Annotated in this window: 38 protein-coding genes and 3 pseudogenes; 26 read left to right on the forward strand and 15 right to left on the reverse strand. The window is 67.9% G+C overall.

Features of this window, described 5'->3' with window-relative positions; translation table 11 throughout:
• Positions 1 to 101 precede the first annotated feature (101 nt).
• The 3 genes from ACODRX_RS21780 to ACODRX_RS21790 all read right to left on the reverse strand — a co-directional run bounded on the left by ACODRX_RS21780 (position 102) and on the right by ACODRX_RS21790 (position 2,540).
• Positions 102 to 464 carry a thioredoxin family protein gene (locus ACODRX_RS21780; RefSeq protein WP_488873635.1) on the reverse strand — a complete coding sequence of 121 codons (363 nt, stop codon included), beginning with the start codon at positions 462 to 464 and terminating at the stop codon, positions 102 to 104.
• Positions 465 to 525: 61 nt separating this feature from the next.
• A complete protein-coding gene (locus ACODRX_RS21785) occupies positions 526 to 1,842 on the reverse strand; it encodes a c-type cytochrome (protein ID WP_488873636.1) in 1,317 nt (438 codons plus the stop codon).
• The gene (locus ACODRX_RS21790; RefSeq protein WP_488873637.1) at positions 1,839 to 2,540 is read right to left on the reverse strand and encodes a c-type cytochrome; all 702 of its coding nucleotides are present in this window, start codon (positions 2,538 to 2,540) and stop codon (positions 1,839 to 1,841) included. The genes ACODRX_RS21785 and ACODRX_RS21790 overlap by 4 nt, the downstream gene beginning before the upstream one ends.
• Positions 2,541 to 2,813: 273 nt before the next feature.
• On the opposite strand from ACODRX_RS21790, the gene ACODRX_RS21795 reads away from it, so the two are divergent.
• The 10 genes from ACODRX_RS21795 to tolA all read left to right on the forward strand — a co-directional run bounded on the left by ACODRX_RS21795 (position 2,814) and on the right by tolA (position 10,325).
• Positions 2,814 to 3,800: a DnaJ C-terminal domain-containing protein gene (locus tag ACODRX_RS21795; RefSeq protein WP_488873638.1), complete on the forward strand. Its 987-nt coding sequence runs from the start codon at positions 2,814 to 2,816 to the stop codon at positions 3,798 to 3,800.
• Positions 3,801 to 3,802: 2 nt separating this feature from the next.
• Positions 3,803 to 4,120: a chaperone modulator CbpM gene (locus ACODRX_RS21800; protein WP_488873639.1), complete on the forward strand. Its 318-nt coding sequence runs from the start codon at positions 3,803 to 3,805 to the stop codon at positions 4,118 to 4,120.
• A 93-nt stretch (positions 4,121 to 4,213) separates the two neighbouring features.
• Positions 4,214 to 5,335, forward strand: coding sequence for a bifunctional 3,4-dihydroxy-2-butanone-4-phosphate synthase/GTP cyclohydrolase II (gene ribBA, locus ACODRX_RS21805; RefSeq protein WP_488873640.1), 1,122 nt, complete (start codon positions 4,214 to 4,216; stop codon positions 5,333 to 5,335).
• 4 nt (positions 5,336 to 5,339) lie between these two features.
• Positions 5,340 to 5,801 carry a 6,7-dimethyl-8-ribityllumazine synthase gene (ribH, locus tag ACODRX_RS21810; protein ID WP_488873641.1) on the forward strand — a complete coding sequence of 154 codons (462 nt, stop codon included), beginning with the start codon at positions 5,340 to 5,342 and terminating at the stop codon, positions 5,799 to 5,801.
• A 22-nt stretch (positions 5,802 to 5,823) separates the two neighbouring features.
• Positions 5,824 to 6,375 (forward strand): transcription antitermination factor NusB, encoded by a 552-nt coding sequence (gene nusB / locus ACODRX_RS21815; RefSeq protein ID WP_488873642.1) that lies wholly within the window; start codon positions 5,824 to 5,826, stop codon positions 6,373 to 6,375.
• 56 nt (positions 6,376 to 6,431) lie between these two features.
• Complete coding sequence (locus tag ACODRX_RS21820; protein ID WP_488873643.1) at positions 6,432 to 7,616, forward strand: pyridoxal phosphate-dependent aminotransferase; 1,185 nt, start codon at positions 6,432 to 6,434, stop codon at positions 7,614 to 7,616.
• Between the two features lie 2 nt (positions 7,617 to 7,618).
• The gene (gene ybgC, locus ACODRX_RS21825; RefSeq protein WP_488873644.1) at positions 7,619 to 8,041 is read left to right on the forward strand and encodes a tol-pal system-associated acyl-CoA thioesterase; all 423 of its coding nucleotides are present in this window, start codon (positions 7,619 to 7,621) and stop codon (positions 8,039 to 8,041) included.
• On the forward strand, positions 8,038 to 8,727 hold the full coding sequence (gene tolQ / locus ACODRX_RS21830; protein ID WP_488873645.1) for a protein TolQ: 690 nt from the start codon (positions 8,038 to 8,040) through the stop codon (positions 8,725 to 8,727). Before ybgC ends, tolQ begins: the two co-directional genes overlap by 4 nt.
• An 11-nt stretch (positions 8,728 to 8,738) precedes the next feature.
• Positions 8,739 to 9,179 carry a biopolymer transporter ExbD gene (locus ACODRX_RS21835; protein ID WP_488873646.1) on the forward strand — a complete coding sequence of 147 codons (441 nt, stop codon included), beginning with the start codon at positions 8,739 to 8,741 and terminating at the stop codon, positions 9,177 to 9,179.
• Positions 9,180 to 9,194: 15 nt separating this feature from the next.
• Positions 9,195 to 10,325, forward strand: a complete 1,131-nt coding sequence (tolA, locus tag ACODRX_RS21840) for a cell envelope integrity protein TolA (RefSeq protein ID WP_488873647.1) — start codon at positions 9,195 to 9,197, stop codon at positions 10,323 to 10,325.
• Positions 10,326 to 10,421: 96 nt separating this feature from the next.
• On the opposite strand, the gene egtB is transcribed toward tolA, so the two are convergent.
• The 4 genes and pseudogenes from egtB to ACODRX_RS21860 all read right to left on the reverse strand — a co-directional run.
• A complete protein-coding gene (gene egtB / locus ACODRX_RS21845; RefSeq protein ID WP_488873648.1) occupies positions 10,422 to 11,642 on the reverse strand; it encodes an ergothioneine biosynthesis protein EgtB in 1,221 nt (406 codons plus the stop codon).
• A complete protein-coding gene (egtD, locus tag ACODRX_RS21850) occupies positions 11,629 to 12,615 on the reverse strand; it encodes an L-histidine N(alpha)-methyltransferase (protein WP_488873649.1) in 987 nt (328 codons plus the stop codon). The genes egtB and egtD overlap by 14 nt, the downstream gene beginning before the upstream one ends.
• 88 nt (positions 12,616 to 12,703) lie before the next feature.
• Positions 12,704 to 13,297: an OmpW/AlkL family protein gene (locus tag ACODRX_RS21855; protein ID WP_488873650.1), complete on the reverse strand. Its 594-nt coding sequence runs from the start codon at positions 13,295 to 13,297 to the stop codon at positions 12,704 to 12,706.
• 306 nt (positions 13,298 to 13,603) lie between these two features.
• Positions 13,604 to 13,750: pseudogene (locus tag ACODRX_RS21860) on the reverse strand (IclR family transcriptional regulator domain-containing protein); the annotation flags it as partial.
• A 47-nt stretch (positions 13,751 to 13,797) separates the two neighbouring features.
• Here ACODRX_RS21860 and ACODRX_RS21865 point away from each other — a divergent pair.
• From ACODRX_RS21865 to ACODRX_RS21875, 3 genes are all read left to right on the forward strand, one after another.
• A complete protein-coding gene (locus ACODRX_RS21865) occupies positions 13,798 to 14,319 on the forward strand; it encodes a sigma-70 family RNA polymerase sigma factor (protein ID WP_488873651.1) in 522 nt (173 codons plus the stop codon).
• Positions 14,316 to 15,347 carry a FecR family protein gene (locus ACODRX_RS21870; protein WP_488873652.1) on the forward strand — a complete coding sequence of 344 codons (1,032 nt, stop codon included), beginning with the start codon at positions 14,316 to 14,318 and terminating at the stop codon, positions 15,345 to 15,347. Before ACODRX_RS21865 ends, ACODRX_RS21870 begins: the two co-directional genes overlap by 4 nt.
• 116 nt (positions 15,348 to 15,463) lie before the next feature.
• The gene (locus ACODRX_RS21875; protein ID WP_488873653.1) at positions 15,464 to 17,935 is read left to right on the forward strand and encodes a TonB-dependent siderophore receptor; all 2,472 of its coding nucleotides are present in this window, start codon (positions 15,464 to 15,466) and stop codon (positions 17,933 to 17,935) included.
• On the opposite strand, the gene ACODRX_RS21880 is transcribed toward ACODRX_RS21875, so the two are convergent.
• On the reverse strand, positions 17,923 to 18,942 hold the full coding sequence (locus ACODRX_RS21880) for a DUF808 domain-containing protein (protein ID WP_488873654.1): 1,020 nt from the start codon (positions 18,940 to 18,942) through the stop codon (positions 17,923 to 17,925). The genes ACODRX_RS21875 and ACODRX_RS21880 overlap by 13 nt on opposite strands.
• Positions 18,943 to 19,025: 83 nt before the next feature.
• Positions 19,026 to 19,928, reverse strand: a complete 903-nt coding sequence (locus ACODRX_RS21885) for a LysR family transcriptional regulator (RefSeq protein WP_488873655.1) — start codon at positions 19,926 to 19,928, stop codon at positions 19,026 to 19,028.
• 68 nt (positions 19,929 to 19,996) lie between these two features.
• Between ACODRX_RS21885 and ACODRX_RS21890 the strand changes: the two genes are divergently transcribed.
• The 5 genes from ACODRX_RS21890 to ACODRX_RS21910 are packed head-to-tail and all read left to right on the forward strand — an operon-like array spanning position 19,997 to position 24,897.
• Positions 19,997 to 20,878, forward strand: a complete 882-nt coding sequence (locus ACODRX_RS21890; protein ID WP_488873656.1) for an HpcH/HpaI aldolase/citrate lyase family protein — start codon at positions 19,997 to 19,999, stop codon at positions 20,876 to 20,878.
• 33 nt (positions 20,879 to 20,911) lie between these two features.
• Complete coding sequence (locus ACODRX_RS21895) at positions 20,912 to 21,895, forward strand: tripartite tricarboxylate transporter substrate binding protein (protein ID WP_488873657.1); 984 nt, start codon at positions 20,912 to 20,914, stop codon at positions 21,893 to 21,895.
• Between the two features lie 20 nt (positions 21,896 to 21,915).
• Positions 21,916 to 23,070: a CoA transferase gene (locus tag ACODRX_RS21900; protein WP_488873672.1), complete on the forward strand. Its 1,155-nt coding sequence runs from the start codon at positions 21,916 to 21,918 to the stop codon at positions 23,068 to 23,070.
• Complete coding sequence (locus ACODRX_RS21905; RefSeq protein ID WP_488873658.1) at positions 23,067 to 23,903, forward strand: amidohydrolase family protein; 837 nt, start codon at positions 23,067 to 23,069, stop codon at positions 23,901 to 23,903. Before ACODRX_RS21900 ends, ACODRX_RS21905 begins: the two co-directional genes overlap by 4 nt.
• A gap of 31 nt (positions 23,904 to 23,934) precedes the next feature.
• Entirely contained in the window at positions 23,935 to 24,897 is a 963-nt protein-coding gene (locus tag ACODRX_RS21910; protein ID WP_488873659.1) for a tripartite tricarboxylate transporter substrate binding protein, read from the forward strand.
• Between the two features lie 59 nt (positions 24,898 to 24,956).
• Here the strand turns inward: ACODRX_RS21910 and ACODRX_RS21915 are convergent.
• From ACODRX_RS21915 to ACODRX_RS21925, 3 genes and pseudogenes are all read right to left on the reverse strand, one after another.
• A pseudogene (locus ACODRX_RS21915) lies at positions 24,957 to 25,234 on the reverse strand (IS3 family transposase); the annotation flags it as partial.
• A gap of 1,414 nt (positions 25,235 to 26,648) precedes the next feature.
• Positions 26,649 to 29,720: an efflux RND transporter permease subunit gene (locus ACODRX_RS21920; protein ID WP_488873660.1), complete on the reverse strand. Its 3,072-nt coding sequence runs from the start codon at positions 29,718 to 29,720 to the stop codon at positions 26,649 to 26,651.
• 61 nt (positions 29,721 to 29,781) lie between these two features.
• Positions 29,782 to 30,765: an efflux RND transporter periplasmic adaptor subunit gene (locus ACODRX_RS21925; RefSeq protein ID WP_488873661.1), complete on the reverse strand. Its 984-nt coding sequence runs from the start codon at positions 30,763 to 30,765 to the stop codon at positions 29,782 to 29,784.
• Positions 30,766 to 30,971: 206 nt separating this feature from the next.
• On the opposite strand from ACODRX_RS21925, the gene ACODRX_RS21930 reads away from it, so the two are divergent.
• The 5 genes and pseudogenes from ACODRX_RS21930 to ACODRX_RS21950 form a co-directional block, all read left to right on the forward strand.
• A complete protein-coding gene (locus tag ACODRX_RS21930) occupies positions 30,972 to 31,607 on the forward strand; it encodes a TetR/AcrR family transcriptional regulator (RefSeq protein ID WP_488873662.1) in 636 nt (211 codons plus the stop codon).
• 36 nt (positions 31,608 to 31,643) lie between these two features.
• The gene (locus ACODRX_RS21935; RefSeq protein WP_488873663.1) at positions 31,644 to 32,171 is read left to right on the forward strand and encodes an Ivy family c-type lysozyme inhibitor; all 528 of its coding nucleotides are present in this window, start codon (positions 31,644 to 31,646) and stop codon (positions 32,169 to 32,171) included.
• Between the two features lie 190 nt (positions 32,172 to 32,361).
• The gene (locus tag ACODRX_RS21940) at positions 32,362 to 32,679 is read left to right on the forward strand and encodes a transcriptional regulator (protein WP_488873664.1); all 318 of its coding nucleotides are present in this window, start codon (positions 32,362 to 32,364) and stop codon (positions 32,677 to 32,679) included.
• Complete coding sequence (locus tag ACODRX_RS21945) at positions 32,666 to 32,953, forward strand: BrnA antitoxin family protein (protein ID WP_488873665.1); 288 nt, start codon at positions 32,666 to 32,668, stop codon at positions 32,951 to 32,953. Before ACODRX_RS21940 ends, ACODRX_RS21945 begins: the two co-directional genes overlap by 14 nt.
• Positions 32,954 to 33,141: 188 nt before the next feature.
• Positions 33,142 to 33,357 (forward strand): annotated as a pseudogene (locus tag ACODRX_RS21950) (DUF4130 domain-containing protein); the annotation flags it as partial.
• Positions 33,358 to 33,437: 80 nt separating this feature from the next.
• On the opposite strand, the gene purL reads toward ACODRX_RS21950, so the two are convergent.
• A complete protein-coding gene (gene purL / locus ACODRX_RS21955; RefSeq protein ID WP_488873666.1) occupies positions 33,438 to 37,448 on the reverse strand; it encodes a phosphoribosylformylglycinamidine synthase in 4,011 nt (1,336 codons plus the stop codon).
• A gap of 158 nt (positions 37,449 to 37,606) precedes the next feature.
• On the opposite strand from purL, the gene map reads away from it, so the two are divergent.
• A complete protein-coding gene (map, locus tag ACODRX_RS21960) occupies positions 37,607 to 38,422 on the forward strand; it encodes a type I methionyl aminopeptidase (RefSeq protein ID WP_488873667.1) in 816 nt (271 codons plus the stop codon).
• A 61-nt stretch (positions 38,423 to 38,483) separates the two neighbouring features.
• Positions 38,484 to 41,111, forward strand: a complete 2,628-nt coding sequence (locus ACODRX_RS21965; protein ID WP_488873668.1) for a [protein-PII] uridylyltransferase — start codon at positions 38,484 to 38,486, stop codon at positions 41,109 to 41,111.
• 7 nt (positions 41,112 to 41,118) lie between these two features.
• Here the strand turns inward: ACODRX_RS21965 and ACODRX_RS21970 are convergent, their stop codons facing one another.
• Entirely contained in the window at positions 41,119 to 42,609 is a 1,491-nt protein-coding gene (locus ACODRX_RS21970; protein ID WP_488873669.1) for a nucleobase:cation symporter-2 family protein, read from the reverse strand.
• A 231-nt stretch (positions 42,610 to 42,840) separates the two neighbouring features.
• Positions 42,841 to 43,386 (reverse strand): peptide deformylase, encoded by a 546-nt coding sequence (gene def / locus ACODRX_RS21975; protein ID WP_488873670.1) that lies wholly within the window; start codon positions 43,384 to 43,386, stop codon positions 42,841 to 42,843.
• 98 nt (positions 43,387 to 43,484) lie between these two features.
• Between def and ACODRX_RS21980 the strand changes: the two genes are divergently transcribed.
• Positions 43,485 to 43,904: a YbaN family protein gene (locus ACODRX_RS21980; RefSeq protein ID WP_488873671.1), complete on the forward strand. Its 420-nt coding sequence runs from the start codon at positions 43,485 to 43,487 to the stop codon at positions 43,902 to 43,904.
• Positions 43,905 to 44,014: the final 110 nt, after the last annotated feature.

Consider the following 44,014-nt stretch of genomic DNA (forward strand, 5'->3'; position numbering starts at 1 on the left):
TCGTTGCGCTCCTTGTGCGGGTGAGCACACGCACGGCGTCGCGTGCCTAGCATTGGCAGCCCTGTCGGGCTTGCGCGACCCCGTATTTGTGTGAACAGGCCCTAGCGTTGCGCCAACACGGCACGCACCCGCGCCAGCAAGGGGTGCGCCTCGTGCCCCGCGGGCAAGGGGGCGGCGGCCTGCGCGGTGAAGCTCTCCACCATGCGCTGCAGCACCCCGATCTGCGGCAGCAGCGGCCCCAGGAAGACGGCGCCATCGCCCCGGCCGATCAGCAGCGTGGGAAAGGTCTCGATATCCAGCTCGCCCAGCGCCTCTTCGTCGTCCTCGATGTCGACCCAAGCAAAGCGCACCCCAGGCAGCTGCGCCGCCAGCGCCTCAAAGGCCGGCTGGTACAGCTTGCAGACATCGCACCACTGCGCGCACAGGCAGACCACCAGCCATGAAGGCGCCACATTCCCCGACATAAGAATCACTTTTCCCCGTGCAAAGCCGTCAAAGCCGTGTTTGTACCACCAACCCGAAGGGTCAGCGGTTCTCGCGTATTTGGTCAACCAGCACGAGATCCACCGGCGCCGCCCGATTGCCCCAGCTGTTGCGGATGAAGGTCGCCACCGCCGCCACCTCCTCCAGGCTCAGGCTCTGCTGGAAGGGCGGCATGCCCAGCGGCCGCGGATTGCCCAGGGTGGCCGGCAGGTAGCCGCCGCGCAGCACCATCTGCACCACATTGCCGGCGTGCGGCAGCAGCACCGCCCGGTTGCCGGCCAGCGGCGCAAAGCCCGGCGCCCGGCCCTCGCCCGCCTCGCCGTGGCAGCTGGCGCAATGCTCGGCATAGACCGAGCGCCCCAGCTCCATGACCTGCTTTCTCGGCTCCGGCGCCGACGGGCGCGGCGCCTCGGCCACAGGCAAAGCCTGCAGGTAGGCGGCCGCGGCCTTCAGGTCGGTGGCGCTCCAGTACTGCAGGCTGCCGAACACCACCTCGGCCATCGGGCCGGAAACGCCCGCATGCTGGTTGGCGCCCGCATGCAGCAGCGTGGCGATGTCCTCGATCTTCCAGTGCTGCATGCCGGCCTCGCTGGGGTCGCCCAGCGCCGGCGCATACCAGGCCTGGCCGCCGATGATGCCGCCGGCCAGCGCCTGCCCGCTGCGGCTGCCGCCCAGCGCGTTGCGCGGCGTATGGCAGGCCGCGCAATGCCCCAGGCCGCGCACCAGGTAGGCGCCGCGCTCGCGCAGCTGCTCGGCGGCAGCCGGGCCATCATCACCCTCGTCCAGCACCTCGGGCGCGGCGGCCACTACGTCGCCAGCGCGGAAGTACAGCGCGCGCCAGACCGCCAGCGCGGCCTGGGTGCCGTAGGGAAAGCGCAGCCGGTGCGGCCGGTTGGCCTGTGCCACCGCCGGCAGGCTCTGCAGGTAGGCATACAGCGCGTCGGCATCCGCGCGCGCCACATGGGTGTAGTCGGGGTACGGAAACGCCGGGTACAGCAGGCGCCCGTCGCGCGAGCGCCCGTGGTGCAGCGCCCGCCAGAACTCGGACGCGCTCCAGGCGCCGATGCCATGCCGCGCATCGGGCGTGATGTTGGGCGCGAACACCGTGCCAAAAGGCGTTTCCACGCCGCGCCCGCCCGCGTAGGCCTGCCCGCCCTGCGCCGTGTGGCAGCCCATGCAGTTGCCCAGCCGGGCGATGTAGGCACCGCGGGCGAGCTGCCCGGCCGAGGGCGCCGCGCCAGCAGCCGGCCGGGGGGATATATCCGCCTCGCCGCGCACATTGAGCCAATACACGCCCGCCGCCAGCAACGCCAGCACCGCGAGCGTGCCCGCAAGCAGCCTCACCAGCCAGGCTTTCATGGCCGCTCCCTGGCCGCATCGGCCCAGCCGGCGCAGGCGATGGTGCCGCGCGGCGCCTCGGCGGCCGGCCGGGCGCCGGCCGGCATGGGCTGCGACGCGAGCCAGGCCGTCACCGCGACGATGTCGCTGGCCGCCATGCGCTCGACAATCCGCGCCATGCAGTCAGGCGCCTGCGCATGGCGCTGGCCGCTTTGCCAGGCGCCGAGCTGGCTGTTGAGGTAGTCGCGCGGCAGCCCCACCAGGCCGGCGACGCCGAAGAGGTTGCCGCTCAGCTGCTCGCCATGGCATTGCACGCAGGCGGGTATGCGCCGGGTGCTGTCGCCATGCAGCGCCAGCTCGCGTCCCCGGGCGATCACCTGCGCCGTGGCAGCGACCTGCGGCGGCGGGGGATAGGGCAGCTCCAGCGCCGAGAAATACTGCGCGATCTCGCGCAGGTAGTCGTCGCTCATCCACTGCAGCAGGTGGCTCATCGCCGGATAGTGGCGCCGGCCGTCGCGAAAGTTCAGCAGCTGGTTGTACAGGTACAGCGCCGGCTTGCCGGCGATGCGCGGGAAGTAGCCGTCGGGCGTTGAGCGCCCCTGCTTGCCGTGGCAGGCGGTGCAGGCTTGCACGCGGGCCGCCATGTCCAGCGCAGCCGGTGCCGGCTGCGCCAGCGCCGGCCAGGCCGCCAGCAGCGCCGTGCCGAGCAGGGCCTTCATCCTGGGTATCCCGAATCGAAAAACTTTCATTTTTATAGCTGCAGCCGTAGCACCCTCATGGCCTGGCGCCCATCTATATTATTTTCGTGCGCCAGTATCGTGTGGCACGAGCGTAGCAGGCCGGCCCCGGCAGCGCCATGCGGTGAAACCCACTGACAAATTGTCCATGACATGGATGTCAGGCCAGGGTGCGCCGTCAAATGCGCGCTATGCTGACTTGAAGTTGCCGCCGCAGGCATCAAGTTCGATGGATTCCCAATCAGGAGCTCTTACATGGACAGCAAGAACTACTACGACATACTGGGGGTGGAGAAAAACGCGTCGGCGGACGACATCAAGAAGGCCTACCGCAAGCTGGCGCGCAAATACCATCCAGACATCAGCAAGGAAAAGGATGCCTCGGCCCGCATGGCCGAGATCAACGAGGCCAACAATGTCCTGTCCGATCCGCAAAAGCGCAGCGAATACGATGCCGAGCTGAGCGCGCCGCGTGGCTTTCGCACCGGCACCCAGGGCTTTCGCCAGCACGAGGGCTTCGGCGCGGACGCCGCGGGCTTCAGCCGCCACGGCATGGACTCGGACGCAGACTACAGCGAGTTCTTCTCGCAGATGTTCAGCCAGGCCGCGCGCTCGCGCCAGGCCCAGGGAGGCCAGCGCGGCGAAGGCACCGGCCGCATGCCGCCGATGCGCGGCGACGACCAGCATGCCTCGATCGAGCTGGACCTGCACGACAGCTACCAGGGCGCACAGCGCGTGCTCACCCTGCATGTGCAGGGCCTCAACGCCCAGGGCGAGCTGCAGGTGCAGGAGCGCCACCTGCAGGTCAAGATCCCCAAGGGCGTGCGCGCCGGGCAGATGATCCGCCTGGCCGGCCAGGGCGGGCCGGGCTTTGCCGGCGGCGAGGCCGGCGACCTGCTGCTGGAGGTGCAGTTCCGCAGTGACCCGCGCTGGCGCGCCGAGGGCAAGGACGTGTACCAGCCGCTGCCGGTTGCGCCCTGGGAGGCCGCGCTCGGCGGCGCGCTGGAGGTTGCCACGCTGGCAGGCACGTTCGAGGTCAACATCCCCGCCGGCTGGGCGCCCGGGCGCAAGGTGCGCCTCAAGGGCAAGGGCCTGCCCGCCGCCACGCCGGGCGACCTGTACCTGGAGCTGCAGCTGCACACGCCGGCCGCCAGCGACGAAGCCGGCCGGGCCGCCTACCAGGCATTCGCCCAGGCCTTTCCCCACTACAACCCGCGCCAGAACGCGGCTCAAGGAGCTTGAACATGAACCCATTGCTTGCCTCGATGGAACTGCTGGACGAAGCGGCCATGGACACGCTGGCGCTGGCCCGCGCCTGCCAGCGCGATGCCGACTGGGTGCAGACCCGCGTGACGGAAGGCATCTTCAGCCCCGACGCCAACGCCCCCGGCCAGGCCGGCGCGCAGCCGCGGCAGTGGCGCTTCAGCTGCACCACGGTGGTGAGGGCGCGCCGCGTGGCGCAGCTCGAACACATGTTCGACGCCGATCCGCAGCTGGCCGCGATGACGGTGGACCTGATGGAGGAAGTGCTGGAGCTGCGCCGGCGCCTGGGGCACCGCTGATGGTCTAAAATTCAGGGTTTTCCCAGAAAGCCGGCCCGGACAGCCTTGCATGCCCCCGCTGCCCGGCCCCGCTGGCCCCAACCAAGGCACCCCATGAACACCTCATTGTCGCCAGTCCCGATCTCCCCCGTGGAAGACATCGTGGCGGAATTGCGCGCTGGCCGCATGGTCATCCTAGTCGACGAAGAAGACCGCGAGAACGAAGGCGACCTGGTGCTCGCGTCCGACCATGTCACGCCCGAGGCGATCAACTTCATGGCCAGGTTCGGCCGTGGCCTGATCTGCCTGACGCTCACCCGCGAGCGCTGCGAATACCTGAAGCTGCCGCCCATGGCGGCGCGCAACGGCACGGTGTACAGCACCGCCTTCACCGTCTCCATCGAGGCGGCGCAGGGCGTGACCACCGGCATCTCCGCGGCCGACCGCGCCCGCACCGTGCAGGCCGCGGTGGCCAAGAACGCCCAACCCACCGACCTGGTGCAGCCCGGCCACATCTTTCCGCTGCAGGCGGTGGATGGCGGCGTGCTGATCCGCGCCGGCCACACCGAGGCCGGCTGCGACCTGGCGGGCATGGCCGGCTGCACGCCATCGGCGGTGATCTGCGAGATCATGAAGGACGACGGCACCATGGCGCGCCTGCCCGACCTGCAGCTCTTCGCCGCCGAGCACGGGCTGAAGATCGGCACGATTGCCGACCTGATCGAGCACCGCAGCCGCAACGAGTCGCTGGTCGAGCGCGTCAGCTCGCGCCCGCTGCTGACCGCGCATGGCGAGTTCAGCGCCCATCTGTACCTCGACCGGCCGACGCAGTCGGTGCACATGGCCCTGGTCAAGGGCAGCTGGCAGCCGGGCGACGAAGTGCCGGTGCGCGTGCACGAGCCGCTGTCCATCATGGACCTGCTGGAGTCCACGCGCTCCATGCACTCGTGGAGCCTGGACGCCAGCCTGCAATACCTGCACGAGCAAAACCGCGGCGTGGCCGTGCTGCTGAACTGCGGCGAAAGCGCCGAGCAGCTGCTCAGCCAGTTCGACGGCAAGGCCCGCGCCGCCCAGGCGCCGGAGCGCGGCCGCATGGACCTGCGCACCTACGGCATCGGCGCGCAGATCCTGCGCGACTGCGGCGTGCACAAGATGCGCCTGATGGGCCAGCCGCGGCGCATGCCCAGCATGGCCGGCTACGGCCTGGAAATCTCCGGCTACATTCCCAAGGAATAAAACCATGCAAAACGCAGAACAAGGCAGCGCAGGCCCGCTCGACGGCGCCGCATTGCGCATCGGCATCGTGCAGGCGCGCTTCAACGCGGGCATCACCAACGCGCTGGCCGAGGCCTGCCTGGCCGAGCTGCGCGCCCTGGGCGTGCACAGCGACAACATCCGCCTCGTCCAGGTGCCGGGCGCGCTCGAAGTGCCGCTGGCGCTGCAGGCCATGGCCGAATCCGACGAATACGACGCGCTGATCGCGCTGGGCTGCATCATCCGCGGCGAGACCTACCACTTCGAGCTGGTGGCCAACGAGTCCGGCGCCGGCGTGACCCGCGTGGGGCTGGACTGCCAGATCCCGATCGCCAACGCCATCCTCACCACCGAGAACCTGGAGCAGGCCGTGGCGCGCCAGAGCGACAAGGGGCGCGACGCCGCCACCGTGGCCGTGGAAATGGCCCTGCTGCTCGAAACCCTGTGACCGGCACAACGACAACAACTACATGAGCGAATCCACCTCCCCCGCCCGCCCGCCGCGCCCGCCGCGCAAGGGGCTGACCGCCACCGGCGCCCGCAAGGCCGCCTCCAAGTCCGCCCGCAGCCGCTCGCGCGAATTCGCGCTGCAGGCGCTGTACCAGCACCTGCTCAGCGGCAACGACTCCACCGCGATCGACCTGTTCACCCGCGACCTGAGCGGCTTTCACAAGGCCGATGCGGCGCACTACGATGCGCTGCTGCACGGCTGCATTGCCTCGGCCACCGAGCTGGATGCGCTGATCACCCCGGCGCTGGACCGCCCGCTCGCCGAGATCTCGCCCATCGAGCATGTATGCATGTGGATCGGCACCTACGAGATGCAGCACTGCCTGGACGTGCCCTGGCGCGTGGTGCTCAACGAAAGCATCGAGCTGGCCAAGGAGTTCGGCGGCACCGACGGCTACAAGTACGTCAACGCGGTGCTCAACGGCCTGGCGCCGCAGCTGCGCAGCGCCGAGGTACAGTCCGACCGCCGCGCGGCCGACGGCGATCCGGCCAACCCGGCCCCGGCCGCCTGACACATCCATCCTTCTTTTTTGACGGCGCCCTGCGCGCCCCGGCGACTACGCAATCCATGAAAATCTCCACACGCGCGGACCGCATCGAGCCCTTTTACGTGATGGAAGTGGCCAAGGCGGCCCAGGCTCTGTCCGCGCAGGTGGCGGGCTCGGCCAAGCCGATGATCTTCCTGAACATCGGCGAGCCGGATTTCACCGCGCCGCCGCTGGTGCAGGAGGCCGCGGCCAAGGCCATCCGCGACGGCGCCACGCAGTACACGCCGGCGCTGGGCATAGCGCCGCTGCGCGAGGCGCTGAGCCAGTGGTATGCCGAGCGCTTCGGCGTGCAGGTGCCGGCGCGGCGCATCGTGATCACCGCCGGCGCCTCGGCGGCGCTGCAGCTGGCCTGCCTGGCGCTGATCGATCCGGGCGACGAAATCCTGATGCCCGACCCGAGCTACCCCTGCAACCGCCACTTCGTGAGCGCTGCCGAGGGCCGGGCGGTGCTGCTGCCCACCACCGCCGCCGAGCGCTACCAGCTCTCGGCCGACAAGGTGCGCGCCGCCTGGGGCGACAGCACGCGTGGGGTTTTGCTGGCCTCGCCCTCCAACCCCACCGGCAGCTCGATCGCGCCGCAGGAGCTGCGCGCCATCCACGCGCAGGTCAAGGCGCATGGCGGCATCACGCTGATCGACGAGATCTACCTGGGCCTGTCGTATGACCAGGCCTTCGGCCAGACCGCGCTGGCCATCGACGAGCAGATCATCAGCATCAACAGCTTCAGCAAGTACTTCAACATGACCGGCTGGCGCCTGGGCTGGATGGTGCTGCCCGAGGCCCTGGTGCCGGTGGTCGAGCGCCTGGCGCAGAACCTGTTCATCTGCGCCAGCACGGTGTCGCAGCTCGCGGCGCTGGCCTGCTTCGCGCCCGAGAGCATGGCCGAGTATGAGCGCCGCCGCGCCGAGTTCCGCGCGCGGCGCGACTACTTCATTCCGGCGCTGCAGCAGCTGGGCCTGGAGGTGCCGGTGTTTCCCGACGGCGCCTTCTACGCCTGGGCCGACTGCCGCCAGGCGGCCGCGCGCCTGGGCGTGCAGGGCAGCTGGGACTTCGCCTACGCACTGATGGAAAAGGCCCACCTGGCGATCACGCCGGGCCGCGACTTCGGCAGTTTCGAGACCGCCGGCTTCGTGCGCTTTTCCACCGCCAACTCGATGGTGCAGCTGCAGGAATCCATCCACCGCCTGCGCGGGCTGCTGGGCTGAGCATGAGCGCCGCCTTTCGCCACCCCATTCGCATCTACTGGGAAGACACCGATGCCGGCGGCATCGTCTTCTATGCCAACTACCTCAAGTTCTTCGAGCGCGCGCGCACCGAATGGCTGCGCTCGCTGGGCGTGCAGCAGCAGGCCTTGCGCGAGGACAGCGGCGGCATCTTCGTGGTGACCGAGGCGCGGATCAGGTATTTGCAGTCGGCGCGGCTCGACGATGAACTTATTGTTACCGCCGCGCTCACAGAAAAAGGCCGGGCGTCATTGACAATACATCAGCAAGCGCTCCTAAAATCAAAGCATTCGCCCGACGGCACCCCGGTGCTGCTGAGCGAAGGCACCGTTCGCATCGGCTGGGTTCAGGCCGACACGATGCGCCCAACCCGTATTCCATCGTCATTGCTAGAAAAGCTCCCATGAATTCCCAAGACATGTCGATTCTCAGCCTGGTGCTGCATGCCAGCTGGGTCGTGCAACTCGTGATGCTGATTCTGGTCGCCGCCTCGGTGGCCTGCTGGGCAACCATCCTGCGCAAGGTCGGCATGCTCAAGTCGGTGAAATCCAAGAACGAGGAATTCGAGCAGGACTTCTGGTCCGGCACCAGCCTCAACGAGCTGTACGCCGCCGCCTCGGCCAACGCCAAGCACTGCGGCCCGCTGGAGCGCATCTTCGCCAGCGGCATGCGCGAATACCAGAAACTGCGCGAGCGCCACATCACCAGCCCCGACACCCTGCTCGACGGCACGCGCCGCGCCATGCGCGCGAGCTTCCAGCGCGAGTTGGACGAGATCGAGAGCGGCCTGTCGCTGCTGGGCACCATCGGCTCGGTCGCGCCCTACGTGGGCCTGTTCGGCACCGTCTGGGGCGTGATGCACGCCTTCACCGGCTTCGCCAACATGGAGCAGATCACGCTCGCCACCGTGGCACCCGGCATCGCCGAAGCGCTGGTGGCCACCGCGATGGGCCTGTTCGCCGCCATCCCCGCGGTGACCGCCTACAACCGCTTCGCCAGCGGCATCGACCGCATCGCCAGCCAGCAGGAGACCTTCATCGAGGAGTTCTCCAACATCGTGCAGCGCAATCTGGGCGCCCACCCGGTGCACTGAGGAGCCCCGACATGCCAGCAGTGGGCTCGCGCGGCAGCCGCAAACGCCGCAGCTTCAACGAAATCAACATGGTGCCCTTCATCGACGTGATGCTGGTGCTGCTCATCATCTTCATGGTGACCGCGCCCATGCTCACGCCGGGCGCCATCAACGTGCCCAAGGCCGGCAAGAGCGAGCGCCCGCCCACCAAGCATGTGGCCCATGTGCTGATCAAGAAGGACGGCAGCCTCAGCCTCAAGATGGGCAGCGTCGAGCAGCCCATCACGCTGCAGGAGCTCGGCCGGCAGGCCAAGTCCTGGCAGGACGGCCTGGGCGCCGAGGACAGCGCGGTGCTGATCGTGGCCGACAAGGACCTGAGCTACCAGAAGGTGATGGAGGCCATGGGCGCGCTGCAAAGCGCCAACGTCAAGCGGGTGGCGCTGAACGTGGCGGCGGGCAGCAGCTCCAAGTAGCCGGTAGAGAAACGCATGTCCCCTCGCCAAGAACGCGACCAGTTCGCCCCGCCGGCGCCGAAGTCCAGGTTCAAGTCCTGGGCCATCGCGCTGCTGGCCCATTTGCTGGCGGTCGTCGCCCTGCTGTGGACCGTGCGCAACCCGCGTGACACCGACCAGCCCGCGGTCGAGGCCGAGCTGTGGTCGCCCACCCAGCAGGATGCCGCGCCCGTGGTGCCGCCGCCGGCCCCGGTGCCCCCGCCGGCGCCAGCACCGGCCCACCAGCCGCCACCGCCGCCCCCTCCTCCACCCGCGCCCGCCCCCAAGCCGGTGGCCGCGCCCGCAGCCAAGCCGGCGGTGCAGCCCGACGACGATGACGATCGCGAGGCCGAGATCGCGCTGCAAAAGAAGAAGGAGCGCGAGAAAAAGCTGCGCGAACAGCGCGAACAGGCCGAGCGCGAGCGCCGCGAGGAAGAACGCCGCGAAAAAGCCGAGCAGGCCGAGCGCGAAAAGCAGGAACGCCTGAAGCAGGAGAAGGCCGACAAGGCCGAGAAAGCCAAGGCGGAAAAGGAAAAGGCCGCCAGGGAGAAGGCCGCGCAGGAAAAACAGGAAAAGGCCGAGAAGGAGAAGGCCGAGAAAGCCGAAAAGGCCGAGCAGGAAAAGCGCAAGAAGGCCGAGGCGGACGCCAAGGCGAAGGCAGCCGCGGATGCCAAGGCCAAGGCTGCGGCCGACGCCAAGGCCAAGGCGGCCGCCGATGCCAAGGCCAAGGCCGCGGCAGACGCCAAGGCCGCGGAAGCCGACCGCAAGGCCCAGATTGCCCGCATGCAGGCCATGGCCGGCGCCGCCTCGGCGGGCGGCAGCAGCCGCGCCGGCAGCGGCTCGGGCAGCAGCGGCCCATCCGCCGGCTATGCCAGCAAGGTCGCGGCCAAGGTCAAGCCCAACATCACCTACCCCGATGCGATCGCGGGCAACCCGCGCGCGGTGGTGCGGGTGCGCACCGCGCCCGACGGCACCATCGTCGGCACGCCGCGCATCATCCAGTCCAGCGGCAACCCATCCTGGGACAACGCGGTGGTGCGTGCGCTGCAAAAGACCGAAACCCTGCCCAAGGACATCGACGGCCGCGTGCCGACCGAGCTGGACATCGGTTTCCGGCCCAACGATTGATACAAAAACAAGAGCTGCAAGCGCTTTCCAGTCAACAGTTTCCAAATATTTTTACATTGAAAACCATATACAGCAAGCGCTGGCAGCTATGGTTTTCTACAGATCACGCGCCAGGCGCAAGCCCGTCATCTGCCAGCGCGCCGCTGCTGGAAAGAAGTTGCGGTAGCTGGCCCGCGCATGGCCGGGCGGCGTCAGGCACGAGCCGCCGCGCAGCACATACTGGTTGACCATGAACTTGCCGTTGTACTCGCCCACCGCGCCGTCGGCGATGCGAAAGCCGGGGTAAGGCGCATAGGACGACTGGGTCCACTCCCAGACCTGGCCCAGGCCCGGGTCCGCGCCATCGCTGGCTACTGCCGGATGCAGCGCCTCCCGCGCGGGCTGCCGCTCCATCGCCATTGCCCAGGCAACCTCCCATTCCGCCTCGCTCGGCAGCCGGGCACCGGCCCAGCGCGCATAGGCATCGGCCTCGTAGTACGACACATGGGCCACCGGGCGGCGGCCATCCAGCGCCAGCGCGCCATGCAGGCTGAACTCCTGCCAGCCGGCCGCGGTGTGCCGCCAGTACCAGGGGTGTGCGAGCCGCTGCGCGCAGCACCAGTCCCAGCCCTCGGCCAGCCACCACTGCGGCTGGGCATAGCCGCCGGCTTCGACGAAGCGCAGGAACTCCGCGTTGCTCACCGGCCGGCTTGCGATCTCGCAACCGGCAAGAAACACCTGATGCCGGGGCCGCTCGTTGTCGAAGGCAAAACCGTCTCCCGCATGGCCGATCTCCTGCAGCCCCCGCTGCACCGGCAGCCACGCCAGGCCAGCGGGCTGCGCGGACTCGGCCGCTGTCGTCTCCGGCGGCAGGTAGGCCGGCCACAGCGGATGGCAGGACAGCAGGTGCTTGATATCGGTGAGCAGCAGCTCCTGGTGCTGCTGCTCGTGCTGCAGGCCCAGCTCCACCAGCGCGGCCAGCGGCGGCGGCAGCCCGCGCGCCAGCAGCGCGTGCATGCGCCCATCGACCGCGGCGCGATAGTCGCGCACCCGCGCCAGCGACGGCCGCGTGAGCAGCCCGCGCTGCGCGCGCGGGTGGCGCTCGCCCACCTGCTGGTAGTACGAATTGAACAGCACCCGGAAATCCGGGTCGAACGGCAGCTCCTGCCCCAGCACAAAGGTCTCGAAGAACCAGGTGGTATGCGCCAGATGCCATTTGGCGGGGCTGGCATCGGGCATGGACTGCACGCAGGCGTCCTCGGCCGACAGCGGCGCAGCCAGCTGCAGCGTGCGCTGGCGCAGCGCATCGAAGCGCTGCTGCAGCTCAGGCATGGGCATGCACCATGGCAAACCACTGCCGCTCGTCGCTCCAGGCCTGGCAGGCGCCAAAGCCGGCCTCGGCCAGCAGCGCCTGGAAGCGCGGCAGCGGGTACTTGTAGCTGTTCTCGGTATGGATGGTCTCGCCGGCCTCGAAGCGCCGCTCGCCGCCGGGCCAGGCCACCGCCAGCGGCCGGCGCGCGCGCAGGTGCATCTCGATGCGCGAATGCCCGCTGTTGAAGAACGCATGGTGGGCCCAGTCGACCTCGTCGAAATCGCTGCCGAGCAGGCGGTTCACATGGCTGAGCACATTGAGGTTGAAGCGCGCGGTCACGCCCTGGGCATCGTCGTAGGCAGGCTCCAGCCAGCGCAGCGGCTTGGGCAGGTCGATGCCGATCAGCAGCCCGCCATCCGGCCCCAGCAGCCCATGCATGCGGCGCAGCATGGCCAGCGCATCGGCCGGGTCGAAATTGCCGATGGACGAGCCCGGGTAGAACAGCAACCGCCCGCTGCGCGGCAGATCGGGCGGCAGCTGCAGCGGGCCGGTGATGTCGGCCTCGAGAGCGCGCGCGTCCAGCCCTGGAAACTCGGCCGCCAGCCGGCGCACCGCCTGGCGCAGGAAGTCGCCGGCAATGTCCACGCCCACGAAACAGCGCGGCCGCAGGCTGCGGCACAGCCCGCGCACCTTCTCGCAATTGCCGGCTCCCAGCTCGATCAGTACCTCGCAGCCGCGCAGCGCCTGCGCCATCGCAGGCCCGGCGTCGGCCAGGATGGCCGCCTCGGTGCGCGTGGGGTAGTACTCGGGCAGGCGGGTGATCTGCTCGAACAGCGCGCAGCCGCGCGCGTCGTACAGGTACTTGGGCGAAATGCGTGCCTGCGGCTGCAGCAGGCCGCGCTGCAGTTCGGCCTGGGCGGCATGCAGGGCCGGCGCCGCTTCGGGCGCAAGACCGGCCTGCGCAGCAGGCATGGCGGCTTCATCAATGGAGCGGAGCATGGCAGGCCCTCCTCGACGCCAGCAAAACTCCAGCCTATGCAAGCCGGCCGCGCCTGCGAGTAGGACAGCAGCCCGTATCGGGGCCTGCCTAGAAGCGCCAGCCCAGGCCCACGCCCACCAGCACCGGATCAACCTTGAAGCTGCCGATCTTGCTGCCCGCGGCGCTGACATCGGTCTTGATGGTGACCTTCTTCACATCGAAATTCAGGTACAGGTTCTTCGACAGCTGGTAGTCCATGCCGATCTGCAGCGCGCCGCCCCAGCTGTTGCGGTCGATGCCCACGCCCGCGGGCAGGTTCACATCGGAAAAACGCGTGTAGTTGATGCCCGCGCCCACATAGGGCTTGAAATTGCCCAGCCCGGTGAAGTGGTACTGCGCCAGCAGCGTGGGCGGCAGGTGCTTGAGCGAGCCGATCTTGGCGCCGCCCGCGCGCAGGTCGTGCTTTTGCGGATAGGTCAGCACCAGCTCGGCCGCGAAGTTGGGCGTGAAGAAGTACGAGACATCGACCTCGGGAATCCATTTGTCGTTGATCGACAGATCCAGCCCCGTGCTGTCCTTGTTGGCGCTGTCGAGGTGCACGGCGCGCACGCGCAGCATCCAGGGGCCTTCGGCCTGCTGCGCAAAGGCGGCCCCCGACGACAAGGCACAAACAGCAGCAACGGCCAGCATAGTTCTTTTCATGGTGGAGAGTCTTGGAGTAGCCCGGGGCAAATCCCGTAGCTGTATTGCAACAGGGCAGGGCATTTCCCAGCTTGCGCTAACTCAAACCGGCTCATGACTGGACGCATATGGCTCGATCGCGTGGGCTGCATGCAACATGCCTGCCAGCAATCTCCAACGTTCCGACCTTGCTTTATTGGGCCTCTTTTATGGAAGCCGTCGATCAGACGGACTCTCCGAAATACCCCCGTGTGTACCCGAGAGCCTTTGAAAGATCCGCCGCGATCTGGATGACGCGCGGGGCCATCTCCTTCATGCGTGCCACACCAGGTAGCTCATCGGCTGCGCCGCCAGCAGCGCCTTGCCCGTGGCCACGGCATAAGCCGGGGCGCGACCTCCAATCATCGAATACGCCCGGATGGGTTGCACGCTGTCTATCTTGTCTACAAAGATGACGTCCGTGGCGGCAATCACCTAGAATTGAGAATTATTTTCATTCATAAATTTACCGAAAGCATGCCATGGCCGCCGCGCCTGTGCCACCATCTCCCGACATCGCCCTGCTCTACAGCGACCACCACAGCTGGCTGGTGGGCTGGCTCAGGCGTCGGCTGGGCAACCCCTGCGATGCGGCCGACCTGGCGCAAGACACCTTCGTGCGCGTGCTCGGCAGGCCCCAGGCGCTGCATGGCGTGCGCGAGCCGCGCGCCTGGCTCAGCACCATCGCCCATGGCCTGGCGGTGGACCATGTGCGCCGCGCCGCGCTGGAGCGCGCCTGCCTCGACGCCATCGCCAGCCTGCCCCAGGCGCTGGCGCCCTCGGCGCAGGAGCGCCATCTGCTGGTCGAAGCCCTGCTGCGCATGGACGCACTGCTCGCGGGCCTGCCGGCCAAGGCGCGCAGCGCCTTCCTGCTGTCGCGCCTCGAAGGCCTGAGCTACCCCGAGATCGCGCAGCAGCTGGGCGTGAGCCTGAGTTCGGTCGAGAAATACATGGCCACGGCCATGCGCCACTGCCTCGCGCTGCGCCGCGAACTGGCGGCATGAAGGCCGCCGCAGCGGGGCTGCCATCAGACCAGGCGCTGGAGCAGGCCATAGGCTGGGCCGTGCGGCTGGCCTCGGGCACGGCTAGCGATGCGGAACACGCCGCCTGCAAGGCCTGGCGCCAAAGCCATGCCGCCCATGAGCAGGCCTGGCAGCAGGTGCAGGCCGTAGAGACCCAGTTCAGGCTGCCAGCCGGCCAGGCGCAGCTGGCGCAAGAAGCCCTGCTCGACGTCGGCCCCAGGCAGGCACCGGGCAGGCGCAAGGCCTTGCAGCGGCTGCTGGGGCTGGGCGCAGCTGCCGCCCTGCTGGGCACCCTGGCCTGGCGCTGGATGCCGCCGCGCGAGCAACTGGCACTGGCCACCGCCGCGGGCCAGCGGCGCAGCACCCGGCTGGTGGACGGCAGCCTGCTGCACCTGGCCCCCGGCACCGAGGCGCAGGTCGATTTCAGCCTGCTGCGCCGCGTGGTGCGGCTCACCAGGGGTGAGGTCTTCATCGACACCGGCGCCGACCCGGATTCACCCGCAGGCCGGCGCCCACTGTGGGTCGAGGCGCCGCTGGCGCGCTTCGAAGCTCTGGGCACTCGCTTCGGCGTGCGCCACGAAGACGGCAGCACGCGCCTGTACGTCAGCGAAGGCCGCGTGGCCATCCACGCGCAAGCCGGTGGCGGCGTGGTGATTGCCGGGCCCGGCGAAACCTACCTGCTGCGCGGCCCGCAGACCATGCCCGAGCGCCAGGGCGACGAGGGTGCCGTGCCCGACGCCTGGACTGATGGCGTGCTGGTCGCTCGGCGCATGCGGCTCGATGCCTTCGCGGCCGAGCTGTCGCGCCAGGCCGGCATCGTGGTGGAATGCGCGGACGACGTGGCGGCGCTGCGCGTTTCGGGCGTCTTCCAGCTCGACGGGCCCGACCCTGCAGGGCGCGCGCTGGCTGCGATCGCCCGCACGCTGCCCGTGCGTGTGCAACGCGGTGCAGCCAGCAAGGCCAACGGCCAAGACACCGGCACCGCCGCCATACGCCTGGTCAAGGCCTGATCCGAAAAATTTCTTCGCGACAAATTCTTCGCAGTGATTACGGGTTTTGCGCGGCCCGTTCGGCATAGCGGCAAGGACATCGTTTTCCCTGCTTGCCGTTTTCAAGGACTGCTTCCATGCCCATCTCTTTGCGCGCCCGCCGCCTCGCCCATCCACCACCATCCGCCCGCCCCGCGGCCCTGGCCGCACGGGCCCTGCTGCTGGGCCTGCTGATCTCGCCGGCCGCGCCCGGCCTGGCCCTGGCGCAGGGCCAGGCGCCGGCGCAGGAGGCCAGGCGCAGCCGCATCGCGCTGCCGGCCTCCAGCCTGGAAGACGCGCTGCACGCCTTCGCGCGGCAGGCCGGTATTACGCTGTCATTCGACCCGGCCCTGGTCCGGGACCGCCAGGCGCCAGCGCTGAGCGGCATGCGCACCCCGCAAGAAGGACTGTCCGCCCTGCTCGCGCCCCATGGACTGCAGGCCACGCGCACGGCCGATGGCGCCTGGGCCGTGCACACGGCGCAAGGCAGCCGCGCGTCCGAGCACCAGCTGCCCGGCGTCACCGTCACCGCCAATGCCGAGCGCGAAAGCGCATGGGGCGCCACTGCCGGCTATGCCGCCCGGCGCAGCGGCTCGGCGATGAAGATGGACGTCCCCCTGCTGGAGACGCCCCAGCAGGTCAGCATCATCGGCGAGGCGCAGATCCGCGACCAGGCGATCTCCAGCGTGGCCGAGGCCGTGCGCTACAGCGCCGGTGTGCGCCCCATGGACTATGGCATCACCGACGACGACGTGGCCGTGCGCGGCTTCTACCTCACCGGCACGGGCTTGTACCGCGATGGCATGCGCATGATCCACAACGGTTTCATGACCAACCTGGAGCCATACGGGCTGGAGCGCCTCGAAATCGTGCACGGCCCGGCCTCGGTGCTCTACGGCCAGTCAGCGCCCGGCGGCCTGATCAATGCCGTCACCAAGCGCCCGCGCGCCGGCATGCAGCGCGAGGTGGGCCTGGAGTTTGGCAGCCACGGCCGACGCCAGCTCAGCGCCGACATTGGCGGCGCCCTCAACGAGCAAGGCACGGCTCTGGCGCGGCTCACCGTGCTCAAGCGCGAATCGGGCACGCAGTGGAGCGGCCTGCGCGCCGACCGCAGCTACATCGCGCCCTCCTTGACGCTGCAGGGCGAGCGCACCAGCCTCACGCTGCTGGCGCAGTTCCAGGAAGATGAGACCGGCTTCGTCATTCCCTACTACCGCCAGACGCCCGCCAGCTGGTCGGCCAGGGACATCAACGTCAGCGGACCCGGCTCTGGCCACGACAAGCGCAACGCCAGCCTGGGCTGGCTGCTGGAGCACCACCTGAACGAGCAGTTCACGCTGCGCAACAACCTGCGCTACCTGGATGGCCGCAACGACCGGCGCGAAATGCGCAACCGCGGCCTCACGCCCGACCGCCTCGGCATGGCGCGGCTGGCCATGGTGCGGCCCGATGCCGAGCAGACCTGGGTCATGGACACACAGCTCGAAGGCCGCCACCACAGCGGCGCCGTCTCCCACCACTGGGCCGTGGGCGTCGACTACTACCGCTCCAGGCTCGACTGGCGCATCCACTCGCTCAACGGCGCGGTTGCGCCGCTGGACCTGGTCAATCCGGACTACATCGCCCCCAACTGGAGCGACAACTTCCTGAGCGACCGCGCGCTGGCCCATACCCGCCAGATAGGTTTGTACCTGCAGGACCAGATCAAGTTCGGCGAGCGCTGGGTACTCAGCGCCGGCCTGCGCCGCGACAGCGCGCGCATAGACACCGACTACGATGCCCGTGGCACCACAGCCGCGCCCTTTGTCACCACCACCGTACGCCGCACCGACAGCGCCACAACCGGGCGGCTGGGCCTGATCTACCTCGCCTCCAATGGCCTGGCACCCTATGTGTCGTTCAACAACTCCTTCCAGCCGCCGCTGACCACGGTCACTGCCACCGACGCCAACGGCCGCCCCTACGAACCCGAGACCGCGCGCCAGTTCGAGGCCGGCCTGCGCTACGCACCGCCCGAGGCCGGCTACATGCTCAGCGCCGCGGTGTTCGAGCTGCGCAAGCGCAACGTGCGCACGCCATCGACCATCAACCCGCGCTTTGATGTGCAGACCGGCGAAGTGCGCAACCGCGGGCTGGAGTTGCAGGCGCAGGGCGAGATCGGCCGCGGCTTCTCGGCGATTGCCGCCTACACCTACCTGGACTCGCAGGTCACGCGCAGCAACAACGCCATCGAGATCGGCGCCCGCCCCGGCGCCACGCCGCGCCACGCCGCATCGCTGTGGGGCAAGTACCAGCGCGGCGCGCTGGAGCTCGGCCTGGGCATGCGCCACATCAGCGCCACGCCGGGCGAGCTGCCGATGGACGGCATCAAGACCCCCATGAACGATGCCTACACGCTGTGGGATGCCATGGCAGCCTACAGTAGCGGCCCGTGGCGCCTGTCGGTCAACCTCAGCAACCTCACCGGCAAGCAGTACCGCACGCAGTGCAACACCTTCCGGGGCGGCGCGCAGTTCTGCGCGCTGGGCTTCGAGCGCGAGCTGCGCGTGGCCGCGGCCTACAGGTTCTGAGCGCCGCCGGCCGGCCGCAGCTTGCGCCACAGCTCCACGCCCAGCACCACGATGCCGCCGATGGCGGCGCCCACCGCCACGTGCACCAGCACCGGGCCCGCCAGCGCCGCCACGCCGCCCCTTGGCACCAGGCTGTGCTGCACCCAATGCTCGACCGGCCCCATGCCATGCACCAGCAGGCTGCCGCCCACCATGAACATGGCCGCCGTGCCCACGACGGACAGGCCGCGCATCAACCACGGCGTGGCGGCGATCAGGCCGCGGCCCAGCGCCTGCGCAGCGCTGCTGCCCTTGCGCATCAGCCAGGCGCCCACGTCGTCCATGCGCACGATGCAGGCCACCAGCCCGTAGACGAAGACGGTGATGGCCACCGCCACCGCGACCAGCACCACGAACTGCTCCCACAGCGGCTTGGCCGCCACCGTGCCCAGCGCGATCGCCATGATCTCGGCCGACAGGATGAAGTCGGTGCGCACCGCGCCCTTGACCTTCAGCCGCTCGTACTCCACCGGGTCCATCTTCATTTCGCGCGCGGCGCGCACCGACGACGGCGCCACGCCCTGGTGCGCGGCCTCGCCGGCATCGGCCACCGCCTCCCGCGCACCATGCCGGCCATGCTTGTGGAACAGCTCAAGGATCTTCTCCACCCCCTCGAAGCACAGGAAGGCGCCGCCCAGCATGAGCAGCGGCGTGATCAGCCAGGGCGCGAAGGCGCTGATGAGCAGGGCCGCCGGCACCAGGATCGCCTTGTTCAGCAGCGAGCCCTTGGCCACGGCCCAGACCACCGGCAGCTCGCGGTTGGCCTTCACGCCGGTGACCTGCTCGGCATTGAGCGCCAGGTCGTCGCCCAGCACGCCGGCGGTCTTTTGCACCGCCACCTTGGTCTGGCTGGCCACGTCGTCCAGGATCGCGGTACTCTTGCCCGCCGCGGTCTTGGTCATCAGGGCCACGTCGTCCAGCAGCGCCGCAATATCGTCCAGCAGCATCAATAGGCCTGCACTCGCCATCGCTTCTCCCATCGTTTGCACATGCCCGCCATCATGCCTGCACCGCATGGCGGCTGGCGTCCTGCCCCTGCATTTCGGCGGGTTTACCGGCGCGGCGCCTGCGGCCCGCCGCGCTCGGCCACCACCGCGCGGGCGCAGTCCACCAGGTGGTGAATCAGCGGCAGCCGCGCCGATGCACGCAGCCAGATCACGCCAAAGCGCCGCACCTCGGCCTGCACCGCGGGCAGCGCCAGGCGCACCACACCCTGGCCGTCGGGCCAGGCCAGCGCGGTATCGGGCACCAGGGCCACGCCCAGGCCCTTTTCCACCATCATCGCAATGGCCACCAGCGAGCTGAGCTCGAAGCGCTCGCGCGGGGTGATCTGCGCCGCGCGCAGGTAGCGCTCGACCATCTGGCCGCCGCCCAGCTGGCGGTCGTAGCGGATCAGCGGCTGGCGGCGCAGCAGCTCGTGGGGCGGCAGGTGCGCCAGACGGCGCGGCGCCAGCAGCACCAGCGGCTCTTCGCGCAGCAGCGCCCAGTCGAAGGTCTTGGCCAGCGCGAACGGCGGGTACAGGCACACGGCCGCATCGAGCCGGCCCTGCTGCACCGCGTGGTAGAGCTGGCGCGTGGTGCCCGACTCGAGGAACACCTTGGCATCCGGGCAACGCGCAACAAAGCCCGACAGGATGTCCGGCAGCAGGCTGTGCAGCGCGGTATTGATGGTGCCGACCTGCAGCTCGCCCGCCGCGCCGGCCGCGTTCACCTGGGTCCGGGCATTGGCCAGCTCGCGCAGCAGCGCCGGCGCGCTGTGCGCCAGGCGGTGGCCTGCCGGCGTGGGCTGCACCGTGCGGCCGGCGCGCGCCAGCAACGGTGCGCCGAACTCGCGCTCCAGGCTCTGCATCTGCTGCGCCACCGCCGCGGCGCTGATGTTCAGCCGCCGCGCCGCCTCGGCCATGGAGCCGGTCTCCACCACCAGCAAAAAGCTCGTCAGATAGGCTGTTTCCATAGTTTTTCTATTGTTTGAACGAATATTAGCTGTGTTTTTCTTTCGTATTTGCTGCCCACAATCGCTGGATGAGAAGCAAATTGTTCGTTCCCGCCTCACGCCCCGAGCTGTTCGCCAAGGCCCTGGCCAGCGCGGCCGACGCGCTGTCGTTCGACCTGGAAGACGCGGTGGCCGAGCCGCGCAAGGGCGAGGCCCGCGCCCTGTTGCACGACTTCCTGCTCGGCTTGCAGCACGGCAGCGCAGCCCAGGGCCATGCCAAAACCCTGATCGTGCGCGTGAACGCCATGGACACGCCGCACTTCGCCGCCGACATTGCCGCGGTGGTGCGGCCCGGCCTGCACCTCGTCAACCTGCCCAAGCCCGACAGCCCCGAGGCCGTGGTGGAGGCCGCCGCCCTGGTCGCCGAAGCGGCCCACGCCAATGGCGTGCAACAGCCGCCACGCCTGCTGCTCAACATCGAAACCCCCAAGGCGCTGCGCACTGCCGCCGCGCTGGCCTGCGCCCACCCTTCGGTGGCCGGCCTGCAGCTCGGCCTGGGCGACCTGTTCGAGCCCCATGGCGTGCACCGCCGCGAGGACAGCGCCTTGCAGCAGGCCTTGTTCGCCGTGCGCATGGCGGCCGCCGAAGCCGGCGTGTTCGCCTACGACGGCGCCTTTGCCGACATCCGCGACACCGAGGGCTTTCGCGCCGAGGCCGGGCTGTCGCGCCGCCTGGGCTTCATCGGCAAGAGCTGCATCCACCCCAGCCAGATCGCACTGGCCAACAGCGTCTACCAGCCCACCGGGGCCGAGATCGCCCATGCGCAGCGCGTGCTGCAGGCCGCCGATGCCGCCAGCGACGCCGCCGTCGGCGCCTACGTGGTCGACGGCAAGATGGTGGACCGGCCCTTCGTGCTGCGCGCCCAGGCCATCGTGGCCAGCGCCCGTGCCGCCGGGCTGCTGGCTGGCTGATTCCTCGCCCCTACACATTCCCGGAGACAAGCCATGACGCCATCGCGCCGCCATTTCGCCATCGCAGCCACCGCACTTGCCGCATTCGCAGCGCTCTCGGCTCCCGCCCATGCCGACGCCCCCTATCCCAGCAAGCCCATCACCATGGTCGTGCCCTACCCGCCCGGCGGCTCCAACGACGTGTTCGCGCGCCAGGTGGCCAAGGAGCTGGGCGAGCTGCTCAAGCAGCCCGTCGTGGTGGACAACCGGCCCGGCGCCAGCGGCAACACCGGCACCGCCTACGTGGCCAAGGCCGCGCCCGACGGCTACACCGTGGTGGCGGTCTCGTCGAGCATGACCACCAACGCCGCGGTGCAGGCCAAGCTGCCGTTCGATCCGGTCAAGAGCTTCGCGCCGGTGGCCATGTTCGCCAAGGGCCCGTTCGTGGTGGCGGTGAACAACGACTTTCCGGCCAGAACGCCCGCCGAGCTGCTGCGCGAGATCAAGGCCCACCCTGGCCAGTACAACTACGCCACCTCGGGCACCGGCAGCGTGAACCACTTCGCCACCGAGCTGCTGCGCTCCATGGTGCCTGGTTTCGACATCACCCACGTGCCCTACAAGGGCCAGGGCCCGGCGGTGACCGATGTGATCGGCAACCAGGTGCAGATGATGATCTCCAGCGGCCCCTCCATCCTGCCCATGGTGCGCGGCGGCAAGCTGCGCGCCATCGGCATCACCAGCCTCGCGCCCAGCCCCATCGCGCCCGAGCTCACGCCCATGGCCACCGCCGTGCCGGGCTACGAGTTCGACCTGTGGTGGGGGCTGCTCGCGCCCGCCGGCACGCCGCCGCCCATCGTCGAGCAGCTCAACCAGGCGGTGAACCAGGTACTGGCCAAGCCCGGGATCAAGGCCAGCTTCCTGCGCGAAGGCGCGATCGCCACGCCCGTCACGCCGGCGCAGTTCGCCCAAACCATCCAGCAGGATGTGAAGCGCTGGCAGGCGCTGGCCAAAGAGCGCGATATCGTGGCAGACTGATGACCCATTCGACGACCAACATGAACCAGGCAAGCTTGCAGCGCCAGGGCCCGCGCGGCCCGCTCAGCGGCGTGCGCGTGCTCGACCTCAGCGCCTACATCGCCGGCCCCTACGGCTGCTCGCTGCTGGCCGACCAGGGGGCCGAGGTCATCAAGATCGAGCCGCCGGCGGGCGACAACCTGCGCAAGTACCCCTCGACGCTGGAGGCCGAGAGCCGCGCCTTCGTCGGCGTGAACCGCAGCAAATGGGGCATGGTGCTCGACCTCAAGGACGAGGCCGACCATGCCGCGCTGATGCGCCTGGTGCGCGAGGCCGACGTGCTGGTGCACAACTTTCGCCCCGGCGTGCCCGAGCGCCTGGGCATAGGCTTCGAGCAGCTGGCCGCGCTGCAGCCGCGCCTGATCTACTGCAGCGTGACCGGCTACGGCCACCAGGGCCCGCTCAAGGCCAAGGCCGGCTACGACCAGGTGCTGCAGACCCTGACCGGCATGTGCGCCATGCAGGGCAAGGCCGGCGGCCCGCCCGAGATACTCTACGGCTCGGTGGTCGACTACTATGCCGCCGCGCTGGTCGCCAGCGGCGTGGCCTCGGCCCTGTACGAGCGCGAGCAAAGCGGCCTCGGCCAGCACGTGGGCGTGTCGCTGCTGCGCGCCGCACTCACCATGCAGTCGGCCCGCCTGGTGTGGGCCGAGGGCGAGCCGCGCGAGGTGGGCCGCGACATGCGCTCGGGCGGCATCACCGGCATCCACCCCACCAAGCACGGATACCTGTACCTGTCGGCCAATACCCAGCATTTCTGGGCCGCGCTGTGCCGCCTGGCGGGCCTGCCCGAGCTGGCCGCCAACGAGCGCTACGACAGCGTACGCAAGCGCGCCCGGCACCATGCCGAGCTGGTGCCGCTGCTGCGCCAGGCGCTGGCCACGCGCACCGCGCTCGAATGGGAGGCCTGGTTCGGCGAGGAAGTGCCCTGCGCCGCGGCCCGCGCGGTCGAGGACATGTTCGAGCACCCGCAGGTACAGGCCGAAGGCCTGATCGAGCGCTTCGAACACCCCACGCTCGGCAGCTACCGCGGTTTTGCCGGCCCGGTGGACTTCAGCCGCACGCCCGGCCCCACGCCGTTTGCCGCGCCCACGCTGGGCCAGCACACGGCGGCGCTGAAGAAGGCCGGCACATGACGCTGGCATCGCCCGCGCTGCCAGCCGGCGCCTGCGACGCGCACCTGCACGTGTTCGACCCGCGCTTTGCCGCCGAGGCGCCGCACGCCATGCGGGCCAATGCCACCGCCGCCGACTACCAGGCGCTGCGCCAGCGCCTGGGGCTGCAGCGCGCGGTGATCGTGCAGCCGCGCGCGCACGGCACCGACAACCGCGTCACGCTCGATGCCATCCGCACGCTGGGGCCACGGCACACGCGCGGCATCGCGGTGCTGCGGCCCGACGTGGATGACGCCCAGCTGCGCACGCTGCACGAAGGCGGCATCCGCGGCATTCGCTTCTCGCTCTACACCGGGCGCGACGCCATGGTGAGCCTGGACATGCTGGAGCCACTGGCCCGCCGCGTGGCCGCGCTGGGCTGGCATGTGCAGCTGCACTGGCGCGCCGACCAGATCGCGGCCCAGCGCGAGCTGCTGCTGCGCCTGCCCTGCGCCATCGTCTTCGACCACATGGCGCGCCTGCCTGCGCACGAAGGCCTGCGCCACCCCGCCTTCGACCTGGTGCGCACCCTCTTGCAGCGGGGCCGCGCCTGGGTCAAGCTGTCGGGCCCCTACCTCAACGGCAGCGCCGGGCCGGCCGCCGGCTATGCCGATGTCGATGCCCTGGCCCAGGCCTGGGTGCACGAGGCGCCCGAGCGCCTGGTCTGGGGCAGCGACTGGCCGCACGTCACCGAGACGGCCCAGCCGCCCGACACCGCGATGCTGCTGGCCCTGCTGCAGCGCTGGGTGCCCGATGCCGCCACGCGCCAGCGGGTGCTGGTGGACAACGCGGCGCGGCTCTATGGCTTTGAATGAGATCCATCTGACTAACACAAGGAGATTCGAGATGAAGCAAGTTTGCCTGGCACTGGCCGCATCGGCCCTGGCACTCGCCCAAGGCGGCGCACATGCCGCCGGCTACCCCGAGCAGACCATCACCGTGGTGGTGCCCTTTTCCGCCGGCGGCGGCGCGGACAACGCCGCCCGCATCATCGCCCAGGGCCTGGGCCAGGTGGCCGGCCAGAGCGTGGTCATCGACAACCGGGCCGGCGCCAGCGGCTCCATCGGCGCGACCTATGTGGCGCGCGCCAAGCCCGACGGCTACACCGTGCTGTACGACGCATCGTCGTTCGCCATCAACCCGGCGCTGCGCAAGCTGCCCTACGACCCGGCGAAGGACTTCATCCCGGTGTCGCAGGCCATCCGCGTGCCCAACATCCTGGTGGCCGCGCCGGCCTCGCCCTACAACAACCTGTCGGACTTCGTGCGCGCCGCCCAGGCCCAGCCCGGCAAGCACACCTATGCCTCGTACGGGCCCGGCAGCCTCGCGCAGATGGCGGGCGAGCTGCTGAAGATCGGCGCCGGAATCGACGCCGTCCACGTGCCCTACAAGGGCGGCGCGCCAGCCATCGTCGACGTGATGGGCGGCCAGGTGGACGTGTATTTCGCCAACGCGGCATCGAGCCTCTCCTACGTCAAGGCCGGCAAGCTCAAGGCCCTGGCGGTGACCTCGCGCGAGCGCATGCCCGAGCTGCCCCAGGTGCCCACGGTGCGCGAATCGGGCATCAAGGACTTCGAGGTCGAGGAATGGAACGGCTTCTTCGTGCCGGCAGGCACGCCGCCCGCCGTGGTCGCGCGGCTGCAGGATCTGGTGCAAAAAGCCCTGGCGCTGCCCGCCACCAGGAGCGGCCTGGAAAAGCTCGGCCTCACGCCCGTGGGCAGCAATGCGGCGCAGTTCTCCAGCTTTGTCGCCGCCGAGCGGGCGCGCTGGGAGCAGGTGGTGAAGACCAACCACATTACGGTGAACTGAGCGACGCCACTTCGAGAGCACGCAAAAGCGTCAACGCGGAAGCAATGCGCGGAACCGGCGTAGCCCAGCGCCGAATGCCAGCGCATCCAGCAGCAGGGCCAATCGATACAGCCAAACACATCGGCCCGGGCGTGCTCCCCTGCAGTACACCGTCATGGCGATGCGCCCAGTCTTCATTGAACTGAAGAGCCTCTCCACCGCCGCATTGTCCCAGACCTCGCCAGCCCTGCTCGCGCAGCAGTTGCTGCAGATGGACACTGGTGTATTGGCCGCCCTGGTCCGAGCGGTGCAGCAATGCCACTGACTTGGCCCGGCGCCACACTGCCATCATCAGCGCACAACCGATAGGCGATCAATGCATCTGGCAGCTCGATGCTTTGAGGCGCCAGCCTTGTAAGAGCAAGGCCTGCACTGCACGGACCCCAATATTCAGCCATGCCACCGCGCCGATTGCGCGGGGGGCAACGCTCTCACCTCGCTATTTTGCGGCTATTGCCGCAGGGCACACGCACAGTCCTCACGAAATCCAACACTTTATCTGCACTGCCAATCTTTGCAGATACTTCACCTTCGTGAGAGCCCCCTCCGAGGAACACAGTGGGCTGAACCCGACTCAGACCGACCTATATTATTCAAAACATCGGTTGTGCATCAAAAGCCTGCAATTTCATGAAAAATCAGCCAGAACAAAATTTCAATTTTCTTGGTGCCCGCTGGACTCCGTGGAACGCTTCGGATTTTTGGCCAGAATTCATTACCATGACCCCCACGACGATAGTATTTTTTGGCGGCTACCTCATCATTAAAAGCTTGATTATTGGGAGATGACAGAGAAGACTTGGAAACTGGTTTGAATTTATTTTTATAATGAACGCCGTCATTTTTGCACAAAAGTTTTTGATGAGCCGCTATTTTTCATGATTTTCAACATGGAACATCTCTTGGTTCCAGCCCCTATGAAACGAAAGGTATCCCATGAGGGAAATACCCGAAATCAACGAGAGTTCTCTGTTCAAATTATCGGTCTCCGGCATGGGCACCAGCTTTGGGTTGGCATCGATGTTTGTTTTATTTCACGACAAGCTTTCATTTTTCAAGAACTGGCTATCCATAATAGATTTATCTCTAGCATTTTGTGTTGTACTGTTCTCCGTGAGGTCGATCATCGAATTAAATAAATTCATGGGGAAACTAAAGAATTTTTCAGAAGATCAGCTGCAGAATTATACCCTGCAGAAATATCCAGGAATCTATCCACCCACCATGTTCAATAAAGCTTTTTCGTTGGTTTTTTTAATCATGACGCTTTGCTTCGCAGCATGGCTATTGACTATCACATCACCCCCACTCATCTCGGCGGTAGTGGTTGCCTTCATTATAATTGCGATAATAATCGAATTTCTTTTGGCCACAATAACAAGGTTGATCGCAAAATAAAATGCGCAAGCATACTACCTGTCGCATCCTGAGCATCTTGTATGGCTGCCTCACTGACAATAAGCAATAAGCGCCGCAAACCCACAACACATTGCGATGCCTTGCGACTCTACGAGGCTGCCGCCCTGTGCAGGCCCGCCGTCGCCCTGGCGCGCATATAGCGGACCTCCAAGCACTGCTGCTGGCTCACCAGCATGCGATCTTCGGCATCGAGCGCCTGTGCCACCTGTACCGCGGCCGCATTGCGGAAATGAGGCGCGAGGGGCGCGCCTGGGCGCTGATTGCCATGGAAAATACCGTGAAATATGAACGCGTCATGCGGTCTCTCCGGATGGCGGCATAGCCGCCTCGTCGCGCCGCACCCGGAACCAGGCCGCGTACAGCGCGGGCACGAAGAACAGCGTCAGCAGCGTGGCCACCGCCAGCCCGCCCATGATGGCGATGGCCATCGGGCCCCACAGCGCGGACAGCGTCAGCGGGATCATGGCCAGGATGGCCGCCAGCGCGGTCAGCACCACCGGGCGGGTGCGCCGCACCGTGGCGTTGACGATGGCTTGCCAGCGCGGCTCGCCGGCGGCGATGTCGCGGTCGATCTGGTCGACCAGGATCACCGAGTTGCGCATGATCATGCCAGCCAGCGCGATCACGCCCAGCGTGGCGATGAAGCCGAACGGCACCTGGGTGAGCAGCAGCGCCAGGCTGACGCCGATCATGCCCAGCGGCGCGGTCAGCACGACCATGAACATGCGGCTGAAGCTCTGCAGCTGGACCATCAGAAAGCTCGCCCACAGCAGCAGCATCACCGGCATCACCGCCTGGATCGAGGCGTTGGCCTTGGCGCTTTCCTCGACCGTGCCGCCGGTGTCGATGCGGTAGCCGACCGGCAGGCTGTCCTTGATGTCCTGCAGCATGGGCTCAATCTGCAGCGACACGTCGGGCGCCTGCGCGCCCTGCACGTCGGCGCGCACGCTCAGCGTAGGCAGCCGGTTGCGCACCCACAGGCCCCCTTCTTCCAGCGCCGGCTCGATGGCCGCCACCTGGCTCAGCGGCAAGCTGCGCCCGCTGGCGGTGCGGATCGTGAGGTCGCCCAGCTGTTGCGCATCGAGCCGCTCGGCCGGCAGCGCACGGGCCACCACGTCGATCAGCTCGGTGCCTGCGCGCACCTGGGTGACGGTATGGCCGCTCAGCAGGGTCTGCAGCGCGCGCGAGATCTCCTCGGTGTTCAGGCCCAGCGCGCGGGCGCGGTCCTGGTCGACCCGCAGACGCAGCGCCTTGGTGCGCTCGCTCCACTGCAGGTTCACGTCGCGCACCCTGGGGTGCTCGCGCATGCGGTCGCGCACCCGCTCGGCGATGGTGCGCACCGTGTCGGGGTCGGCGCCACGCACGCGGAACTGCACCGGATAGCCCACCGTGGGCCCCAGCTCCAGCCGGTAGACGCGCGTGCGGATATGCGGCAGGGCCTCGGTCAGGCGCTTGCGCAGGCTGGCGGCCAAGGCGCCGGCCTGCGCGAGCTGGTGCGGATAGACGATCAGCTGCGCGTAGTTGAGCTTGGGCGTCTCCGGATCCAGCGACAGGTAAAAGCGCGGCGAGCCGCCGCCCACATAGGTGGTGAAGTCGCGCACGCGCCCATCCTGGCGCAGCAGTTGCTCGGCCTGCTGCACCTGCGCCAGCGTGGCGGCGTAGCTGGCGCCCTCCTCGAGCTGCAGGTCGACCAGGATCTCCTCTCGCGGCGAGTCGGGAAAGAACTGCTGCGGCACCCACTGGAAGGCCGCCAGCGCCAGCACGAAGGCCGCGCCGGTGGCCGCCAGCACGCTCTTGCGGTGCGCCACGCACCAGTCGATCTTGGGGCCGAACCATTGGTGAAAGCGCGCATGCGCATCGCCATGGCCGCCGGCCTGGATCTGCGGCAGCAGTTTCACGCCCAGGTAAGGCGTGAACAGCACCGCCACCAGCCAGGAGGCGAGCAGCGAGATCGCCACGATCCAGAAGATCGAGCCGGTGAACTCGCCGGTCGACGACTGCGCGAACCCCACCGGCACAAAGCCGGCGGCGGTGATCAATGTGCCGGTCAGCATCGGAAAGGCGGTGCTGGTCCAGGCAAAGCTGGCGGCCCTGGCCCGGTCCCAGCCCTCTTCCATCTTCACCTGCATCATCTCGACCGCGATGATGGCGTCGTCCACCAGCAGGCCGAGCGCGATGATCAGCGCGCCCAGCGAGATGCGCTGCAGGTTGATACCCATGCGCCACATGATGAAGAAGGTGATGCCCAGCACCAGCGGTACCGACAGCGCCACCACGATGCCGGTGCGCCAGCCCAGCGCCAGCAGGCTGACCGTCAGCACGATGCCCAGCGCCAGCGCGAAATGGCCCAGGAATTCGTTGACCGAGCGCTTGACCAGGCTGGGCTGGTCGACGATCTTCTCGATCGTGATGCCGGCCGGCAGCTGTCGCTGCACCTGCGCCATGGCCGCGTCCAGCCGCGGCCCGAGCGCCAGGATGTCGCCACCATCGACCATCGACACCGCCAGCCCGGTCACCCGCTCGCCATTGCGCCGCATCGACATCTGCGGCGGATCGATGAAGCCGCGCGTCACGCGCGCCACGTCGCCCAGCCGCAAGCTGCGCCCGCCCACATCGACCGGTGTGTTCTCGATATCCTGCACCGTGCTCACCGCGCCGTCGACGCGCGCATGGATGCGCGCACGCGGCCCTTCGATGGTGCCGGCCGCCGCCACCACGTTCTGGCGCCGCAGGCTGTCCAGCAGCTGCGCCGGCGCGATGCCCAGCTGCGCCAGGCGGACATGGCTGAACTCCACAAAAAAGCGCGGCTCCTGCACGCCCAGCACCAGCACCTTGGAGACATCGGGCACTTCCAGCATGCGCTCGCGCGCGGCCAGCAGCACCTGCTTCATGCGCAGGTCGTCGAAGCCCTCGGCCCGGAAGGCGTAGATGGAGCCAAAGGTGTCGCCGAAGTCGTCGTTGAAGAACGGCCCCTGCACGCCTTCGGGCAAGGTATGGCGCATATCGCCGACGCGCTTGCGCGCCTGGTACCAGCTTTGCTCGATCCGGGCCTTGCGCGCGGCATCGTGCAGCACCAGGAAGATCGTCGCGTGGCCGGGCCGGATATGGCTGTTCACATAGTCGAAGTGCGGCACCTCCTGCAGGCTGCGCTGGATCTTCTCGACCACCTGCTGCTCCAGCTCGCGCGCGGTGGCGCCCGGCCAGGCCACGTCGATGGTCATGACCTTGATGCTCAGGTTGGGGTCTTCGGCGCGGCCAAGCTTGAAGTACGCCAGCGCACCCAGCAGCAGTGCCAGGATCATCGCGAAGCTGACCAGCGCGCCATGGCGCAGCCCCCATGCGGACAGGTTGAAGCGCCCATTCATCGGAATACCCTCCGCGCTTCGCACTGCGGGTGCGAGCGCCTTCGGAGCGGCCGTGCGGCGCTCATGGCAGCTGCCCATCCCAGGCCTGCACCGCCATGCCCGCATCCAGCCGGTGCACGCCGGCCGCCACCACGCGCTCGCCCGGCGCGATGCCGGCCGCGACCGCGATGGTGTCGGTCCCCATGCCGGCCAGCACCACCGGCCGCAGCACCAGATGCCGGGCATCGTCGGGCAGCACCCAGACGGCGGGCTGCTCCTGGTGCTGGAACAAGGCGCTGATCGGCAGCTGCAGCGGCCCAGACTGCTCAGCGCCGGCCGGCTCGAAGCGCACCGACGCGCTCATGCCCAGGCGCGCGGCCTCGGGCAGCCCGGCCACGGCCACGCGCACGCGGTAGGTGCGGGTGGCGGGATCGGCCACGCTGGCGATCTCGCGCACCGTGCCGGCCCACTCGGCCTGCGGCAGGCTGAGCAGGCGCACCGTGGCCGGCTGCGCCGGGCTGATGAGGCCGATGCGGCCTTCCGGCACATCCACCTGCACTTCCTGCTCGCCGGCCCGTGCCAGCCGCAGCACCGGCGTGCCAGCGGCCACCACCTGGCCCGGCTCGGCCTGTACCAGGGCCACGGTGCCGGCGGCGGGCGCGGTCAAGGCGGTATAGGCCAGATCGTTGCGCGCCCGCTCGAGGCGGCTTTGCGCGCCGTGCACCTGCGCCTGGGTGGCAGCCTGCTGGGTCTGCAGCGCATCGAAATCGGCCCGTGCAACGGCGCCCGACTGCGCCAGGGCGCGGTTGCGCTCGACGTCGCGGCGCAGCCGCGCGAGCGTGGCCTGGGCCTGTGCCAGCTCGGCCGCCGCTTCTTGCACCGCGAGCTTGAACGGCGTGTCGTCCAACCGCGCCAGCACCTCGCCACGGGCCACCGCCATACCTGCATCGGCCCGGCGCACAGTCATCCGGCCCGGCACACGGAACGACAGCTGGCTTTCTATGCGGGGCACGAGCGTGCCCGAGAAGGTGGCCGCGGCAGGGTCTGTGGCTGCATTTGCGGTCACGAGATGGACGGGCGTCGGGCGGCTGGCAGGGCCGGCGCCACGGTCGCAACCGGCCAGCGCGGCACAGATGGCGGCAAGCAGCAAGCCGGCGCGGCAGGATCTGGAAAGGAGAAATGGAGGCATGGCCTTATTTATGTACTGATTCGCAAAAAATTTATTCTGTACCGATTCGAATAAAATGGTCAAGGAATTTTTTGCGAACCAGTATGAAAACCACCGCCAAACCCCGCGGCAGGCCCCGCAGCTACGATCCCGAGCAAGCCCTGGAACTGGCCCTGCACACGTTCTGGAAGAGTGGCTACTCGGGCACCTCGCTGGACGCGCTGGCCGCGGCCACCGGCCTGAACCGGCCCAGCCTCTATGCCGGGCTGGGCGACAAGCGCACCATCTACCTCAAGGCGATGCGGCTGTTCCAGGACCATGCGCGGCAGCATTTCGGCGCCGCGCTGGCGCCCCACCCGAGCGACCGCTCCTTTGCCGACGTGATTGCGCGCTACCTGCGCGCCGCCATCGCGGTGGATGGTTCGCGCGAAGACATCGGCCTCAGCGGCTGCGCGGTGATCTCGACCGCGACCGCCGAGGCGCTGACCGATCCCGAGATCCGGCAGGTGCTGGACGAGGTGCTGCAAGAGATGGACAGCCAGCTCCACGCCGGCCTGCAAGCAGCCGTGGACAGGGGCGCACTGCCCCAAGGCAGCGACATCGAATCGCTGGGCTTCCTGCTGGCCTCGACCGCCCACAGCATCGGCATCCGCGCCCGTGCCGGGCAAACCCGGCAAGACATGGAAAAGCGCGTGGATGCGCTGGCGCGGCTGATCTGCCCCACGGCCTTCCAGCGCTAGCCCCGGTACCATGGCTGCCTAGAAAGGAAACTGCCCATGCAACCGACATCCACCGTCCAGCACAACACAGGCGCCAGGCTGCTGCGGGCCGCCAGCCTGGCGATCACAGCCATGGCGGTCATGGCGGCAACCCCGGTCATCCCCAGCGCCACGGCCGCCGAGCAAGGCGGCGCTGCCGGCGCCCGCTGGAGCTTCAGCGCCATTGCCAAGGACACGCGCGCCCGGCACGCCTTTGACGCCATGGCCCGCGGCCACCAGCTGCCGACCTGGGTGAAAAAGGGCGTGGTCGAATCCCCGGCCGTAGCGGTGGAGATGGCCGGCCGCAGCTACCAGGTCATGCAGGCCTGCAAGCCGCACCATTGCGCCGAGCAGCAGATCGCGGTGATGTACTCGCCCGGCCACGATGCCATGTACGGTGTGCTGCTCAGCCGCAACGGCAGCAGCGAAAAGCTGAGCTGGCTGAACATCGGCGGTGGCAGTGAATCCATCGACGGCAAGACCATCCTCTACGCGGCACTCACAGGCAGCCTGGCCAACCACCCGCAGGCATTCGATTTTCGGTAGGCGGGATGAGTTTTGGCCCGGCCCCCGATCAAATGGACACTGGGGTGCCTGGGCCTTTTACCGCAAGTGCCCAGCGTGGACACCACGCCTCCATGCGGCGCTGCTTGCAGCATCGCTTTGACGATGACTAATTTATTTGTTATAACAAAATATTCATCCAAGCAGAATATTATGTTAGTACAATTAATCCGTGTTCACAGTCATTGAAACCCCTGAGTTCATCGCCTGGTCCGCCAGGGTTTGGTCTGAAGATGAACGTTTTGAGTTCATCGACTGGATCGCTGTGAATTCAGAGGCCGGAGATGTGATCCCTGGCTCTGGCGGCCTGCGCAAAGTCCGCTGGGCTCGCTCAGGCATGGGCAAGCGCGGCGGCGCTCGCGTGGTCTACTTCACGCGCAATGCACGGGGAGAAGTGGTTCTTATCATCGTCTACGCGAAAGCCAAGTTCGACAACATCAGTGCCGAGGTACTCAAGGCGATCAAGGAGAAGTTCGATGCCCAAGATTAAAGACCCGGAATTGCAGGAATTCGAGGCGGCACTACTTCGCAGCGTTGACCAGGCTGTACGCAGCGAACACGGCGCGGTCCATACCCCAGAAGAAATGGAATCCAGAAAGCGGGGGCGTCCCGTTGGATCCGTCAAGGACAACCCCAAGGTGCCAACAACCATCCGATTCGATGCCGATGTACTGTCGGCACTCAAGGGACTGGGGCGAGGCTGGCAAACCCGCGTCAACGACCAGATCCGCGCCGATATCAAGGCAGGCCGGCTAAAAGTGTGAGCCTGCCCCCATACCGGGCACACAGTAAAAAGGCCGCGTGGAATTGCTCGCACTGGCGGGGCACCATGCCGGCCGGCGGAGCATCAATGCGGAGCTGCCCACGGACGACGGGCTGGCCCGCCTCGCGCCCGAGAAGGACGGCCGGCGCATACGCCAGGCCATGCAGGGCGTGGACCGGCATGTGCAGGCCTGGCGCGCGGCGCTGCGATGCGCCACCGCCCAACGCGGGCGAAGCCCTGTGGCTGAGCTACTACGCCAGCACCTTCAACCCGGCCCACCTCAAGGAACAGGCCATGCTGCGCGCAATGCCGCGCCGCTACTGGCACAACCTGCCCGAGACCGTGCTGATCTCCACCCTGGTCCGGCAGGCCCGCGCACGCACGGGGCGGATGCTGGAGCAATAGCGGCCACCTCGGCCACCCCATCCTCAAAAAACAAAAGGCCCCGAAGGGCCTTTGTCTGCTTTGCAGGGTGATTCAATGCATCAACCCAGCCACTTGCGCGCGTTGCGCCACACGCGCATCCAGGGGCTGAACTGCGACTTGTCGCCGCTGGTCCAGCTCATCTGCACGTTGCGGAACACGCGCTCGGGGTGGGGCATCATGGCCGTGAAGCGGCCATCGGCGGTGGTCACGGCCGTGAGGCCGCCTGCAGAGCCGTTCGGGTTGAACGGATACTGCTCGGTGGCGCGGCCGCGGTTGTCCACGTAGCGCATGGCGGCGATGGCCTTGTCGGCATTGCCGCGGTACTTGAAGTTGGCGTAGCCCTCGCCATGCGCGACGGCGATCGGCAGGCGGCTGCCGGCCATGCCCTGCAGGAAGAGGCTGGGCGACTCCAGCACCTCGACCATGGACAGGCGGGCCTCGAAGCGGTTGCTCTGGTTCTGCGTGAAGCGCGGCCAGTCCTGCGCGCCGGGGATGATGTCGGCCAGCTCGGCAAACATCTGGCAGCCATTGCACACTCCCAGGCCAAAGGTGTCGCTGCGGCCGAAGAACCGCTGGAACTGCGCGGACAGGCGCTCGTTGAAGGTGATGGAGCGCGCCCAGCCGATGCCGGCGCCCAGCGTGTCGCCATAGCTGAAGCCGCCGCAGGCGACCACGCCGGCGAAGTCCTGCAGCTGCGCGCGGCCGCTTTGCAGGTCGGTCATGTGCACATCCACCGCCTCGAAACCGGCCTCGGTGAAGGCATAGGCCATTTCCACATGCGAGTTCACGCCCTGCTCGCGCAGCACGGCCACGCGGGGCCGCGCGCCCAGGTTCAGGAGGGGTGCAGCGGGGTTCTCTGCGGGGTCGAACGTCAGGTGCAGGTGCATGCCCGGGTCGGTGGGCTCGCCGGCCACGCTGTGCTCGCTGTCGGCGCAGGCCGGGTTGTCGCGCTGCTGGGCGATCTTCCAGCTCACCGCATCCCAGACCTGGTGCAGGTCGCTGAGCGAAGCGCCGAACACCTTCTTGGCATCGCGCCAGACCTGCAGCTCGCCCTTGCCCACGTCGATGCTGCTCGACAGCGGCCGGGTGTTGCCGACGAAATGGCTGCAGGTGGCCAGGCCGTGCTCGCGCAGGGTCTGCATGACCGCATTGCGCTCGCTGCTGCGCACCTGCAGCACCACGCCCAGCTCTTCGTTGAACAGCGCGCGCAGCGTCATCTCTTCGCGCCGGCCGCTGACCTGCTGCGCCCAGTTCTTGGCATCGCCCGATTCCATGCGGCTGTCGCTGATGCCGTCGCCTTCGGTGACCAGCATGTCCACATTCAGCGCCACGCCCACGTGGCCGGCAAAAGCCATCTCGGCGGCCGTGGCCAGCAGGCCGCCGTCGCCCTTGTCGTGGTAGGCCAGGATCTGGCCCTTGCCGCGCAGGTCGTTGACGGCGTTGACCAGGGCGATCAGGTCCTTGGCGTCATCGAGGTCGGGCGTTTCATTGCCGGACTGGCCCAGCACCTGGCCCAGGATGGAGCCGCCCATGCGCATCTTGCCGCGGCCCAGGTCCACCAGCACCAGCGTGGTGTTTTCCTCGTCGGCGTCGAGCTGCGGCGTGAGCGTGCCGCGCACGTCGGCGATGGACGCAAAGCCGGTGATGATCAGGCTGACGGGCGAGGTGACCTTCTTCACCGCGCCGTTGTCGCTCCACTGGGTGCGCATGGACAGCGAGTCCTTGCCCACCGGGATGGAGATGTTCAGCTGCGGGCACAGCTCCATGCCCACGGCCTTGACGGTGGCGTAGAGCGCCGCGTCTTCGCCGGGCTCGCCGCAGGCCGCCATCCAGTTGGCCGAGAGCTTGACCTTGGACAGCTCGATGGGCGCGGCCAGCATGTTGGTGATGGCTTCGGCCACCGCCATGCGGCCCGACGCCGGGGCATTGATCGCCGCCAGCGGCGTACGCTCGCCCATGGCCATGGCCTCGCCGGCAAAGCCCTTGAAGTCGGCCAGCGTGACCGCCACGTCGGCCACCGGCACCTGCCAGGGACCGACCATCTGGTCGCGGTGGGTGAGACCGCCCACGGCGCGGTCGCCAATGGTGATCAAAAAGCGCTTGGAAGCCACGGTGGGGTGGGCCAGCACCTCGATCACGGCCTTCTCCAGCGGCACGCCATCGAGGTTCAGCGCGGGCAGCGCGCGTGTGACGCTCTTCACGTCGCGGTGCATCTTGGGCGGCTTGCCCAGCAGCACGTCCATCGGCATGTCGACCGGGAACTTCTGCTCTCCGGCGGCCACGGCCGTGTCCTCCAGCACCAGCTGGCGTTCTTCGGTGGCCGTGCCGATCACGGCGAACGGGCAGCGCTCGCGCTCGCAGAAGGCCGTGAACTCGGCCAGCGAGTCGGGTGCGATGGCCAGCACATAGCGTTCCTGGCTTTCGTTGGACCAGATCTCCTTGGGCGCCAGGCCGGATTCCTCCAGGTTGACGGCGCGCAGGTCAAAGCGCGCGCCACGGCCCGCATCGTTGGTTAGCTCGGGGAAGGCATTGGACAGGCCGCCGGCACCCACGTCGTGGATGGCCAGGATGGGGTTCTTGTCGCCTTGGGCCCAGCAGTGGTTGATGACTTCCTGGGCGCGGCGCTCGATCTCGGGATTGCCGCGCTGCACGGAGTCGAAGTCCAGTTCGGCCGCGTTCGTGCCGCTGGCCATGGAACTGGCAGCACCGCCGCCCATGCCGATGCGCATGCCGGGGCCGCCCAGCTGGATCAGCAGCGTGCCGACCGGGAACTCGATCTTCTGCGTCAGTCCGGAGTCGATCACGCCCAGGCCGCCCGCGATCATGATGGGCTTGTGGTAGCCGCGCGTGATGTCGCCGACCTGCTGCTCGTACTCGCGGAAGTAGCCGGTCAGGTTGGGACGGCCGAATTCGTTGTTGAAGGCCGCGCCACCCAGCGGGCCCTCGATCATGATCTGCAGCGGGCTGGCGATGTGCTCGGGCTTGCCCACTTCGCTGCCCCACAGCTTGGAGACCGTGAAGCCGGTCAGGCCGGCCTTGGGCTTGGAGCCGCGGCCCGTGGCGCCCTCGTCGCGGATCTCGCCGCCCGCGCCGGTCGAGGCGCCGGGGAAGGGCGAGATCGCCGTCGGGTGGTTGTGCGTTTCCACCTTCATCAGCACATGGTTGGTGGCGCTCGTCTTTTGATAGCTTGGTGCGCCTTGTGCATCGGTGCTGGAATCGAATCTGGCCAGGAATCGTTCGACCGCATGGCCTTCCATGATGGAGGCATTGTCGGCATAGGCCACGATGGTGTGCTGCGGCGCGAGCTGCTCGGTGTTGCGGATCATGCCGAACAGCGATTTCTCCTGCGCCACGCCGTCGATGGTGAACTGGGCGTTGAAGATCTTGTGGCGGCAGTGCTCGCTGTTGGCCTGCGCGAACATCATCAGCTCCACATCGGTGGGGTTGCGCTTGAGGCCGCCGAAGGCATCGACCAGGTAGTCGATCTCGTCGTCGGCAAGCGCCAGGCCCCACTGCTTGTTGGCGGCCGCTAGCGCTGCCCTGCCGCCACCGAGCACGTCGACGAACTCCATCGGCGCGGCCTGCAGCGTGGAGAACAGCTGCCGCGCCTCCTCGCTGGTGGCGAAGACCGATTCGGTCATGCGGTCGTGCAGCAGCGCGGCGATCCGGGCCACCTGCTCGGCGCTCAGCTCGGGGGCACCGCCCAGAAGACCACTTTTCAGGCCGATGCGGTATTCGGTGACGCGCTCGACGCGAAACACATCCAGCCCGCAGTTGCGTGCGATGTCGGTGGCCTTGGAGGCCCAGGGCGAGATCGTACCCAGGCGCGGCGTGACGACCAGCAGCACGCCGTCCTCGGGCCCCTGGTACGGGTCGCCGTAGCTCAGCAGCGCCTGCAGCCGCTCGCGCCCGGCAGCGGCCGGCTCGGTTTGCGTGGCCACCAGATGGACGAAACGGGCAGCAATGCCCGTTATCTTTGGATGGATCGCGGCGAGCGCGGTCTGCAGTTGCTGGGCGCGAAAAGCGCTAAGGGCATTCCCACCCGCAAATGAAATCAGGTGCAAGGTCACGTGGCGGCCTATGGAGGAGAAAAAGGAGATCGGAAAGAAAGAGACTGCTGCCAGGCAGTGCGCCCGCGCGTCGGCAATCCGGGATTCTACTGTGCGCCCTGCGCGGACTAAGCCAGTTGCCCCGCATGCCAATCGGCCGGGTGGGATAATTCGCCACCATGACCATCAAAATCAATTCTGCCGAAGACATTGAACACATGCGCGAGGCCTGCCGCCTCGCGTCGCAAGTGCTGGACCGCATCACCCCCCACATCCGCCCCGGCATCACCACGCTGGAGATCGACCGCCTGGGCCTGGAATGCATGACCCGGCAAGGCACCAAATCGGCCACCATCGGCTACCAGCCGCCAGGCATGGTGCCCTACCCGGGCCACCTGTGCACCTCGGTCAACCACGTGGTCTGCCACGGCATACCGAATGACAAGCCGCTGAAGAAGGGCGACATCGTCAACGTGGACGTGACGGTGATCACCCCTGCCGGCTATTTCGGCGACACCAGCCGCATGTTCGTGGTGGGCGAAGGCACCATCGCCGGCAAGCGCCTGTGCGATCTGACCTACCAGGCCATGTGGCTGGGCATCCAGCAGGTGAAGAACGGCGCCCGGCTGGGCGACATCGGCCATGCGATCCAGAGCTTCGCCGAGGGGCATGGCCTGTCGGTGGTGCGCGAGTACTGCGGCCACGGCATCGGCAAGGTGTTCCACGACGAGCCGCAGATCCTGCACTACGGCAAGCCCGGCACCGGCGTGGAGCTGCAGACCGGCATGATCTTCACCGTGGAGCCGATGCTGAACCTGGGCCGCCGCGAGATCAAGGACTGGGGCAACGACGGCTGGACCGTGGTGACCAAGGACCGCAGCCTGTCAGCCCAGTGGGAGCACACGGTGCTGGTGACCGACACCGGCTTCGAAGTGCTGACGCTGTCCGAAGGCTATCCGCAGCTGCCCGAATTCGTGACCACCACCAAGTGCTGACCGGGCCAGGCATGGCATAGTCATTGCTTGCCTCGGTGTGACTCCACCAACTGACCGACCGATGACCGCCAAGCCCGCGCCTTCCGCTCCTTCCGACCTCTCCACGGTTCGCCAGCAATACCAGCAGGACCGGCAGCAGGTGTTCGCCGCCATCATGGCCGGCAGTACTTCCCGGGGCATCGCGGCGCATCTGCGCCAGCTGTCGGCGCTGGCCGACGGCCTGCTGCAGACGCTGTGGACGCAGGCCGGCATGCCCGCCGGGCTGTGCCTGGCCGCCGTGGGCGGCTACGGCCGCGGCGAGCTGTTCCCCTACTCCGACATCGACGTGTTGGTGCTGCTGCCCCAGGATGCCGACATGGGCGGTGATGCCCGGCTGCGCGGCAGCATCGAGGCCTTTATCGGCATGTGCTGGGACATGGGGCTGGAGATCGGCTCCAGCGTGCGCACCGTGGCCGACTGCGTGCGCGAGGCCGCGGCCGACATCACGGTGCAGACGGCGCAGCTGGAGTCGCGCCGCATCACCGGCGATGCGGGCCTGTTCCGGCAGTTCCAGCAGGCCTTCAACCAGGCGCTGGAGCCGCAGGCCTTCGTCGTCGCCAAGACGCTGGAGATGCAGCAGCGCCACAGCAAGTACGACAACACCGCCTACGCGCTGGAGCCCAACTGCAAGGAATCGCCCGGCGGCCTGCGCGATCTGCAGCTGATCCTGTGGATCGCCCGCGCCACCCGGCTCGGGCGCAACTGGAAGGAGCTGGCCACCAACGGCATCGTCACGCCCTACGAGCTGCGCAACCTGCAGCGCAACGAGGCGCTGCTGAGCCTGATCCGCGCGCGGCTGCACATCCTGGCCAGGCGGCGCGAAGACCGGCTGGTGTTCGACCTGCAGACCACGGTGGCCGAATCCTTCGGCTACAAGAGCGAGACACCGGCCGGCCACCGCTTTCCGATCCGCGCCAGCGAGCAGCTGATGAAGCGCTACTACTGGGCCGCCAAGGCGGTGGTGCAGCTGTCGCAGATCATGCTGCTCAATATCGACGAGCGCCTGCACCCGGGCAACCACAGCCCGCGCCGCATCGACGACGAGTTCTTCGAGAAGGCCGGCCTGATCGAGGTGGCGCAGGACGACCTCTACCTGCGCAACCCGCACGCCATCCTGCGCACTTTCCTGCTGTACGAGACCACACCGGGCGTCAAGGACCTGTCGGCGCGTACCTTCCGCGCGCTGTACCACGCGCGCAACGTGATGGGGGCGCAGTTCCGCAAGGACCCGGTCAACCGCGCCACCTTCATGGCCATCCTGCAGCAGCCGACGGGCATCACCCACGCCATGCGGCTGATGAACCAGACCTCGGTGCTCGGGCGCTACCTGTGGCCGTTCCGCCGCATCGTGGGCCAGATGCAGCACGACTTGTTCCACGTCTACACGGTGGACCAGCACATCCTGATGGTGTTGCGCAACGTGCGGCGCTTTTTCATCGCCGAGCATGCGCACGAATACCCGTTCTGCTCCCAGCTGGCCGCCGGCTGGGACAAGCCCTGGCTGCTGTACCTGGCCGCGCTGTTCCATGACATCGGCAAGGGCCGCGGCGGCGACCACTCCGAGATCGGGGCCAGCGAGGTGCGGCGCTTTTGCAAGGAGCACGGCATCGCGCGCGACGACGCGCAGCTGGTCGAGTTCCTGGTGCGCGAACACCTGTCCATGAGCCAGGTGGCGCAAAAGCAGGACACCAGCGACCCCGACGTGATCCGCGCCTTCGCCACGCGCGTGCACAACGAGCGCAACCTCACCGCGCTGTACCTGCTGACGGTGGCCGACATCCGCGGCACCAGCCCCAAGGTGTGGAATGCCTGGAAGGGCAAGCTGCTCGAAGACCTGTACCGCGCCACGCTGCGCGTGCTGGGCGGCCGCGCACCCGACATCGCCTCGCAGGTGGAGGCGCGCAAGCGCGAGGCGCTGGTGCTGCTGGCGCTGCAGGCGCAGCCCTTCGAGTCGCACAAGGCGCTGTGGGAGACGCTGGGCGTGCAGTACTTCATGCGCCACGAGGCGACCGACATCGCCTGGCACACGCGCCAGCTCTCGCGCGCCGTGGGCTCGGCCACGCCCATCGTGCGCGCGCGCCCCTCGCTCGCGGGCGACGGGCTGCAGGTGCTGGTGTACACCGCCGACCAGCCCGACCTGTTCGCGCGCATCTGCAGCTACTTCGACCGCGCCGGGCTGTCGATCCTCGATGCGCGCATCCACACCGCGCTGAACCGCTATGCGCTCGACACCTTCCAGGTGGTCGCGCCCACGCTGCAGCAGCACTACCGCGAGCTCGCCACGCTGGTCGAAAGCCATCTGAGCCAGGTGCTCACCGCCGCCGGGCCGCTGCCCGAGCCGGTGCAGCGCCGCGTGTCGCGCCGGGTCAAGAGCTTTCCAGTGGCGCCGCGCGTATCGCTGCAGCCCGACGACAAAGGCCAGCGCTGGCTGCTGTCGATCTCGGCCGCCGACCGCGCCGGCCTGCTCTACACCGTGGCGCGCATCATGGCCCGCCACCAGCTGAGCGTGGAGCTGGCCAAGATCAGCACCCTGGGCGAGCGTGTGGAAGACACCTTCCTGCTACAGGGCGCCGAGCTGCAAAGCAATGTGCGCCAGATCGCGCTCGAGACCGAGGTGCTGTGGGCGCTGTCCGACCACACCGAGGCCTAGGCCGCAATCAATGGCCGTGGCCGAGAGCCGCTGGCCTGACCGGCACCTCATTGCCATCCTTGTCGAAGACCTTGCCGTTCTCGAACCGGTCGCCATCGGCCAGGGCCTTGATCACCGCCTCGCTCAGAATGCGCTCCGAGCCCGCCTCGAACACCGAGGGCTGGTCGGGGTTGCCGCGCTGGAAATGGTTGAACAGCAGGTTCAGCAGCAGCACCGTCACCGCGGTCGAGCTGATGCCCGAATGGAACATCGTGGCGAACCAGGCCGGAAAATGGTGGTAGAAGTCGGGCTTGACCATGGGCAACACGCCCATGCCGATGGAGGCCGCGACGATGATCAGGTTCATGTTGTTGTGGTACTCCACCTTGGCCAGCGTACGGATGCCGCTGGCCGCCACGGTGCCGAACAGCACCAGCCCGGCGCCGCCCAGCACCGCCGGCGGCACGCAGGCCACCAGCCGGCCGATGACCGGCAGCAGGCCGAAGGCGATCAGGATCAGGCCGCTGCAGGCCACGACATAGCGGCTCTTGATGCCGGTGACCGCAACCAGGCCGACATTCTGCGCAAATGCGCTTTGGGTGAACGAACCGAAGAATGGCGCCACCGCGCTCGATAGCATGTCGGCGCGCAGGCCGTCGGCCAGGCGGCGCGAGTCCACCCGCGTGCCGATGATGTCGCCCACCGCCAGGATGTCGGCCGAGGTCTCCACCAGCGTCACCATGATCACGATGCTCATGGAGATGGTCGCGGCCAGGCCGAAGGTGGGCCAGCCGAAATGCAGCGGCATCGGCACGGCAAACCAGGCGCCGCGGCCCACGGCCGAGAAGTCCGCCATGCCGATCAGCGTGGCCACGGCGGTACCGAGCACGATGGACAGCAGGATGGACAGGCGCGAAATCATGGCATTGCCGAGCTTGCTCAGCACCAGCACAATGGCCAGCGACAGGCCCGCCAGGCCGATATTGCCCACGCTGCCATAGCCCGCCGCCTGGCTGTCGCCGCCCATGGCCCAGTGCGCCGCCACCGGCATCAGCGACAGGCCGATGACCGTGATCACGCAGCCATTGACCAGCGGCGGGAAAAAGCGCGTGAGCTTGGAAAACACCGGCGCAATCAGCAGGCCCAGCAGCGATGAGAGCATCACCGCGCCCAGCACGCCCTGCATGCCGCCGCCGGTGTGCAAAATGCTGACCATGGTGGCCACACCGGAGAAGGAAACGCCCTGCACCAGCGGCAGGCGCGAGCCGAAGAATGGAATCCCCAGCGTCTGCAGCAAGGTGGCGAGGCCGCCCATGAACAGGCAGGCGGTGATGAGCAGCCCGGTGTCTGCGGCCGACATGCCCGCGGCATTCGCCATGACCAGCGGGACGGCAACGATGCCGCCATACATGGTCAGCACATGCTGAAAGCCATAAAGAATATTTGCCGCCCAGCCCAGCTGCTCATCCTCGGGCCGGCGAACGGCGGCCGCCGACGAATGGTCGGAACTCTTTTCCATGCCTGTCTCCTTGTTGGTTGCCGCGGGCATGGGGCAAGTGACAGCGCCTCGACCCGATTACCCTGGTGCCCGCAATCGCTTCGTTTGAAAAGGCACTGTACAAGGCGGGCCGCCGGCGTTCATCCACCTGACGGTATAAATAGAATTGACTTTTGTGTATACAAAAATTGTCTCAAAAACTGCATGCAAATATGTCCGCACGAGGATAGCAGGCAGGCACCCGCCCCTGCCTCAGTCGCCGGAATCGTCGGCCGCGCCCAGCTCGGGAAACAACACCTCGGTAAAGCCGAACTGGCGGAAGTCGCGCATCCGCATGGGATAGAGCTTGCCCCACAGGTGATCGCACTCATGCTGCACCACGCGCGCATGAAAGCCCTCCACGCTGCGATCGATGGCATCGCCATACTGGTCGAAGCCGGTATAGCGGATCTGCGACCAGCGCGGCACCAGCCCACGCATGCCGGGCACCGACAGGCAGCCCTCCCAATCGCGCTCCTCTTCATTGGACAGCGGCGTGATCACCGGATTGATCAGCACCGTTGGCGGCACCAGAGGACGGTCCGGATAGCGCGGATTGCGCTCGTTGGAGCCGAACATCACCACCTGCAGATCCACCCCGATCTGCGGTGCCGCGAGGCCCGCCCCGCTGGCGGCGCGCATGGTGTCCAGCAGGTCCTGCACCAGCTGATGCAGCTCGTCGGTATCGAACTGGGTCACCGGCTGGGCAATGCGCAGCAGGCGCGGGTCGCCCATCTTCAAGATCGCGTGGATGGTCATGGCATGTCAAAGGCAAAAAAGCGGCGACGGCTGCAATGCCATCACAGCCCGCAGCATAACCCGCCGATCGCCCCGGCGCATGCAGGACAATGCAGCCCATGCCGCAACCGCCCGAATCCCCGCCGCCCGCGCCCAGGCAAGCGCCCCTGCCCGCTGCCGCGCGCTGGCTGCTGATGGCCTTCGCGGTGCTGTGCCTGGTGATGGGCGTGATCGGCATCGTCGTTCCCGGCCTGCCGACGACGGTCTTCATCCTCATGGCTGGCTGGGCGGCCGCGCGCAGCTCGCCGCGCCTGCACGCCTGGCTGTGGCGCCACCGGCTGTTCGGCCCCATGCTGCAAAACTGGGCCAACGGCGGCAAGGTCAGCCGCAGGGCGAAATGGAGCGCCACCATCCTCATGGCCTTGTGCGCCGTGGTGCTGCTGGTTGCCCATGTTCCGCGCTGGGTGGCCGCCAGCGCATCGCTGTGCATGGCCTGCGTGCTTGCCTGGCTCTGGCGGCGCCCCGAACCGGGCGGCTGAGCTTGCCGGCAGTTTGCTCGGCGAGCCGGTTTTTTGTGTATATAATCGCGGTCTCATTCCTCAATAGCTCAGTCGGTAGAGCGCCGGACTGTTAATCCGTAGGTCCCTGG

The organism is Comamonas sp. FG99 (genome assembly GCF_057808605.1).

Bases quoted from the DNA above. Each gene is read 5' to 3' on its own strand.
- ACODRX_RS21780 (WP_488873635.1), bottom strand. From the start codon at position 464: ATGTCGGGGAATGTGGCGCCTTCATGGCTGGTGGTCTGCCTGTGCGCG.
- ACODRX_RS21785 (WP_488873636.1), bottom strand. From the start codon at position 1,842: ATGAAAGCCTGGCTGGTGAGGCTGCTTGCGGGCACGCTCGCGGTGCTG.
- ACODRX_RS21790 (WP_488873637.1), bottom strand. From the start codon at position 2,540: ATGAAGGCCCTGCTCGGCACGGCGCTGCTGGCGGCCTGGCCGGCGCTG.
- ACODRX_RS21795 (WP_488873638.1), top strand. From the start codon at position 2,814: ATGGACAGCAAGAACTACTACGACATACTGGGGGTGGAGAAAAACGCG.
- ACODRX_RS21800 (WP_488873639.1), top strand. From the start codon at position 3,803: ATGAACCCATTGCTTGCCTCGATGGAACTGCTGGACGAAGCGGCCATG.
- ribBA (WP_488873640.1), top strand. From the start codon at position 4,214: ATGAACACCTCATTGTCGCCAGTCCCGATCTCCCCCGTGGAAGACATC.
- ribH (WP_488873641.1), top strand. From the start codon at position 5,340: ATGCAAAACGCAGAACAAGGCAGCGCAGGCCCGCTCGACGGCGCCGCA.
- nusB (WP_488873642.1), top strand. From the start codon at position 5,824: ATGAGCGAATCCACCTCCCCCGCCCGCCCGCCGCGCCCGCCGCGCAAG.
- ACODRX_RS21820 (WP_488873643.1), top strand. From the start codon at position 6,432: ATGAAAATCTCCACACGCGCGGACCGCATCGAGCCCTTTTACGTGATG.
- ybgC (WP_488873644.1), top strand. From the start codon at position 7,619: ATGAGCGCCGCCTTTCGCCACCCCATTCGCATCTACTGGGAAGACACC.
- tolQ (WP_488873645.1), top strand. From the start codon at position 8,038: ATGAATTCCCAAGACATGTCGATTCTCAGCCTGGTGCTGCATGCCAGC.
- ACODRX_RS21835 (WP_488873646.1), top strand. From the start codon at position 8,739: ATGCCAGCAGTGGGCTCGCGCGGCAGCCGCAAACGCCGCAGCTTCAAC.
- tolA (WP_488873647.1), top strand. From the start codon at position 9,195: ATGTCCCCTCGCCAAGAACGCGACCAGTTCGCCCCGCCGGCGCCGAAG.
- egtB (WP_488873648.1), bottom strand. From the start codon at position 11,642: ATGCCCATGCCTGAGCTGCAGCAGCGCTTCGATGCGCTGCGCCAGCGC.
- egtD (WP_488873649.1), bottom strand. From the start codon at position 12,615: ATGCTCCGCTCCATTGATGAAGCCGCCATGCCTGCTGCGCAGGCCGGT.
- ACODRX_RS21855 (WP_488873650.1), bottom strand. From the start codon at position 13,297: ATGAAAAGAACTATGCTGGCCGTTGCTGCTGTTTGTGCCTTGTCGTCG.
- ACODRX_RS21865 (WP_488873651.1), top strand. From the start codon at position 13,798: ATGGCCGCCGCGCCTGTGCCACCATCTCCCGACATCGCCCTGCTCTAC.
- ACODRX_RS21870 (WP_488873652.1), top strand. From the start codon at position 14,316: ATGAAGGCCGCCGCAGCGGGGCTGCCATCAGACCAGGCGCTGGAGCAG.
- ACODRX_RS21875 (WP_488873653.1), top strand. From the start codon at position 15,464: ATGCCCATCTCTTTGCGCGCCCGCCGCCTCGCCCATCCACCACCATCC.
- ACODRX_RS21880 (WP_488873654.1), bottom strand. From the start codon at position 18,942: ATGGCGAGTGCAGGCCTATTGATGCTGCTGGACGATATTGCGGCGCTG.
- ACODRX_RS21885 (WP_488873655.1), bottom strand. From the start codon at position 19,928: ATGGAAACAGCCTATCTGACGAGCTTTTTGCTGGTGGTGGAGACCGGC.
- ACODRX_RS21890 (WP_488873656.1), top strand. From the start codon at position 19,997: ATGAGAAGCAAATTGTTCGTTCCCGCCTCACGCCCCGAGCTGTTCGCC.
- ACODRX_RS21895 (WP_488873657.1), top strand. From the start codon at position 20,912: ATGACGCCATCGCGCCGCCATTTCGCCATCGCAGCCACCGCACTTGCC.
- ACODRX_RS21900 (WP_488873672.1), top strand. From the start codon at position 21,916: ATGAACCAGGCAAGCTTGCAGCGCCAGGGCCCGCGCGGCCCGCTCAGC.
- ACODRX_RS21905 (WP_488873658.1), top strand. From the start codon at position 23,067: ATGACGCTGGCATCGCCCGCGCTGCCAGCCGGCGCCTGCGACGCGCAC.
- ACODRX_RS21910 (WP_488873659.1), top strand. From the start codon at position 23,935: ATGAAGCAAGTTTGCCTGGCACTGGCCGCATCGGCCCTGGCACTCGCC.
- ACODRX_RS21920 (WP_488873660.1), bottom strand. From the start codon at position 29,720: ATGAATGGGCGCTTCAACCTGTCCGCATGGGGGCTGCGCCATGGCGCG.
- ACODRX_RS21930 (WP_488873662.1), top strand. From the start codon at position 30,972: ATGAAAACCACCGCCAAACCCCGCGGCAGGCCCCGCAGCTACGATCCC.
- ACODRX_RS21935 (WP_488873663.1), top strand. From the start codon at position 31,644: ATGCAACCGACATCCACCGTCCAGCACAACACAGGCGCCAGGCTGCTG.
- ACODRX_RS21945 (WP_488873665.1), top strand. From the start codon at position 32,666: ATGCCCAAGATTAAAGACCCGGAATTGCAGGAATTCGAGGCGGCACTA.
- map (WP_488873667.1), top strand. From the start codon at position 37,607: ATGACCATCAAAATCAATTCTGCCGAAGACATTGAACACATGCGCGAG.
- ACODRX_RS21965 (WP_488873668.1), top strand. From the start codon at position 38,484: ATGACCGCCAAGCCCGCGCCTTCCGCTCCTTCCGACCTCTCCACGGTT.
- ACODRX_RS21970 (WP_488873669.1), bottom strand. From the start codon at position 42,609: ATGGAAAAGAGTTCCGACCATTCGTCGGCGGCCGCCGTTCGCCGGCCC.
- def (WP_488873670.1), bottom strand. From the start codon at position 43,386: ATGACCATCCACGCGATCTTGAAGATGGGCGACCCGCGCCTGCTGCGC.
- ACODRX_RS21980 (WP_488873671.1), top strand. From the start codon at position 43,485: ATGCCGCAACCGCCCGAATCCCCGCCGCCCGCGCCCAGGCAAGCGCCC.